This is a genomic window from Isoptericola sp. NPDC019693 (genome assembly GCF_044389085.1).
Taxonomy (GTDB): domain Bacteria; phylum Actinomycetota; class Actinomycetes; order Actinomycetales; family Cellulomonadaceae; genus Isoptericola.
This window is the reverse complement of the sequence record NZ_JBIRXP010000005.1, coordinates 330,105-370,527: the sequence shown is the minus strand read 5'-3', so window position 1 is coordinate 370,527 and position 40,423 is coordinate 330,105. Positions and strand designations below refer to the sequence as shown.

Annotated in this window: 39 protein-coding genes and 4 tRNA genes (1 of these 43 running past the window's edge); 28 read left to right on the top strand and 15 right to left on the bottom strand. The window is 73.9% G+C overall.

Translation table 11 applies throughout. The annotated features are described in order from the left end of the window. Positions 1 to 199 precede the first annotated feature (199 nt). Positions 200 to 1,207, bottom strand: a complete 1,008-nt coding sequence (locus ACH436_RS16855) for a DUF4349 domain-containing protein (protein ID WP_430561335.1) — start codon at positions 1,205 to 1,207, stop codon at positions 200 to 202. A 220-nt stretch (positions 1,208 to 1,427) separates the two neighbouring features. On the opposite strand from ACH436_RS16855, the gene ACH436_RS16850 reads away from it, so the two are divergent. The 9 genes from ACH436_RS16850 to ACH436_RS16810 all read left to right on the top strand — a co-directional run bounded on the left by ACH436_RS16850 (position 1,428) and on the right by ACH436_RS16810 (position 11,448). Beyond that, positions 1,428 to 2,579: an ROK family protein gene (locus tag ACH436_RS16850; RefSeq protein ID WP_430561334.1), complete on the top strand. Its 1,152-nt coding sequence runs from the start codon at positions 1,428 to 1,430 to the stop codon at positions 2,577 to 2,579. 95 nt (positions 2,580 to 2,674) lie between these two features. Further along, positions 2,675 to 4,024: an extracellular solute-binding protein gene (locus ACH436_RS16845; RefSeq protein WP_430561333.1), complete on the top strand. Its 1,350-nt coding sequence runs from the start codon at positions 2,675 to 2,677 to the stop codon at positions 4,022 to 4,024. Between the two features lie 103 nt (positions 4,025 to 4,127). After that, positions 4,128 to 5,057 (top strand): carbohydrate ABC transporter permease, encoded by a 930-nt coding sequence (locus ACH436_RS16840; protein ID WP_430561332.1) that lies wholly within the window; start codon positions 4,128 to 4,130, stop codon positions 5,055 to 5,057. Continuing rightward, positions 5,054 to 5,980, top strand: coding sequence for a carbohydrate ABC transporter permease (locus tag ACH436_RS16835; RefSeq protein WP_430561331.1), 927 nt, complete (start codon positions 5,054 to 5,056; stop codon positions 5,978 to 5,980). The genes ACH436_RS16840 and ACH436_RS16835 overlap by 4 nt, the downstream gene beginning before the upstream one ends. Position 5,981: 1 nt before the next feature. Continuing rightward, positions 5,982 to 6,998 carry an ROK family protein gene (locus ACH436_RS16830; protein WP_430561330.1) on the top strand — a complete coding sequence of 339 codons (1,017 nt, stop codon included), beginning with the start codon at positions 5,982 to 5,984 and terminating at the stop codon, positions 6,996 to 6,998. Continuing rightward, positions 6,995 to 8,326, top strand: a complete 1,332-nt coding sequence (locus tag ACH436_RS16825) for an extracellular solute-binding protein (RefSeq protein WP_430561329.1) — start codon at positions 6,995 to 6,997, stop codon at positions 8,324 to 8,326. The genes ACH436_RS16830 and ACH436_RS16825 overlap by 4 nt, the downstream gene beginning before the upstream one ends. A 94-nt stretch (positions 8,327 to 8,420) precedes the next feature. Then, entirely contained in the window at positions 8,421 to 9,203 is a 783-nt protein-coding gene (gene nagB / locus ACH436_RS16820; RefSeq protein WP_430561328.1) for a glucosamine-6-phosphate deaminase, read from the top strand. A 74-nt stretch (positions 9,204 to 9,277) separates the two neighbouring features. Next, the gene (locus ACH436_RS16815; RefSeq protein ID WP_380244530.1) at positions 9,278 to 9,595 is read left to right on the top strand and encodes a DUF3039 domain-containing protein; all 318 of its coding nucleotides are present in this window, start codon (positions 9,278 to 9,280) and stop codon (positions 9,593 to 9,595) included. A gap of 71 nt (positions 9,596 to 9,666) precedes the next feature. After that, positions 9,667 to 11,448, top strand: coding sequence for a DEAD/DEAH box helicase (locus ACH436_RS16810; protein ID WP_430561352.1), 1,782 nt, complete (start codon positions 9,667 to 9,669; stop codon positions 11,446 to 11,448). 91 nt (positions 11,449 to 11,539) lie between these two features. Here the strand turns inward: ACH436_RS16810 and ACH436_RS16805 are convergent, their stop codons facing one another. Further along, complete coding sequence (locus tag ACH436_RS16805; protein ID WP_430561327.1) at positions 11,540 to 12,988, bottom strand: nicotinate phosphoribosyltransferase; 1,449 nt, start codon at positions 12,986 to 12,988, stop codon at positions 11,540 to 11,542. 155 nt (positions 12,989 to 13,143) lie between these two features. Between ACH436_RS16805 and clpS the strand changes: the two genes are divergently transcribed. The 5 genes from clpS to ACH436_RS16780 all read left to right on the top strand — a co-directional run bounded on the left by clpS (position 13,144) and on the right by ACH436_RS16780 (position 16,362). Then, the gene (gene clpS / locus ACH436_RS16800; protein WP_430561351.1) at positions 13,144 to 13,479 is read left to right on the top strand and encodes an ATP-dependent Clp protease adapter ClpS; all 336 of its coding nucleotides are present in this window, start codon (positions 13,144 to 13,146) and stop codon (positions 13,477 to 13,479) included. Further along, a complete protein-coding gene (locus tag ACH436_RS16795; RefSeq protein ID WP_430561326.1) occupies positions 13,476 to 14,186 on the top strand; it encodes a DUF2017 family protein in 711 nt (236 codons plus the stop codon). The genes clpS and ACH436_RS16795 overlap by 4 nt, the downstream gene beginning before the upstream one ends. 128 nt (positions 14,187 to 14,314) lie before the next feature. Continuing rightward, positions 14,315 to 15,118 carry a glutamate racemase gene (gene murI, locus ACH436_RS16790; protein WP_430561325.1) on the top strand — a complete coding sequence of 268 codons (804 nt, stop codon included), beginning with the start codon at positions 14,315 to 14,317 and terminating at the stop codon, positions 15,116 to 15,118. After that, a complete protein-coding gene (locus ACH436_RS16785; RefSeq protein ID WP_430561324.1) occupies positions 15,115 to 15,921 on the top strand; it encodes an MBL fold metallo-hydrolase in 807 nt (268 codons plus the stop codon). The genes murI and ACH436_RS16785 overlap by 4 nt, the downstream gene beginning before the upstream one ends. Positions 15,922 to 15,954: 33 nt before the next feature. Further along, positions 15,955 to 16,362, top strand: coding sequence for a DUF3054 domain-containing protein (locus tag ACH436_RS16780; RefSeq protein WP_430561323.1), 408 nt, complete (start codon positions 15,955 to 15,957; stop codon positions 16,360 to 16,362). 74 nt (positions 16,363 to 16,436) lie between these two features. Here the strand turns inward: ACH436_RS16780 and rdgB are convergent, their stop codons facing one another. After that, a complete protein-coding gene (rdgB, locus tag ACH436_RS16775) occupies positions 16,437 to 17,123 on the bottom strand; it encodes an RdgB/HAM1 family non-canonical purine NTP pyrophosphatase (protein WP_430561322.1) in 687 nt (228 codons plus the stop codon). A gap of 2 nt (positions 17,124 to 17,125) precedes the next feature. After that, a complete protein-coding gene (gene rph, locus ACH436_RS16770; RefSeq protein ID WP_430561321.1) occupies positions 17,126 to 17,881 on the bottom strand; it encodes a ribonuclease PH in 756 nt (251 codons plus the stop codon). Positions 17,882 to 17,918: 37 nt separating this feature from the next. On the opposite strand from rph, the gene ACH436_RS16765 reads away from it, so the two are divergent. Together ACH436_RS16765 and ACH436_RS16760 are read left to right on the top strand one after the other, a co-directional pair. Further along, positions 17,919 to 19,583, top strand: coding sequence for an ABC-F family ATP-binding cassette domain-containing protein (locus ACH436_RS16765; RefSeq protein ID WP_430561320.1), 1,665 nt, complete (start codon positions 17,919 to 17,921; stop codon positions 19,581 to 19,583). 160 nt (positions 19,584 to 19,743) lie between these two features. Next, positions 19,744 to 21,993 carry a DEAD/DEAH box helicase gene (locus ACH436_RS16760; RefSeq protein WP_430561319.1) on the top strand — a complete coding sequence of 750 codons (2,250 nt, stop codon included), beginning with the start codon at positions 19,744 to 19,746 and terminating at the stop codon, positions 21,991 to 21,993. A gap of 16 nt (positions 21,994 to 22,009) precedes the next feature. Here the strand turns inward: ACH436_RS16760 and ACH436_RS16755 are convergent, their stop codons facing one another. The 3 genes from ACH436_RS16755 to ACH436_RS16745 form a co-directional block, all read right to left on the bottom strand. After that, positions 22,010 to 22,567, bottom strand: a complete 558-nt coding sequence (locus ACH436_RS16755; RefSeq protein WP_430561318.1) for a dihydrofolate reductase family protein — start codon at positions 22,565 to 22,567, stop codon at positions 22,010 to 22,012. Between the two features lie 64 nt (positions 22,568 to 22,631). Next, complete coding sequence (locus tag ACH436_RS16750) at positions 22,632 to 23,294, bottom strand: Pr6Pr family membrane protein (RefSeq protein WP_430561317.1); 663 nt, start codon at positions 23,292 to 23,294, stop codon at positions 22,632 to 22,634. Beyond that, positions 23,273 to 23,845 carry an NUDIX hydrolase family protein gene (locus tag ACH436_RS16745; RefSeq protein ID WP_430561316.1) on the bottom strand — a complete coding sequence of 191 codons (573 nt, stop codon included), beginning with the start codon at positions 23,843 to 23,845 and terminating at the stop codon, positions 23,273 to 23,275. Before ACH436_RS16745 ends, ACH436_RS16750 begins: the two co-directional genes overlap by 22 nt. 111 nt (positions 23,846 to 23,956) lie before the next feature. Between ACH436_RS16745 and trxA the strand changes: the two genes are divergently transcribed. After that, positions 23,957 to 24,334: a thioredoxin gene (gene trxA / locus ACH436_RS16740; protein ID WP_430561315.1), complete on the top strand. Its 378-nt coding sequence runs from the start codon at positions 23,957 to 23,959 to the stop codon at positions 24,332 to 24,334. Between the two features lie 68 nt (positions 24,335 to 24,402). Here trxA and ACH436_RS16735 read toward each other — a convergent pair. Together ACH436_RS16735 and ACH436_RS16730 are read right to left on the bottom strand one after the other, a co-directional pair. Continuing rightward, positions 24,403 to 24,483, bottom strand: a tRNA-Leu gene (locus tag ACH436_RS16735). Positions 24,484 to 24,505: 22 nt separating this feature from the next. After that, positions 24,506 to 25,012 carry a peroxiredoxin gene (locus ACH436_RS16730; protein ID WP_430561314.1) on the bottom strand — a complete coding sequence of 169 codons (507 nt, stop codon included), beginning with the start codon at positions 25,010 to 25,012 and terminating at the stop codon, positions 24,506 to 24,508. Positions 25,013 to 25,165: 153 nt separating this feature from the next. Between ACH436_RS16730 and ACH436_RS16725 the strand changes: the two genes are divergently transcribed. The 11 genes from ACH436_RS16725 (at position 25,166) to ACH436_RS16675 (ending at position 36,884) form a co-directional block, all read left to right on the top strand. Beyond that, on the top strand, positions 25,166 to 25,462 hold the full coding sequence (locus ACH436_RS16725; protein ID WP_430561350.1) for a GroES family chaperonin: 297 nt from the start codon (positions 25,166 to 25,168) through the stop codon (positions 25,460 to 25,462). 27 nt (positions 25,463 to 25,489) lie between these two features. Next, positions 25,490 to 26,713: an acyl-CoA dehydrogenase family protein gene (locus tag ACH436_RS16720; protein WP_430561313.1), complete on the top strand. Its 1,224-nt coding sequence runs from the start codon at positions 25,490 to 25,492 to the stop codon at positions 26,711 to 26,713. 103 nt (positions 26,714 to 26,816) lie between these two features. Further along, a tRNA-Lys gene (locus ACH436_RS16715) sits at positions 26,817 to 26,892 on the top strand. A 77-nt stretch (positions 26,893 to 26,969) separates the two neighbouring features. Beyond that, positions 26,970 to 27,045 (top strand) — tRNA-Lys (locus tag ACH436_RS16710). Between the two features lie 190 nt (positions 27,046 to 27,235). Next, positions 27,236 to 31,225 carry a metallophosphoesterase gene (locus ACH436_RS16705; protein WP_430561312.1) on the top strand — a complete coding sequence of 1,330 codons (3,990 nt, stop codon included), beginning with the start codon at positions 27,236 to 27,238 and terminating at the stop codon, positions 31,223 to 31,225. Then, entirely contained in the window at positions 31,222 to 32,472 is a 1,251-nt protein-coding gene (locus tag ACH436_RS16700; RefSeq protein ID WP_430561311.1) for a HupE/UreJ family protein, read from the top strand. Before ACH436_RS16705 ends, ACH436_RS16700 begins: the two co-directional genes overlap by 4 nt. Before the next feature lie 55 nt (positions 32,473 to 32,527). Then, the gene (locus ACH436_RS16695) at positions 32,528 to 32,944 is read left to right on the top strand and encodes a pilus assembly protein CpaE (RefSeq protein WP_430561310.1); all 417 of its coding nucleotides are present in this window, start codon (positions 32,528 to 32,530) and stop codon (positions 32,942 to 32,944) included. Between the two features lie 48 nt (positions 32,945 to 32,992). Then, positions 32,993 to 33,772 carry a tRNA (guanosine(46)-N7)-methyltransferase TrmB gene (gene trmB / locus ACH436_RS16690; protein WP_430561309.1) on the top strand — a complete coding sequence of 260 codons (780 nt, stop codon included), beginning with the start codon at positions 32,993 to 32,995 and terminating at the stop codon, positions 33,770 to 33,772. A gap of 152 nt (positions 33,773 to 33,924) precedes the next feature. After that, a complete protein-coding gene (locus tag ACH436_RS16685) occupies positions 33,925 to 34,272 on the top strand; it encodes a DUF485 domain-containing protein (protein ID WP_430561308.1) in 348 nt (115 codons plus the stop codon). Continuing rightward, the gene (locus ACH436_RS16680; RefSeq protein WP_430561307.1) at positions 34,269 to 35,876 is read left to right on the top strand and encodes a cation acetate symporter; all 1,608 of its coding nucleotides are present in this window, start codon (positions 34,269 to 34,271) and stop codon (positions 35,874 to 35,876) included. The genes ACH436_RS16685 and ACH436_RS16680 overlap by 4 nt, the downstream gene beginning before the upstream one ends. Positions 35,877 to 35,972: 96 nt before the next feature. Beyond that, positions 35,973 to 36,884: a RimK family alpha-L-glutamate ligase gene (locus ACH436_RS16675; protein WP_430561306.1), complete on the top strand. Its 912-nt coding sequence runs from the start codon at positions 35,973 to 35,975 to the stop codon at positions 36,882 to 36,884. 45 nt (positions 36,885 to 36,929) lie between these two features. Here ACH436_RS16675 and ACH436_RS16670 read toward each other — a convergent pair whose 3' ends face one another. From ACH436_RS16670 to orn, 6 genes are all read right to left on the bottom strand, one after another. Then, the gene (locus ACH436_RS16670; protein WP_430561305.1) at positions 36,930 to 37,841 is read right to left on the bottom strand and encodes an ABC transporter substrate-binding protein; all 912 of its coding nucleotides are present in this window, start codon (positions 37,839 to 37,841) and stop codon (positions 36,930 to 36,932) included. 23 nt (positions 37,842 to 37,864) lie between these two features. After that, positions 37,865 to 38,614, bottom strand: coding sequence for an ABC transporter permease (locus ACH436_RS16665; protein ID WP_430561304.1), 750 nt, complete (start codon positions 38,612 to 38,614; stop codon positions 37,865 to 37,867). Beyond that, positions 38,611 to 39,255, bottom strand: coding sequence for an ABC transporter permease (locus ACH436_RS16660; RefSeq protein WP_430561303.1), 645 nt, complete (start codon positions 39,253 to 39,255; stop codon positions 38,611 to 38,613). Before ACH436_RS16660 ends, ACH436_RS16665 begins: the two co-directional genes overlap by 4 nt. After that, on the bottom strand, positions 39,252 to 40,073 hold the full coding sequence (locus tag ACH436_RS16655; protein WP_430561302.1) for an ABC transporter ATP-binding protein: 822 nt from the start codon (positions 40,071 to 40,073) through the stop codon (positions 39,252 to 39,254). The genes ACH436_RS16660 and ACH436_RS16655 overlap by 4 nt, the downstream gene beginning before the upstream one ends. Positions 40,074 to 40,253: 180 nt before the next feature. Then, positions 40,254 to 40,329: transfer RNA gene (locus ACH436_RS16650), tRNA-His, on the bottom strand. A gap of 70 nt (positions 40,330 to 40,399) precedes the next feature. Continuing rightward, positions 40,400 to 40,423, bottom strand: the 3' end of a protein-coding gene (orn, locus tag ACH436_RS16645; protein ID WP_430561301.1) for an oligoribonuclease. 615 nt of this gene lie beyond the right edge of the window; only the last 24 of its 639 coding nucleotides appear in the window; the start codon falls outside the window, past its right edge; it ends in the stop codon at positions 40,400 to 40,402.

Here is a 40,423-nt window from a genome sequence, read left to right as displayed (position 1 = left end):
GAGAAGCTCACGCCGATGCTCAACGGCCAGGCGGGCTGACCCCTTCCAGCCCCCACCCCCGACGGGGGGGGGGGGGCGCGCCCGCGCCCCCCCCCCCCCCCCCCCCCCCCCCCCCCCCCCCCCCCCCCCCCCGGCCGCGCCCCCCGCCCCCCCCCCCCCCCCCCCCCCGCCGGCCGGTCAGCGTCCGGCCAGCGACCCGTCAGCGGCCGGCGGGGACCGGCTCGGCGGCCTCGTCGGGTGCGCCGGGGCGAGGCGCGTCGGGGGCGTCCGGGCCGTCGTCGTCCGGGCCGTCCGACGGGCCGCCGTCGGCACCCGCCCCGGGGCGCGTGCGTCGACGCAGCCAGCGGTAGCCGAGGTAGCCGAGCCCGCCGAGCGCGAGCCAGGGGAGAAGGGTGCCCAGGATCAGCACCACGGTCTGGACCGTGGTGACCAGGGCGCCCCAGCCCGCGGCGAGGCCGCCGAGGAAGCCGCCCCGCGACTGGGCGGCCGCCACCGGCTCGGGGACGATCGCGACGTCGAGGGTCGACATCGCCACCTGGTCGGACAGCCGCTGGCGCTGCGCGGTGAGCGCGTCGAGGTCGGCCTGGCGGTCGGAGAGCTCCTGCTCGACCCGGAGCAGGTCCTCCGTGCTGCCCGCGGAGCCCATGAGGTCCCGCAGCCGGTCGGTGGACGTGGTCAGCGCGGCGATGCGGGCGTCGAGGTCCTGCCCCTCGCCCGTGACGTCGGTGGACTGCACGTCGACGTCCTCGACGGTCCCGAGGGTGCCGAGCGCCTCGAGGGCACCCGTCATCCGGTCGGAGGGCACCCGGACGGTCATCGACGCGGAGCCCGGGGCGTCGTCCGTGGCGGCGGTCTCGGAGCGCCGCTCGACGCGGCCGCCCGCCTCCTCCACGAGCCGCGCGAGCCGCGTCGCGGCCGCCGACGGGTCGTCGGCGACGACGGTCGCGCTGCCCGTGGTGACGATCTCGCGCGCCGCGGCGGCACCCGGCTCCGCGGCGCTCTCCGCGACGGCGGCCCCGCCGTCCGCCTGCTCGGCGCCGCCGACGTCCGCGACGGTGCCGGAGGAGTCGGCCTCGACCGCCGAGGTCGCCACGCCGGAGTCGCCGCCGCCCGGCGAGCAGGCCGACACGACGAGCAGGAGCGTCGTGGCCAGGACCGCGAGGAGGGGTGCGCGACGGGTGCGGTCCAGGCGCAGGGTGGCGGGCATGGCTCAGAGCGTAGGGCGCGGCGTCCGCGGGCCGAGGACCGGCCGCGCGATCGTGACCCGACCGTGCCGAGACCGTGACCTTGGATGATGCCGCGGGGGCGCGGCCCGCGGGCACGGACCTCCCGCCCCGTCGCGCCGACCGTCACGATCCGGTCACGCCTGGGTCCGGCGCCGGGCCGCGGATTGACACCCGGCTAGTTAAGACGCTGTACTAACAAACATGTCCACGCCGACGACGCGCACAGCACGACGAGGTCTGGGTGCCGGCCTGCGAGCCACCTCCAAGGTGCTCCCCGAGCACGCCCGGGCGCACAACCGCTCGCTGGTGCTCCAGCACCTGTTCCACGAGGGGCCGACCTCGCGGGCCGACCTCGCCCGGGCCACGTCCCTGACCCGCGTGACCATCTCCGACCTGGTGAACGTCCTCCTCTCCGAGGGGCTCGTCGAGGAGCTGGGCGTGCAGCCCGGCCGGCGCGTCGGCAAGCCGGCGATCCTCGTGGGGATGCGCACCGACGCCTATCAGATCGTGGCCGTCGACCTCTCCGACGACGCCGTCATGCGCGGTGCGGTCATGACCCTCACCGGCGAGGCCGTGGTCCGCCGCTCCCTGCCGGTCGCCGGGCAGGTCGGCGACGCCCTCGTGGACCTGCTCACGCGCTTCGCCCGCAGCCTGATCTCCGCGGCCACGCGGCCCGTCATCGGGGTCGGCGTCGGCTCGCCCGGTGTCGTGGACGACTCCGGCCGCGTGGTCGAGGCGCCCAACCGGCAGTGGGCGGACCTGCCCCTGGCCGCGATCCTCACCGACCGGCTGGCGCTGCCCGTGCACGTCGCGAACGACGCGAACTCGGCCGCCCTCGGCGAGTACACGTACGGCGGGGCGTCCGACTCCATGCTCGTCCTGACGGTCGGGCAGGGCGTCGGTGCCGGCGTCATGGTCGACGGGTCGCGGGTACGCGGCGCCGCGGACGCCGCCGGCGAGCTCGGGCACGTCACGGTGGTCGACGACGGCGAGCCGTGCGCGTGCGGCCGCCGCGGCTGCCTCGAGACCGTGCTCGCGGCCCCCGCGCTGCGGCGGGCTGTCGCCGGCCTGGACCCGGCCGCCGCCGACGAGGCGCTGGCCGGCGTCGGCCGCACGCTCGGCATCGCCCTCGCGCCCGTGGTGGGCGCCCTCAACCTCGGCGAGGTGCTGCTCAGCGGCCCGGCCGACCTGCTCGACGGCGCGCTGCGCACCGCCGCCCTGCAGACCCTGACCGACCGCACGATGCCGGCCACGGCCGCCGGACTGCGGCTGCGGATGGCCACGCTCGACGAGGACGTCGTCCTCGCGGGCGCGGCCGTCCTGGTGCTGGCCGCCCAGCTCGGCGTCTCCTGACCCGTCGCGTAACGAGCCGGCACGACCCCTGACGGACGACCAGCACCGAAGGCGCTGACCCGGCGCCGCCCTGGAATGATCGAGAGGAATCCCCAGTGAAGAGGAACCGTGTCGTCGCCACCGGCGTGGCGACGAGCCTGACCCTGGCGCTCGCGCTCTCCGCGTGCGCGCCCGCCGACGACGAGGCGAGCGGCGAGACCGGCGGCACGCCCGAGGCCGGCGAGATCACCCTGTGGCTCGCCGGTGCGGACACGAACGACGAGCTGCGCACCTACCTGGTCGACACGTTCGCCGAGGAGAACCCCGGCTCGACGCTGAAGATCGAGGAGCAGGACTGGACCGACCTGGTCACCAAGCTCACGACCGCCCTGCCCGACGCCGCGAACACCCCCGACGTCGTCGAGATCGGCAACACGCAGGCGCCCACGTTCACCTACGCGGGCGCGTTCCGGGAGATCTCGCCGGAGCTGTACGAGGAGCTCGGCGGCGAGAAGCTGCTGCAGTCGTTCGTGGACGCCGGCTCGATCGACGAGACCAAGTACGCGCTGCCGTACTACTACGGCTCCCGGTACATGTTCTTCCGCAAGGACATCTGGTCGAAGGCGGGCCTCGAGGTGCCGAAGACGCTCGAGGAGTTCGGCGACTCGGTCAAGGAGCTCACCTCCAAGGACCGGTCCGGCTTCGCGATCGGCGGCCAGGACTGGCGCAACGGCATCTCCTGGGTGTTCGCGAACGACGGCGAGCTCGCCGTCAAGGACGGCGACCAGTGGACCTCCACGCTCTCCGACCCGAACACGGTCAAGGGCCTCGAGCAGTGGCAGGACGTCTTCGAGAACGCCTCGAACCTCCCGGCGACCGCCAAGGACGAGGCGTACTGGGACTTCATCAACGACGGCACCGACGGCGCGGCGCCCGAGGGCGCGACCATCATGGCGCCGGGCTGGGCCCGCTGGTCCATCGGCGACCTGACGAAGGGCGACGACGGCAAGGAGGTCCGCGACGGCATGGCGGATGACTCGAAGTTCGACATCTTCGCCCTGCCGGGCGTGGACGGCGGCGTGGCGCCGGTCTTCGCGGGTGGCTCGAACCTCGCCGTCTCGGCGAAGTCGCAGCACCCGGAGCTCGCGGAGAACCTGCTGCGGATCGTCTACTCGGACGAGTACCAGACCAAGCTCGCCGAGGCGGGCCTCGGGCCGGCCAACGCGGACTTCGACAAGATCATGACGGTCGACGCCGACGGCAACCCGAACAAGTTCGGCGAGGTCACCGTGGAGACGGCGCAGGCCTCGAAGCTCACGCCCGCCGCCCCCGGCTGGGCCGCCGTGGAGGGCGCCTCCGTCTACGAGGAGCTCTTCCAGAAGATCGCCGAGGGCGGTGACGTGACGGCTCTCGCCAAGCAGTACGACGAGAAGCTCACGCCGATGCTCAACGGCCAGGCGGGCTGACCCCTTCCAGCCCCCACCCCCGACGGGCGGGGCGCCGGCACCGGTCCCCCCACCAGTGCCACCGCCCCGCCCGTCACCCACGACCCCCGGGAAGGAGGACCGCATGACCACCGCGACACCCGCGTCCGCCATCGCGATCCGCCGTCGGCGCCAGCCGGCCACCCCCTACCTCCTGCTGCTCCCCGCGGTGCTGATCCTGCTCGTCGGCCTCGGGTACCCGGTGTACTGGCAGGTCGTGACCTCGCTGCAGCAGTACGGGATGATGCAGCAGTTCGGCGCGCCCCCGACCTTCGCCGGGCTGGACAACTACGCCCGGATCTTCTCCGACGACCGGCTCTGGTCCGTCGTGGGGCGCTCGATCCTCTTCTGCCTCGTGAACGCGTTCCTCACGGTGGCGATCGGCCTCGGGCTGGCGCTGCTGATGCGGGCCGTGCACACGGCCGTGCGCCTCACCATGCAGATCGTGCTCCTGCTCGCCTGGGCGACGCCGCTGGTGGCCGCGGTGACCGTCTTCCGGTGGCTCTTCGACTACCGCTCCGGCGTCGTCAACTGGCTGCTCGTGCAGATCGGCCTCGACCAGTACCAGGGCTACGCCTGGCTCGCGCAGCCGCTGACGTTCTTCGTCGTCGCGACCCTGGTCATCGTGTGGATGTCGGTGCCGTTCGTGGCGATGTCCCTGTACGCCGGCCTCACGCAGGTGTCCGAGGAGGTCCTCGAGGCCGCCCGCCTCGACGGCGCCCGCCCCGCGCAGATCCTGCGCCACATCCTGCTGCCGCTGGTGCGCCCCGTGCTCGCCATCGTGCTGCTGCTCCAGATCATCTGGGACCTGCGGGTGTTCGCGCAGATCCGCCTGCTGCAGGACGCCGGGGCCCCCATCTCCGAGACGAACCTGCTGGGCAACTTCATCTACGAGCTCGGCATCGGCAGCCAGGACTTCTCCGGCGCCGCCGCCGTCTCGATCTTCGTCCTGCTGCTCACGGTGCTGCTCGCCGCGCCGTACGTGCGCAGCCTCATGAAGGAGGACGCCGCATGAGCGCCGCGACCGAGACCGCGCGACCGGCCGTGCCCGCGCTGCGCGACGCCGACGCGGCGACGCGCCGGCCCCGTCCACGGGTCGGCAAGATCCTGCTGAGCGTCCTGGGCATCGTCCTGTCCCTGGTGTGGGTGTTCCCCGTCTACTGGATGCTGCTGTCGGCCGTGACGCCCGACGCGCGGCTGCGGGCGAGCACGCCGAGCTTCCTCCCGACGCACTTCACGCTCGCGAACTTCAGCAGCGTCCTCACGGGCTCCGGCTTCGGGGGCGCGCTGCGGATGAGCCTGATGATCACGGGCGTGACGATCCTCCTCGTGCTGGCGTTCGCGTTCCTCGCGGCCCTGGCCATCAGCCGCTGGCGCTTCCGCGGTCGTACGAGCTTCGTCCTGGCGGTGCTGTTCATCCAGATGCTGCCCGCCGAGGGCCTGTTCATCGCGCAGTACAAGATGCTCTCGACGGTGGGGGCGAGCACGCCCGTGCTCGGCCTCAACTCGGTGCTCGGCATCTCGATCCTGTACACCGCGATGCTCGTGCCGTTCACGATCTGGATGCTGCGCGGGTTCGTCGCCGGCATCCCGGCCGAGCTCGAGGAGGCCGCGATGGTCGACGGCCTCTCGCGCACCAAGGCGTTCCTGCGGATCACGTTCCCGCTGCTGGCCCCGGGCCTCGTCGCGTCGGGCGTGTACGCGTTCCTGCAGGCGTGGAACGAGTTCACGACGGCGCTCGTCATCCTGCCGGCCGAGGACCGGCAGACGCTGCCGATCTGGCTGCGCAGCTTCCTGTCGGCGTCGGCGAACCGCGGCATCGACTGGGGCGAGGTCATGGCCGCCTCGACGCTCATCGCCGTGCCGGTGATCGTGTTCTTCCTCTTCGTGCAGGGCCGGATGACCTCCGGCCTCGTCGCCGGGGCGGTGAAGGGCTGACGTGGACGGCGGCACTCCTTCGACCTTCCCCCACCTCGCGCCGCCCGTGGGCCCCACGGTCGGGCTCGACATCGGCGGCACCAAGACGCTCGCCGTGCTCCTGGACGCCGCCGGGAGCGTCGTGGCTCAGGCGCGGCTCGCGACCGAGCGCGGCCCGGCCGGCGTCGTCGCGGGCGCGGCCCGGGCCGTGCGGGGCGTCGCGCGGCAGGCAGGTGTCGACCTCGCGGACGTCGTCGGCGTGGGCGTAGGCATGCCCGGCCTCGTCGACCCCGCCGCCGGCACCGTGCGGCACGCCGTGAACGTCGGCGTGGACGCCGCGCCGCTGGCGCTCGCGCGGCTGCTGGGCGACGAGCTCGGCGGTGTCCCCGTGGGCCTGGAGAACGACCTCAACGTGGCGGCGCTCGGCGCCGCGCACCTCGAGGCCACCGCGGCGGGGACGCCGCGCGCCTCCGTCGACCTCGCCTTCCTCGCGCTCGGCACGGGGCTGGCCGCGGGCCTGGTGCTGCACGGCGAGCTGCGGCGCGGCTTCGGGGGCGCGGCGGGAGAGATCGGGCACGTCCCGGTCGACCCGGCCGGGCCCGTGTGCCCCTGCGGGCAGCGGGGCTGCCTCGAGCTGTACGCCTCCGGGACGGCCGTCGCCCGGCTGTGGCCGGCCCGCACCGGCCGCCCCGCGCCGGTCGAGCTCTTCGAGGCGGCGGAGCGCGGCGTCCCCGAGGCGCTCGAGGCGCGCGACGTCTACGCGTCGGCCGTGGCCGCCGCCGTGCGCATGCTGGTCCTCACGGTCGACGTGCAGCACGTCGTGCTCGGCGGCGGCGTCGCGCAGCTCGGCGAGCCGCTCCTCGACGCCGTGCGGGACGCTCTGGTCCGCGAGTCGCGGAGCTCCGGGTTCCTCAGCTCGCTGCACCTGGCCGACCGCGTCCGGCTCGCGCCGGGCCGCGTGCCCGTCGGCGCCGTCGGCGCCGCCGTGGTGGGCCGCACGGTCGCCGGTCGTGCCCCGCTCAACGGCGTGGCGTCGTGATCGGGCACCGGACCGGAGCCCTCACCGGGGCGGTGACCGCGGGCCTGCTCACGGTCGCGCTGGCCGGCTGCTCCGCGCCGGGAGCGGGGTCCGAGCCCGAGGGCCCGGACACGGACCTCACGATGTGGCTCGTGGGGGAGGACACCACCCCCGAGCTCCGGGAGCTCCTGGTGCAGACGTTCGAGGACGAGAACCCCGGCGCGACGCTCACCATCGAGCAGCAGGAGTGGGGCGACCTCGTCGCCACCCTCACCGAGGCGTTGAAGGACCCGGCCACCACGCCGGACGTCGTCGAGATCGGGAACACACAGTCCCCGACCTTCACGACCGCGGGCGCGTTCCGCGAGATCTCGCCCGAGCTGTTCGAGGAGCTGGGCGGCGACAAGCTGCTGCCGTCGTTCGTGGAGGCAGGGTCGGTCGACGGCCGCCACTACGCGCTGCCGTACTACTTCGGCTCGCGGTACGTCTTCTACCGCAAGGACCTGTGGCAGGCCGCGGGGCTCGAGAGGCCCACGACGCTCGCGGAGTTCGGCGAGTCGGTCGAGGCGCTCACCGACGACGACCACGCCGGGTTCGCGATGGGCGGCCAGGACTGGCGCAACGGCATCTCCTGGGTGTTCGCCGCCGGTGGCGACCTCGCGGTGAAGGAGGGCGACCGCTGGGTCTCCACCCTGGCCGACCCGCGGACCGTCGAGGGCCTCGAGATGTGGCAGGACGTGTACGAGAACGCGTCCTACCTGCCGTCCACCGAGAGGGACGTCGAGTACTGGGACTTCCTGAACGACGGCGTCGAGGAGGCGCCGCCGGCCGCGGCCACGATCATGGCGCCCGCGTGGGCGCGCTGGTCGATCGGCCACCTCGTGCGCAACGACGAGGGCGAGCTGGTGCGCGACGGGATGAAGGACACGGACACGTTCGGCGTCTTCGCGCTGCCGGGCGTGGACGGCGGCCTGGCCCCCGTTTTCGCCGGCGGCTCGAACATCGCGGTCTCGGCCACGTCGCCGAGCCCCGAGCTGGCCGAGGACGTGCTGCGCGTCGTCTTCTCCGACGAGTACCAGGAGAAGCTCGCGGCCGCCGGGCTGGGGCCGGCGAACGAGGACGCCCAGGAGCTCATGAAGGACGACCGGTACGGCCGGCTCATGGTCCGCACGGCCGCCGCGTCGAAGCTCACGCCCCCGGCTCCCGGGTGGGCGTCGATCGAGGACGCCGGGCTGTACGAGGACCTGTTCGGCCGCATCGCCGACGGGGAGGACGTGGCGACGCTCGCCACGGAGTTCGACGCCCGGCTCACGCCGATGCTCAACGCGCCCGCGGCGGCCGACGACTGACCCGACCCCACCGCGCGGAGCGCGTGGACCCGCACGTCGACGGGATGATGGACCGGTCCGGTCCAGCGCCCCGACCCGAGAGACTGGAGCCCCCATGGAAGTCGTGATCGCCCCCGCCGACGAGCTGGCCGTGCTGGCGGCCGACGCGATCGAGGCGCTGCTGCGCCAGGACCCGGCCACGGTGCTGGGGCTGGCGACGGGGTCGAGCCCGCTGAAGGTGTACGACGAGCTGGCGCGTCGTCACCGCGAGGAAGGGCTCTCGTTCGACCGGGCGCGCGGGTTCATGCTGGACGAGTACGTGGGCCTGGACGCCGCGCACCCGCAGCGGTACCGCAACGTGATCGAGACGGAGATCGCCTCGCGCGTCGGCTGGCCCGCGGACCAGGTGCACGGCCCGGACGGCCTGGCCGCCGACATCCCGGCGGCGTGCGCCGCCTACGAGCAGGCGATCACGGACGCGGGCGGCGTGGACCTCCAGCTCCTCGGGATCGGCACGGACGGCCACATCGCGTTCAACGAGCCCGGGTCGTCGCTCGCGTCCCGCACGCGGATCAAGACCCTCACGGCGCAGACCCGCCTCGACAACGCGCGGTTCTTCGACGACGACGTGGAGCAGGTGCCGACCCACTGCCTCACGCAGGGCCTGGGCACGATCATGCAGGCACGCCACCTGGTGCTGCTGGCCACCGGGCGGCAGAAGGCCGAGGCCGTGCACCAGCTCGTCGAGGGCCCGATCTCCGCGATGTGGCCGGGCACCGTGATGCAGCTGCACCCGCACGCGACCGTGCTGGTCGACGACGCCGCCGCATCGCGCCTGCAGCTCGCCGCGTACTACCGCCAGACGTTCGCGTCCAAGCCCGGCTGGCAGGGGCTGTGATCCCTGCCCGGATCCGCGGCACGGGGGCCGGCGTGGCGGTGGAGCGTCGGGGGGTGCGTCGTAGACTGCCCGGCATGAGCGATCCCCTCTCCACCCCGCCGGCCGACCCCTCGCAGGACACCGGGGCCGGCACGAGCGTGCTGGAGCGTCCCGACACCCGCGAGCAGGCCGCGGAGCCGGGCGACCACGAGCGCTTCGCGCACTACGTGCGCAAGGAGAAGATCATGGAGTCCGCCCTGTCGGGCAAGCCCGTGATCGCGCTCTGCGGCAAGGTGTGGGTGCCGGGTCGTGACCCGTCGAAGTTCCCGGTGTGCCCCGTCTGCAAGGAGATCTACGACGGCCTCCGCGACCCGCAGGACGGCGAGGGCGGCGAGGGCGACTCCGGCAAGTGAGCGCGCAGCCGCTTCCCGAGCCCGAGTCCACCCCCGATCTCTTCCAGGCGACGGCCGAGCCCGCCAAGCCGCTGCCGCAGTCGCCGTCGTCGGCCGCCGCGTCCCACCTGAGCCCGGCGTTCCCGCGCCGCGCGCCGTGGGGCACGGCGTCCAACCTCCGTGCCTGGCAGGCGGAGGCGCTCGAGCTGTACCGGCAGAGCGACCCGCGGGACTTCCTCGCCGTCGCGACGCCCGGCGCGGGCAAGACGACGTTCGCGCTGCGCGTCGCCACCGAGCTGCTCGAGGCCGGGATCGTGCGACGCGTGACCGTCGTCGCGCCCACGGAGCACCTCAAGCACCAGTGGGCCGACGCCGCCGCCCGGGTGGGCATCCGGATCGACCCGTCGTTCAAGAACAGCCAGGGCCGGCACGGCTCGCACTACGACGGCGTCGCCCTCACGTACGCGCAGGTCGCGGCGAAGCCGGCGCTGCACCGCGCCCGCACCGAGGCCGCGCGCACGCTCGTCATCCTCGACGAGGTGCACCACGGGGGTGACGCCCTGAGCTGGGGCGACGCGGTCCGCGAGGCGTTCGAGGACGCCACGAAGCGGCTCGCCCTGACGGGCACACCCTTCCGCTCGGACACGGCCCCGATCCCGTTCGTCACCTACGAGGAGGACCGGGAGGGCATCCGCCGGTCCAAGGCGGACTACACCTACGGGTACGGCGACGCGCTGCGCGACCACGTCGTGCGGCCCGTGCTGTTCATGACGTACTCGGGCAACATGCGCTGGCGCACCAAGGCCGGCGACGAGGTCAGCGCCCGCCTCGGCGAGGCGATGACGAAGGACATGCACGCCCAGGCGTGGCGCACGGCCCTGGACCCGAACGGCGAGTGGATCCCGTCGGTGCTCTCGGGGGCCGACAAGCGGCTCACCGAGATGCGCCGCACCGTCCCGGACGCGGGCGGCCTGGTCATCGCCACCGACCAGACCGACGCGCGGGCGTACGCGGGGCACCTGGCCCGGCTCACCGGCCAGAGCCCCACGGTCGTGCTGTCCGACGACGACGGCGCCAGCGCCCGCATCGACGAGTTCGCGCAGGGCACCTCGCGGTGGATGGTCGCGGTGCGGATGGTGTCGGAGGGCGTGGACGTGCCGCGGCTCGCCGTCGGCGTGTACGCCACGAGCACGTCGACGCCGCTGTTCTTCGCGCAGGCCGTGGGCCGTTTCGTGCGTGCCCGCAAGCGCGGCGAGACGGCGTCGGTGTTCCTGCCGAGCGTGCCGCTGCTGCTCGAGCTGGCCAACGGCATGGAGCTGGAGCGCGACCATGCGCTCGACCGCCCGAAGACCGCCGAGGAACAGGGGATCGAGTACGACCCCGAGGCCGCGCTCCTCGCGGCGGCGAACAAGGAGGAGAAGGCGTCGGGGGAGCTCCTCGGTTCCTTCGAGGCGCTCGAGGCGCAGGCGTCGTTCGACCGTGTCCTGTTCGACGGCGGCGAGTTCGGCACGGGCGCGGACGTCGGCTCCGCGGAGGAGCTGGACTTCCTCGGCCTGCCGGGCCTCCTGGAGGCCGACCAGGTGACCACGCTGCTGCGGCAGCGCCAGGCGCAGCAGGTGCGCGGGCGTGGCGGCGCCACGGCGTCCGAGGCCGCGCTCGAGCAGTCGGAGGCCGAGCACCGCCGGGCCGCCGACCTGCGCAAGGAGCTGTCCAAGCTGGTGTCCGCCTGGGCCCGCAAGAGCAGCACCCCGCACGGCTCCGTGCACAACGAGCTCCGCCGCCGCTGCGGCGGCCCGGAGGTGCCGCTGGCCACCGCGGACCAGCTGGCCGCGCGGGTCGAGATGGTGCGCGGCTGGTTCGTCGGGAAGAAGTAGCACCGCGCGGGCGTCTCCGCCGCGTCACCCCTGCCCGCTCTCCCGCAGGATCTCGGTCGCCCCGTGACCAGGGCGACCCGCATCGCCGGGCTCAGCGCAGCAGGAGGTCCACGGTGGGGATCGCCGGGTCCCCGGCGGAGAGGCGGCGCCCGCCGCGCGGCAGCTCCGCGCGGGCCTGCAGGTGGTGGCGGGCCGCGTTGTGCACCCCGTACGCGCCGACCCACCGGGAGTCCACCGCGCCGTCCACGACGAGCGGCACGAGGAGGCTGCGCAGGTCGGGACGCTCGCCGTCGGCGGACTCGTCGTCCGGCCCGACGTGCAGGGTGTCGCCGTCCTCGGGGGACCAGGCCACCACGAGGTCGTCCGGGCCGGTGACGAGCACCTCCTCGACGGCGCGGCCGTCGCGGCCGTAGCGGCGGGCGGCCCCCTTGCGGCCACCCTGGCTGGTCTTCTGAGCGGACGCCTTTGCGACCGGCTGCAGCACGCCGGACCGGTCGGCGCGGGCGACGAGCTTGTAGACCATGCCGCAGGTGGGCGCGCCCGACCCGGTGACGAGGGACGTCCCGACGCCGTAGACGTCCACGGGCATCGCCGCGAGCCCGGCGATCGCGTGCTCGTCCAGGTCCGACGTCACGACGATCTTCGTGCCGGTGGCCCCCAGCTCGTCGAGCTGGCGACGGACCTCGACGGCCAGGACGCCGAGGTCGCCCGAGTCCAGCCGCACGGCGCCGAGCGACGTCCCGCCGGCGGCGATCGCGTTCTCGACGCCGCGGCGCACGTCGTAGGTGTCGACCAGCAGCGTGGTGCCCGAGCCGAGCGACGCGATCTGCGAGTCGAACGCCGAGCGCTCGTCGTCGTGCAGCAGGGTGAACGCGTGCGCGGCGGTGCCGATCGTGTCGAGGCCGTAGCGCATGCCCGCCTCGAGGTTCGACGTCCCCGCGAAGCCGCCGATCACCGCGGCGCGCGCGGCCGCGACGGCAGCCTGCTCGTGCGCGCGGCGGGAACCCATCTCGAGCACCGGGCGGTCCACGGCGGCGCTGGTCATGCGCGACGCCGCGGACGCGATGGCGGAGTCGTAGTTGAGGATCGACAGGATCAGCGTCTCGAGCAGCACCGCCTCGGCGAACGTGCCCTCGACCTGGAGCACGGGAGAGCCGGGGAAGAAGATCTCGCCCTCGGCGTAGCCCTGGATGGTGCCCGTGAACCGGTAGCCGCGCAGGAAGTCCAGCGTCCGGTCGTCCACGACGCCGGCGCGCTCCAGGTAGGCGAGCTCGGCGTCGCCGAACCGGAAGTGGGTGAGCGCCTCGAGGATGCGTCCCGTGCCCGCGAGGACGCCGTAGCGGCGCCCGGCGGGGAGGCGGCGCGTGAAGACCTCGAAGACGCAGTGCCGGTGGGCGGTGCCGTCCGCGAGGGCCGCCTGCAGCATCGTCAGCTCGTAGCGGTCCGTGAGGAGCGCGACCGACGGGCGGACGGACGGGAGCGGGGCAGCCGGGACGGCCTGCAGCGACGGGGCGGCGCCGCCCCGGGGCTCGTCGATCATGGGGACACGGTAGGGCTCCCGCGCTGGTCCGGCAGGGTGAAGCCCGCCAGGCGGACGGTCGACGACCACGCGCCGGCTGTGCCTACGCTGGGCGGGTGAACCGGCAGACGACGACGCTCGCGGCGAGGCCCGCGACAGCAGCCGCGGCGACCGAGGTGGGGCGGGAGACCGAGACGGACACCCGGACCGACGCGGCGGCCGCCGTCGCGGACCCCTGGGTGACGATCGTGTGGAACGACCCGGTCAACCTCATGTCCTACGTGAGCTACGTCTTCGAGAGCTACTTCGGCTACCCGCCGGCGAAGGCCCAGAAGCTGATGCTGCAGGTGCACCACGACGGGCGCGCCGTGGTGTCGTCCGGACCGCGCGAGCGCATGGAGGTGGACGTGCAGGCGATGCACGGGTTCGGGCTGTGGGCCACGCTGCGGCAGTCGGGCGCCTCCGACGGCGCCGACGGCGGTGCGCCCGGCCTGGGCGGGGGCGCGGCATGACGCCGTTCCGGTCCGCCCCGGCGGGCTACGTCGCCCGGTGGGACGACGTGGAGCGGGAGGTGCTCGGCCGCGTCGCGCGCGACGTCGCGGAGCTGGTGCGCGCCGAGTCGGGTCTGGAGCCGGGCGTCGAGGTGGGCGACGGCGTCGCCTTCACCGGCGTCGCGCGTGTCCCGCAGGACCCGGCCGTGCAGCGGCTGCTGCCCGACGCGCACGACGAGGACGCCGACGTCGCCGCCGAGTTCCGGCACCTGACGCAGACCGACCTGGCCGCGGGGAAGGTGGCCCGCCTCGTCGCGTTCGCCGACGCCCTCGACTCCCCGGACACGCTGCCGGACGACCCACGGGACGGGGCGGAGCTCGTCGTGCCGCGCGAGTCCGCGCAGGAGTTCGCCGGCGCGCTGACGGACGTGCGGCTCGTGCTGGCCGAGCGCCTGGGGCTCGTCGACGACGAGGACGTCGAGACCCTGCACGAGGACGTCCTCGCCGGCCTCGACGACGACGAGGACGACGAGGACGACGAGACCGACGGGACCGACGAGGACGACGCGGAGGACGAGGACGACACGTACGCCGGCTGGGAGCGTGTCGGGCTGACCGGGCGGGAGCGGCGGTACTGGGGCGGGGTGTTCGTCGCCGCGGGGTTCGCGCAGGAGTCGCTGGTCGACGAGATGCTCGCGGAGCTGCGGGCCGGGCGCTCGGCCCCCTGACGGGCGCGGCGCGGGGCTGCGGGCCGCGCGCGTCGCCGCAGGCCGGGCCGCTGCTGTGGCGGGCGCCACGCCGTGTCGCCGCTCACTCCCCGGGGTCGTGACGGCTCGTCGCGACTAGGCTTCCTCGCGTGAACGACGCCCCCATCGGGATCTTCGACAGCGGCGTCGGCGGGCTGACCGTCGCGCGCTCCATCCTCGACCAGCTGCCCCACGAGCAGGTGCTCTACCTGGGGGACACGGCGAACAGCCCGTACGGGCCCAAGCCGCTCGCCGCCGTGCGCGCGATGGCGCTCGCGGTGATGGACCGGCTGGTCGACGAGGGCGTGAAGATGCTGGTCATCGCCTGCAACTCGGCCACCGCGGTGGCGCTGCCCGACGCCCGCGAGCGGTACACCGTGCGTCGCGGCATCCCCGTCGTCGAGGTCATCCGGCCCGCGGCCCGCCGCGCGGTGCTCACGTCGAAGACCGGGCGCATCGGTGTCATCGGCACGAAGACCACCATCGACTCGCGCGCGTACGACGACGCGTTCCACGTCACGCCCGGGCTGGAGATCACCACGCAGGCGTGCCCCGACTTCGTGCCGCTCGTGGAGCGTGGGCAGACGTCGGGCCCCGAGGTGCTCGAGGTGGCCCACCGGTACCTCGACCCGGTGAAGGCCGCAGGGGTCGACACGCTCGTCCTGGGCTGCACCCACTACCCGCTGCTGGCGGGCGCCGTCTCCTACGTGATGGGCGAGGACGTCACGCTCGTGTCCAGCGCCGAGGAGACCGCCAAGGACGTGTTCCGCAACCTCGTCCAGCACGGCCTCGAGCGCTCGCCCGACGCGCCCCCGCCGGTGCACCGGTTCCTCGCGACGGGGGAGCCCGAGCCGTTCGAGCGGCTCGCGCGCCGGTTCCTGGGGCCGGAGGTGACCCTGGTGGAGGCCGCATGAGGCTGGTGACCGTGGGGGTCTCGGGGTCGTTCCCGGGGCCGGCCTCCCCGGCGTCCGCGTACCTGCTGCAGGCGCACGACGGCGAGCGGGACTGGAACGTCGTGCTCGACCTCGGCAACGGTGCGCTCGGCGCCCTGCAGCGGCACGTCGACCCGCTCGACCTGGACGCCGTCGCGCTGTCCCACCTGCACCCCGACCACTGCGCGGACCTGTCCGGGCTGTACGTCTACCTGCGCTACCACCCGGAGCGCGGGGGCACCCGCACGGGCGTCGGCCGGCGCCTGCCGGTGCTCGGCCCGAGCACGACGGCGGAGCGGGCGGCCGCGATGTACGGGCTGGCGCCCGGCGAGTCGATGGACGGGGAGTACGACGTGCGCGCCTGGCGTCCGGGGGCGCCGGTGCGGGTCGGGCCGTTCGAGCTCGAGCCGTTCGCCGTGTACCACCCGGTCGAGGCGTACGGCATCCGCGTCACGGGGCCGTCGTCGGTGCGCCCGGGGGAGCGGGCCACGCTCGTGTACTCGGGGGACACCGACGCGTGCGACGGTCTCGTCGACGGCGCTCGGGGGGCCGACCTGTTCCTGTGCGAGGCGGCGTTCCAGGAGGGGCGCGACGACGGCGTGGAGCCCGGCATCCACCTCACCGGCCGGCGGGCGGGGGAGGCCGCCGCGGCCGCGGGGGTGCGCAGCCTGCTGCTGACGCACCTGCCCGTGTGGAACGTGCCGGAGACCGCGATGGCCGAGGCCCGCTCGGCGTACGACGGACCGGTCGCGGTGGCGACCGCCGGCGGGGTGCACGAGCTGTGACCGTCGGGCCCTGCGCCGGTTAGCCTCGGTCCCGTGAACGACGCCTCCGCCCCCGCCCGGCCGACCTCGTCGGCGCCCCGGCCCGCCTGGCCCGCCGCCGTCTGCGACCTCGTGTGCGTGGCGGTGTTCACGCTCGTGGGCACCGCGAACCACGACACCGGCGGCGACGTCGGTCACGTCGCGCTCGTGGGCCTGACGTTCGTGGTCGGTCTCGCGGTCGGCTGGCTCGCCACGCGCGCCTGGCGCGCCCCCGCGCAGGTGTGGCCCACGGGGGTCGCGGTGTGGTTCGCGACCGTGGCGCTGGGGCTGGTCCTGCGGCCGGTGCTCGGTGTCGGCGGCGTCGAGGTGTCGTTCGCGATCGTCACCGCCGTCTTCCTGGGCGTGACGATGCTGGGCTGGCGGGCCCTCGCGGCGCTCGCCGCCCGCCGTCGGACCCCCTGAGCGTTGTGAGTGTGATTCTGGCCCTGTCTCGGACTCGAAACAGGGCCAGGATCACGCTCACAGCGACTCGGTGATCAGGCGAGAGCCTCCGCGACCGCCGGGGCGAGGGCGCGGAACGCCTTGCCGCGGTGGCTGATGGCGTTCTTCTCCGCGGGCTCGAGCTCCGACGACGTCCGGGTGCCGGGCGTGCCGTCGGCGTCGGGCGCCTGCTCGACGGGCACGTGGATCGGGTCGTACCCGAAGCCGTTGTCCCCGCGCGGCTCGCGCACCAGCGTGCCGGGCATCTCGCCGAGGCAGACCTCCTCGCGGCCGTCCGGTGTCACGAGCGCCGCCGCGCAGACGAAGGCGGCCGCGCGGTGCTCGTCGCGCACGTCCGACAGCTGCGCGAGCAGCAGCTCGAGGTTCGCGACGTCGTCTCCGTGCCGTCCCGCCCAGCGCGCCGAGAAGATGCCGGGTGCGCCACCCATGACGTCGACGCTCAGGCCCGAGTCGTCCGCGACGGCCGGCAGGCCCGTGGCACGGGACAGGGCGCGCGCCTTGATGAGCGCGTTCTCGACGAACGAGACGCCGTCCTCGACCGGCTCGGGCGCGCCGACGTCGCTCGCGGTGACGACGGCGTCGTCGGGCAGGGCGTCGAGGCCGGGCTGGTCGCGCAGGATCGCGCGCAGCTCCACGAGCTTCTTGCGGTTGTGCGTGGCCAGGACCAGGCGAGCGCCGGCCGGGACGGTGACCCCCGCGGCGGCGGTCGTCGCGTCGGTCATCGTCACAGCTCCTGCGCCAGCGCGGCGCGCTGGATCTCGGTGAGCTCGGCGGTGCCCGCGACGGCAAGGTCCAGCAGGGCGTCCAGCTCGGCGCGGTCGAACGGCGCGTGCTCCGCGGTGCCCTGGACCTCGACGAACGTGCCGGCCCCGGTCGTCACGACGTTCATGTCCGTCTCGGCCCGCACGTCCTCGACGTAGGGCAGGTCGAGCATGGGGGTGCCGTCGATGATGCCGACGCTCACGGCTGCGACCGAGTCGGTCAGCACCTGCTTGCCGCCCGTGACGTGGCCGTGCCGGGTGCCCCACGCGGCGGCGTCGGCGAGCGCCACGTACGCGCCCGTGATCGCCGCGGTGCGCGTGCCGCCGTCGGCCTGCAGGACGTCGCAGTCGAGGACGATCGTGTTCTCGCCGAGCGCGGTGACGTCGACGACGGCGCGCAGCGCACGGCCGATGAGCCGCGAGATCTCGTGCGTGCGGCCGCCGATCTTGCCCTTGACCGACTCGCGCTGGCTGCGCTCGTTGGTCGCGCGGGGAAGCATCGCGTACTCGGCGGTGACCCAGCCCTCGCCCGAGCCCTTCTTCCAGCGCGGCACGCCCTCGGTGAACGACGCCGTGCACAGCACGCGGGTGTTGCCGAACTCCACCAGCACGGAGCCCTCGGCGTTCTGGGTCCAGCCGCGCGTGATCGTCACCGGGCGGAGCTGGTCGGGCGTGCGGCCGTCGGCGCGCAGGGCGGCCTCGGAAGCGGGGGAAGTCATGCGGCCACCCTATGCGAGCCGCACGTAGGGTTGTCCGGTGCAGCTCACCGCCACGGACCTCGCGTTCGCCTACCCCGGCCGTCCGGTGCTCGACGGCGTGAGCCTGCGGGTCTCCGACGGCACGCGCCTCGGCGTGGTGGGGGAGAACGGGTCCGGCAAGTCGACCCTGCTGCACCTGCTGGCGGGCGACCTGAGGCCGAGCCGCGGGAACCTTCGGCGCAAGGGGAGCGTCGCGCTGGTGGAGCAGGAGCTCGCGACGACGCCGGGGGAGACGGTGGGCGACCTCGTGCGGCGCACGCTTGCCGACCTGCGCGCCCTTGCCGCGGAGATCGAGAAGGAGGCGGCCGGCTTCGACCACGAGTCGGGGGACCTGCGCCGCCTGTCCGGACTGCTGGCCCGCGCGGAGCACCTCGCCGCGTGGGACGCGGACCGGCGCGTCGACGTCGCGCTCACCCGTCTCGGCGCCGTGCGCGACCCCGAGCGCCGGCTGGACACGTTGTCGGTCGGGCAGCGGTACCGGGTGCGCCTGGCGTGCCGGCTCGCCGAGCGGGCCGACCTGCTGCTGCTCGACGAGCCCACCAACCACCTCGACGACTCCGCCATCGAGTTCCTCACCGGTGAGCTCGTCGCGTGGCAGGGCGGCGTGGTGGTGGTGACCCACGACCGCGAGCTGCTCGACGACGTCGCCACCGCCATCCTCGACCTCGACCCGTCGATGGACGGCAAGCCGGTGCTGTACGGGCAGCCGGGCTACCTCGCGTACCGGTTCGCGAAGAACCAGGCTCTGCACCGGTGGCGGCAGCGCTACCGTGCCGAGCAGGAGCGCGCCCGCGTGCTCGCGGAGCGCCTGGACACGTCGTACGAGGGGCTGTCCGACGAGTGGCGCCCCGAGAAGGGGTCCCAGAAGCACCGCCGCGCCACCCGCGCGCGCATCCACGTCAAGGCCGCCGACCGCCTGGTGCAGAAGCTCGAGGCCGAGGCCGTCGAGGTGCCCGTCCCTCCCGCGCGCCTGGCGTTCCCGGACCTGCCCGCCATGTCGCCCGGCTGGGACCCCGGGTCCCCTCTGGTCGAGGTCCGGTCACCGCGGGTGCTGGCCGACGACGGCGGCGTGCGGCTGGACCTGCCCGGCACCCGCGTCGCCGTCCCGCCGTCCGGGCGGCTGCTCGTCGTCGGCCCGAACGGCGCCGGGAAGTCGACCCTGCTGGCTGCTCTCGCCGGCCGTGCACCGCTCGCCCGCGGCACCCGGTCGGTGACCGAGGGTGCCCGGGTGGGGATCGTGGGGCAGGAGACGTCGCCGGCCGACGACCACGCCGCCGTGCTCGCCGGCGGGGAACCGGACGGTCCGCCGACCGGGTTCGACGCCTACGCCGCCGAGGCTCTCGAGCTGCTGGCGCGCGGCGAGCTCGACCCGGAGCACGTGGTGCCCGTGGCCGCGCTCGGCCTGCTGAGCGAGGAGGACCTGGAGCGCCCGCTTGCCGAGCTCTCCGCCGGTCAGCGGCGCCGCTTCGAGCTCGCCCGGGCGCTGCTGCACGCACCGCACCTCCTGCTGCTCGACGAGCCCACCAACCACCTGTCCGTCGACCTCGTGGACGAGCTGACCCGCGCGCTGCTCGCCACGCCGGCCGCCGTCGTCGTCGCCACCCACGACCGCCGCATGCGCGCGGACCTGGCGGACTGGCCGGTGCTCGACCTCAGCTCCTGACGTTCGGTCGCCGCCCGTCGCGCCGGCGTCTCGCCCTCGCCTGGATCGCGCCTCCCGCTCCACCCCTTGCCAGACACGGCAGCTCACGTGGGCCGACGGCGCGCGGCGTCGACACTGCACGTCCGGCGCGACGAGCGCCCTGGTGCCCTACCCTCGGCGCGTGGCCGCCGACCCGATCCTCCCCGCCGCCCCGGTCGAGCCGGGGCGGGCGGCACGCGCGCTCGTCGACCGGCACGCGGGCCTTGCGGCAGAGGCCCAGGCCGTGCTCGACCACCTCGACGGGGTGGTCGTCGCCGTCGCCACGTGGGTGCACGACGACGAGCGGCGGCGGGTGCGCGAGGAGCTCGCCGGCATCGACACCGCCCGGCTGGGCGAGATGACCGAGCGCAACCTCCGCATCGCGGCCGTCCAGGCGGCGGGGTTCCTGACCGCCGCAGACCTGCTCGACGCCGACTCGACGGCCCTCGCGGCCCTGCCCGGCGTCGGCGACACCACGGCGCGCGGGGTGGTGGCGGCCATCGCGCAGCTGGCGGGCGCCGCGGCGGGACTGAGGCCGCTGCGCATCGGGATCGACCGGGCCGGGCTCCCGACGCCGCAGGGCGCCGACCGGCTCCTCGCGCTGCTCCACCGGGTGATGCGGCTGCGACCGATCGTCGAGCCGCACCGCACCGCCCTGACCGACTACGCCGCGACGGTCACGGCCGCGCTGCCCGCGGCGCGGCGCGCCCGGCACGCCGTCCGCCTGTGGGTGGCCCGGCCCGCAACGCGCCGCACGACGACTGCGGCCCTCGCGTCGCTGCAGGCGTGGGACGCCTCGCGCATCGTCGCGGACTTGCCTGCGACGCTCGACACGCTCGGCAGCGCCGTCCGGGAGCCGGACCCCGACGTGCTCGACCTCGCCGCCGACTTCGAACGGCGCTCCGCCGAGTACTACACGACGCTGGTCGCCATCGTGCCGCAGGCGCACGACGCGCTCGCCGCGCGGGGCCTCCTGCCGCAGGACCTCGTCGACCGCGTCGGAGCGCGGCCCCTCGACCTCGCGGCGATGCGGGTGTCCTTGCGCGGGTACCAGGAGTTCGGAGCCCGGTTCGCGCTCAACCAGGGCCGGGCGCTCCTCGGCGACGAGATGGGGCTCGGCAAGACCGTGCAGGCGCTCGCGGTGATGGCAGACCTGGCGGCGTCCGGAGAGCGCCGGTTCCTCGTGGTCTGCCCCGCGAGCCTGCTCGCGAACTGGGCGCGCGAGGTGGAGCACCGCACCACGCTCACGGCGCACCGGCTGCACGGAGAAGGGCGGGACGCCGCCCTGGCCGCGTGGGCGGCGGAAGGCGGCGTCGGGCTGACCAGCTTCGAGGGCCTTCCCGCCGTGCCGACCGACGTGAGCGAGGTCGGCCTCGTGGTCGTCGACGAGGCCCACTACGTGAAGAACCCGCGCACCCGGCGGGCGCGGGCGGTGGGCCGCTGGGCCCGTCTCGTGTGGCGGGTGCTGTTCCTCACGGGTACGCCCATGGACAACCGCCTCGAGGACTTCCTCGAGCTCGTGCGCGTGCTCCAGCCGGAGCTCGTCGAGCACCTCCCGTCGCACCTGGGGCTGCTCGGCCCGGACGCGTTCCGGCGCGCCGTGGCGCCCGTCTACCTGCGGCGCAACCAGGAGGACGTGCTGGTCGAGCTCCCCGGGGTCATCGCCGCCGACAGCTGGGTGGACCTCACCCGCGCGGACGACCGCGCCTACCGCGAGGCGGTCGCGGCGGGGAACCTCATGGCGATGCGGCAGGCGGCCTGGGCGTCGGGCGGCGACGGCGACCTCGCCGCCTGCGCCAAGCTCGCCCGCCTGGTCGAGATCGTGGGCGAGGCGCGGGACGAGGGCCGCAGCGTCGTCGTCTTCTCCTACTTCCGCGCCGTGCTGGACACCGTGGCCGCGACCCTGGCGGCCCGCGGCGCCCGCGTGCACGGCCCGCTGAGCGGTGACGTGCCCGTCGCCGAGCGGCAAGGGCTCGTCGACGAGTTCGCCGCCGACGACGGCGGCGCAGTGCTGGTGGCCCAGATCTCCGTGGGGGGCACCGGGCTCAACCTGCAGGCAGCCAGTGTCGTGGTGCTGTGCGAGCCGCAGCTCACCCCGGCGGCCGAGGAGCAGGCGGTCGCACGGCTGCACCGCATGGGTCAGGTCCGGGCGGTGCACGCGCACCGGCTGCTCGCGGAGGACGGCGTGGACGAGCGGGTCGTGGACCTGCTGGCCGGCAAGCAGCGGGTGTTCGACGACTACGTGCGCACGTCGAGCGTGGCTGCCGCCGCGGTGGCCGCGGTGGACGTGACCGAGGCATCGCTCGCGCGCGACGTCGTGGCCTGGGAGCAGGCACGGCTCGGGTACGGGCCGTGGTGGGAAGGTCTGGAGCCGCAGGCCGCCGGCGGGTGAGCGGTCCCGAGGCGCCTCAGCGGGTCCGGTAGCGCGCGGAGATCAGGCCGTTGGTGAAGGAGTGCTCCTCGACCAGGTCGAGGTCCAGCCGCACGTCGTCGGGGAAGAACCGGATGCCGCCGCCCACGACGCTCGTGGTGACGAACAGGTGGTACTCGTCGACCAGGCCGGCCCGGATCGCCTGCGCGGCGAGGGTCGGGCCGTCGACCGTGAGGTCGTGGTCGGACTCGGCCTTGAGCCGGCGGACCGCCTCCGGGTCGAAGGTCCGCTCGATCCGGGTCCGCGCGCTCGAGACCTCCTTGAGCGTCGTCGAGTACACGACCTTGTCGGTCGCCTGCCAGTCGCGGGCGTACTGCGCGATGTGCGGGGGCAGGTCCGGGTCGGCGTCGGCGGTCTCCCAGTAGGTCATCGTCTCGTACATCCGTCGCCCGTAGAGGTACGTGCCGACGTCGCGGAACGCGTCGCCCACGAACGTGTGCACCTCCGGGTCCTCCGCCGCGCTGCCGAGGCTGCCCTCGGCCGCGACGGCGTAGCCGTCGAGCGAGGTGATCATCGAGTAGATGAGCCGTCCCATGCGTGTCCTCCAGTCCTCAGCGCCCGTGCACCGTGCGGGGTGGGACCGGCTCAGGACCGGGAACTCATCGCCCGACCGGCGGAGCAGCGGGCAGCCGGCGGTCCGCCCAGCGCGCGGCGAGGGCGAGCAGGAGGAACATCGCCGCGACGAGCCCGGCGTTGACGAGGGCGCGGGCCAGGCCCAGCTCTCCGACGTCGAGGAACGGGTACGGGTACCAGCCGACGACGGCCCCTCGGGCGAACGTGTACCCGATCCATGCGAGCGGGCCGACGACGGACCAGCCGACCGTGCGTGCGTCCACGCGCGGTCGTGGGCCCGCCAGCAGCCACACGACGACGGCGAGCAGGGGCGACGCCATGTGCAGCAGCACGTTGGACAGCTGCCCCGCCTGGGTGAGGCCGGTCACGGTGCCCGCCAGGACGGTGTTGGAGACGACGCCGGTGACGACGATGCACAGCAGCGCGTCGAGGTGCGCCACCCGCAGCAGAGGCCCGTCGCGCTCCGGGTCGAGAGCCAGGAGCACGGACACGACGCCGATCCCGAGGTTCGACAGGATCGTGAAGTACGAGAACAGGCGGACCAGCCGTTCGGCCGTGCTGCCCGCCGCGCCCGGCCCGTCGACCAGCGCGATCACGAGCTCCATGAGCACCCCGCCGAGCGCGGGGACCGCGACGAGCAGGTGCGCCGCAGCCGCCGCCCGCCGGCTCACGACAGGCGGCCCACCCACGCCATCGCCTGCTTCACGATGGTGCCCTGGCCGTGGATCATCTCGGCCTGGACGGTGTCGCTGCACGCCTCCTCGGGGGTGAGCCACGCGAGGTCCAGCGCGTCCTGCTGCGGGCGGCAGTCGCCCGTCACGGGCACCACGTACGCAAGGGACACGGCGTGCTGGCGGGGGTCGTGGTACGGCGTGATGCCGGGGGTGGGGAAGTACTCCGCCACCGTGAACGGCTGCGGCGACGCGGGGACCTGCGGCAGCGCGACCGGGCCGAGGTCCTTCTCGATGTGCCGCAGCAGGGCGTCGCGCACCCGCTCGTGGTAGAGCACGCGACCGGAGACGAGCGCGCGCGTCATCGTGCCGAGCGGCGTGACGCGCAGCAGCAGGCCCACGGCCACGACGTCGCCGGAGTCGTCCACGCGCACCGGCACGGCGTCCACGTAGACGAGGGGGAGCTGCGCCCGCACGGCGGCCAGGTCCTCCGGGCTGAGCCAGCCCGCGGGCTGCGGCTCGTCGCGGTAGAACTCGTCGTCGGGGGGAAACTCGGCCGTGTCCGTCACACGTCGTTTCTACCAGCCCGGACGGCGCGCCAGCGCGTGGGCAGGCCGCGGCGGGAATACTGGGAGCGGCGCCGATGCTGTGCCCAGAAGACCCCCATCGGAAGGACACCCATGGCCACCGTCGAGCTCACCGACGACACGTTCGAGAAGACCGTCACCGACAACGACATCGTGCTGGTCGACTTCTGGGCCGAATGGTGCGGCCCGTGCAAGCAGTTCGCACCCGTCTTCGAGGCCTCGTCCGAGGAGAACGCGGACGTCGTGCACGCCAAGATCGACACCGAGGCGCACCAGCGCATCGCCGCCGCCGCGGGCGTGAGCGCCATCCCGACGCTCATGGCGTTCCGCGAGGGCGTCCTCGTCTTCAACCAGGCCGGCGCGCTGCCCGCGCCCGCGCTCAAGCAGGTCGTCGAGGCCGTCAAGGGGCTCGACATGGACGACGTGCGCGCCCAGATCGCCGCAGCGAACGACGGCGCGCCGCAGGCCTGACGCCGCGACGCCGGCACGACGCACGACGGCCGCCCCGGGATCCCCGGGGCGGCCGTCGTCGTTCTCGGTGCGCGGGGCGGGACTCGAACCCGCACGTCCGAAGACACTGGTACCTAAAACCAGCGTGTCTGCCATTCCACCACCCGCGCGTGCAGCGGAAGTCTAGCGACGTCAGTCCAGGCCGAGCGTCTTGCGCACCCGCGCGACGTGGCCGGTGGCCTTGACGTTGTACTGCGCCACGGAGACCTTGCCGTCGGGGTCGACGACGACGGTGGAGCGGATGACGCCCACGTACGTCTTGCCGTAGTTCTTCTTCTCGCCCCAGGCCCCCCACGCCTCGAGGGCCTCGTGCTCGGTGTCGGCGAGGAGGGGGAACGTCAGGGCGTCGCGCTCGGCGAACTTCGCGAGCTTGTCCACGCCGTCGGGGGAGACGCCGACGACGGCGTACCCGGCGCCCTGGAGCGAGGCGAGGGAGTCGCGGAAGTCGCACGCCTCGGTGGTGCAGCCCGGCGTCATCGCGGCCGGGTAGAAGTACACGACGACGCCCTTGCGGCCCGGCTCGGCGAGCGCGTCGGCCAGCGAGAAGGTGCCGGTGGTGTGGCCGGTGCCGGTGGGGTCGGGCAGGACGGCGGGCAGCTCGAGGGCGGGGGCGGTGTCGCCGACGGCGAGGCGGGTCACGGGCACTCCTTGGTGTGGTGGCTGTGGTGCGGGCGGGGTCGGTCCGGGCCGCCCGCCTCGGCGTCGAGCGTAGACGCCTGCGTCGTCTAGCGTTGAGCCGTGACCGACCGCGCGCCCCGCACCACGCCCGACAGCAAGTCGCTGCCCATCCGCATGCTGCACGACCGTCTGCTCGTGGAGCCGGAGGTCGACTCGGCCGAGCGGCAGTCCACGGCGGGCCTCGTGATCCCCGCCACCGCGGCCGGGGCCAAGCGGCTCGCCTGGGCCCAGGTGGTCGCGAAGGGCGAGCACGTGCGCCAGGTCGCCGTGGGCGACCGCGTGCTGTACGACCCCGAGGACCGTGCCGAGGTGGACCTCGGCGGCACGGACTACGTGCTGCTGCGCGAGCGGGACGTGCACGGCGTCACCGAGACCGCGGACGAGGCCGGCGCGACGGGGCTGTACCTCTGAGACCGCACCTCTGAGACAGTAGGGCCCATGACCGGCGACGACGCCCGACCCGACCCGATCGACGGGGACCCGCTCGACCTGCTGGCGCTCGACGACGAGCTGAGCCCGACGGAGCGCGAGACGCGCGACCGGGTGCGCGCGCTGGTCGACGAGCACGTCCGCCCGCACGTCGCACGCTGGTTCGCGGACGGTGTCTTCCCGCTCGACCTGGTGCCGCACCTCGCCGAGGCCGGCCTGCTCGGCATGCACCTGCACGGGCACGGCTGCGCCGGCCGGTCCGCCGTCGAGTACGGGCTGGCGATGGCCGAGCTGGAGGCGGGCGACTCCGGGATCCGGACGTTCGTCTCCGTGCAGGGCTCGCTGGCGATGACGGCGATCGCGAAGCACGGCTCGCCCGCGCAGCGCGAGCGCTGGCTGCCCGGCATGGCCGCCGGCGAGACGATCGGCTGCTTCGCGCTCACCGAGCCCACGGCGGGCTCCGACCCGGCCTCGATGACGACGACCGCGACCCGGGTGGGCGACGAGTGGGTGCTGTCCGGGCGCAAGCGGTGGATCGGCCTCGCCTCCGTGGCCCACGTCGCGGTCGTCTGGGCCAGGGCGGTGGACCCCGACGACCCGGCCGGCGACGGCCGGCCGCGCGTGCGGGGGTTCCTCGTCCCGACGACGACGCCCGGGTTCGCGGCGACCCCCATCGAACCGAAGCTGTCGCTGCGCGCGTCGGTCCAGTGCGACGTCGTGCTCGACGACGTCCGCCTGCCCGCGGACGCGATCCTGCCGGAGCACCCCGGCCTGGCGGGCCCGTTCGCCTGCCTCGCGGAGGCCCGGTACGGCATCGCGTGGGGCGCGACGGGGGCGGCGCGCGACAGCCTGGCCGCGGCGCTGCGCCACGCGGGGGAGCGGGTCCAGTTCGGCCGCCCGCTGGCCGCGTTCCAGCTCACGCAGGCGAAGCTCGTCGACATGGCCCTCGAGGTGTCGCGGGCCCAGCTCCTGGCGCTGCGGCTCGGGCGGCTCAAGGACGCCGGCCGGCTCGAGCCGCACATGATCTCGGCGGGCAAGCTCGCGAACGTGCGGTCCGCGATCGAGGTGGCCCGGACCGCCCGCACCGTCCTCGGCGGCGACGGCATCACGCTGGAGCACTCGCCCCTGCGGCACGCCGCCAACCTCGAGTCGGTCCGCACGTACGAGGGCACCGACGAGGTGCACACCCTGATCCTCGGCCGGCACCTGACGGGTCACCAGGCCTTCCGGTGACCGCTTCGGCTCGGCCGGGCTCCCTGTCGCCGAGGTCACAGCCGTGACCGGCCACGACGGTTTCCCGGCACCCGCGCGCGGCTGGTAATGTTTCTCACCGCCGGCGCCATTAGCTCAATTGGCAGAGCAGCTGACTCTTAATCAGCGGGTTCGGGGTTCGAGTCCCTGATGGCGCACCAGCACGAGGTCCCCGTACCGCGGGGGCCTCGTCGCGTGAGGACCTCCTGGTGCGAGCCTGCGGGCGTCCTCTGGCCACGCGCCATTAGCTCAATTGGCAGAGCAGCTGACTCTTAATCAGCGGGTTCGGGGTTCGAGTCCCTGATGGCGCACCAGCAAGCCCCGTCCGGCACCGCCGGGCGGGGCTTTCTCGTGCCCTCCAGCCGTCGTCCAGAGTTCTTCCGGCCGCTGCCCGGGAGCACCGTCGCGTTCATCCGCCGCCGCCACGCTCGGGTCTCGGGTGAACCCGGGCTGCCTGGCGGGAGCGCCCCTTCCCTCATCGACGACAGGAAGGACGGCACGCTGATGCGGCCGAACCCCTCCGGACGCCTGCGCGCGTCCACCCTCGCCGCCGGCGTCGTGGCGGTCTCGCTGGCGCTCCCCGCCGCCGGCCTCGCCCCGGCGGCCGCGGCTCCCACGGACCCGCCCCCGAGCGCCCCCGCGCGCGCCGCGGACGCCGCCGACGACGGCCGGTTCGCCGGGTTCCCCGGCTGGCCGGACGACGCCCGGGGCCCGGAGGTGAAGGGCGACCGGCCGGGGAAGCCGGGCAAGCCCGGCACCGCGCCGACGCTCGCCCCGGCGGACGGAGCCCACCTCGAGGGCACGGTGCGGTTCGCCGCCGACCCGACCACCGGGGGCGACCCCGTCGGTCGCGTCACGGTGGACGGCGCGGACCTCCCAGGCCTCGAGACCACGACGGGCACGTCCGCGCTGACGTTCGACGTCGGCACCAACTCCGCCGATGTCGCGTTCGGCAACTATCTCGTGGTCAACGGGCACCGCGTCGACCAGGACCGCACCTGGGTGTCCGAGCGCGTCTCGGTCCCGGTGCCCAACGAGTGGCTCGTCCAGGGCACCAACACCGTCGAGGTCCACGCGGGCGGCAAGGACTCCTCCTGCGGCGTGAACTTCGACGACTTCGTCGTCTCCGAGCTCCGGCTCGAGCTGCTCGGCGAGACCGCGGGCGACACCGGGAACGCGTTCGCGTACTCGATGGGCGACGGCTCCTGCGGCACCAACACCTCCTACGTCAAGGAGGCGACCGTGACGTTCGACGTCGACGGCGTGCCCGGCGCCACGACGGGCCTCGCCGCCGACGTCGACACGACGGCGCTCGCGAACGGCACGCACGAGGTCGTCGCGACCACCCGGTCCGGCGCCACCGCCACGCACACCGTGCGGGTCAACAACGCCCCGGTGGGTGCCCCCGCGCTCGCCCCGGAGGACGGGACGCTCACGCGCGGCGTGCAGACCGTCACGGCCTCCGCCCCGGCCGACGGCGACGGCGGCACCGCGTCGCTCACCGTCGACGGCGAGCCCGTCGCCGGCCCCGCGACGCTCGGCGACGGGGTGTCGGTGTTCTCGTTCGACGTCGGCACGAACGCGGTCGAGACGCGCTACCAGAACCACCTGCTCGTCAACGGCACCCGCCTCGACCTGCGCGGCGAGGGCGGGCGCGACCTCGCCTCCGAGCGGGTCCAGGTGGGCGTGCCGAACCGCCTGCTGCACCCCGGCGAGAACACCATCGCGCTGGTGGCGGGCGACGTCTCCTCCTCGTGCGGCGCGAACCTCGACGACTTCACGGCGTCGGGCCTCGCCCTGAGCGTCGCCGACGGCACCGTCACCCCGCCGGCGGACCTGCGGCCCTCCTACGCGATGGGCGACGGGAGCTGCGGCTCCAGCAGCACCGCGCTGCCGAAGGTCGAGCTCACGTGGACCATCGACGCCCCGGGCGAGACCGCGTTCCCCGCCCTCGGGCACGGCGAGGCCACCGTCTCGTTCGTCGTCGGCTCCAACTCGCTCGACGGATCCGCGAACAACGCCCTGCGGATCAACGGCATCGAGCGCCCGATCGACCAGACCATCGTCGGCGGCCGCGGCGAGATCACGTTCCCGAACGAGTGGCTCCTGCCCGGCTGGAACCAGGTCGACGTCGTCACGGGCACGTTCGCCGACGACTGCAACCTCGACGACTTCACCGTCTCCGACGTCGTGCTGACTCCGGCGTCGGGCACGGCGCAGCAGCAGAACGCCGCGGCCTCGTACGCGCTCGGCGACGGCACGTGCGGCTCGAACCTCAACTCCTTCCGCCAGGTCGACCTGCACTTCCTCGTCGACGCGCCCGCGCGCGGGATCCGCGCCGACCTCGACACCACCGGCCTGAAGGACGGGGAGCACGAGCTCGCCGCGGCGTCCACGACGGGCGAGCCGGCCACCCGCGTCCTGGAGACCGACAACTCGGCGCCCCGCGTCGCGGCGTCCACCCCGGCCGACGGCGCGCGGATCACGTCCGCCGTGCCCCTCGCGGTGGAGCTCGCCGACACGCACGGCGTCGTCGGCGACGCGCAGGTCACGCTCGACGGCGAGGACGTCGCGCTCGGGGAGCCCGTCGGCCCGGGCCTGGCCGCGGGGAAGCACACCCTCGAGGTCGCGACCGCCGACTCGCTCGGCAACACGGCGACCCGGGAGATCACCTTCACGAGCGCCGGGGTGCCCGACGTCCCGACCGACCTGGCACCCGCGGCCGGGTCGACGGACGTCGGGTCGCCGGTGACGCTCTTGGCCCGCGTCGCCGGCCCGGACGACGGGAAGGTCACCGCCACCTTCGCGCAGGCCGACGTGCTGCTGCCCGGCGAGGTGCGCCAGGGCACCGCCGACGCCGTCCCGACCGAGCTGAACCCGCGCGGGTCGACGAAGGCCTCCACGAAGGGCCTCGCCGCGGGCGACGGGAAGACCCTCGCCTCCCCGCGCGCCGACGCCGTCGCCTACCAGCGCTTCGACGTGCGCGTGAAGTCCCGCGAGGAGCACCCCGTGGTGCGCTGGAGCGGCACCGCCGACCCGGCCCGCGAGGTCGCGCTGCTCGTGTGGGACACGAAGGCGAAGGCGTGGGACACCCTCGCCGCGTCGCGCGGCGCCGCGGACGGCGACACGGTGCTCGTCGCGCCGGCCGGCCCGGAGCACCGCGACCGCGGCGTCGTGCACGTCATGGTCGCCGCCACCGACCCGTTCGCCGACGACCTCGATGCGGGCGAGGAGGGCTTCGCCGACCCGGCGGACTACGACTTCTCCCTCGCGCACCTGACCGACACCCAGTACCTGTCCGAGGGCGCCGTCGAGCAGGAGACGGCCGAGGAGCGGGCGGTCTGGGAGTCCGCGTACGCGGGGGTGGTCGACTGGATCGCCGCCAACGCCGACGACCGCAAGATCGCGTTCGTCTCGCACACCGGTGACCTCATCGAGAACAACATCCGCAAGCCGCAGGACGAGGCCATGCAGCAGCAGGTGACCGGCGAGTTCGAGGTCTCCTCCCGGCAGCAGGCGAAGATCGACGGCATCCCCAACTCGGCGGTCGCGGGCAACCACGACAACTGGTCGGGGGCGGCCGGAGGCGCCGACGCGTACAACGAGTACTTCGGTCCGGACCGGTACGAGGCCGCCGCCGAGTCCTGGGAGAACGCCGAGTACGGCTCCTGGCGCGAGGGCGACAGCTCCAACCACTACGTGCTGTTCTCCGCGGGCGGACTGGACTTCGTCGCCGTCGGCATGGGCTACGGCGTCACCCGCGAGGAGGCCGAGTGGGCCGACGGGATCTTCGAGCGGTACGCCGACCGCAACGGCATCCTCATGACGCACGCGTACCTCGCCGCCAGCACGCAGAAGGACGGCCGGGACGGGGGCTTCGCGTCCCCGGACGGCTCCCCGCTGTACACGCACGTCGTCGAGCCGAACGACAACGTGTTCCTCGTGCTCGCCGGCCACGTGCACGGCGTCACGACGAACGTCAAGCCGCAGGTGGGGCAGATCGCCGACGGGGTCGTGGAGCTGCTCGCGGACTACCAGGCGTTCACCGTGCCCGCGGGGCGGGTCGGGCTCGGCGCGGTCGGCGGGTACGACCCGGCCGAGCGGCTGCGGTTCGGGGCGTCGTACTTCCGGCTCCTGCAGTTCGACGTCGATCGCGCGGAGATGAGCGTCGACACCTACTCGCCGTTCCTCGACGACTTCGGCGCCGACGAGTGGGACCCGCTGGCCCGGTACGACTCGACGGCGGACAACATGGTCCTCCCGGTCGACCTCACGAGCCGCACGACGTCGGTGGTTACGGACTCGCTGGCCGTCTATGCGCCGACCAGGGTGATCGGGACGAGGACCGTGGCCTCGGGCGACGTCGCCTCGGTCCGCTGGGACCGGCTGAAGCGGGGCACGCAGTACGCGTGGGTCGTCACGGCGACCACGCCGGGCGGCGGCGTCACCGCCGCCGAGCCGGCGTTCTTCACCACGCGGGGCGGCAAGCGGTGACCTTTTCCGCCCCGGCCAGGACGGCGTCGCGTCGCGGCGCCGTCCTGGCGGCCCTCGGGCTCGCTCTCGCCGGTGCGGCCACGGCCGTCGCCGGCACGATCGCCACGGCGGGCCCGGCCGCCGCCCACGACGCCACCACCGACGCGTACGCGCGGGCCACCGCCGGCGCGGGCGCCGACGTGCACGTCGAGCTGGACCTCGAGTACGACCTGCTCATGAAGTCCGCCTGGCTCACCGCCGAGGCGTACGACGCGCGCGGCACCGCCGCGCAGGACGCCCAGCTCGCCGAGCACGCCGAGGAGGTCGCGGCCTACGTCACCGAGCGCTTCCAGGTGGCCGCCGCTGAGGAGCTCTGCACGCCGGCGCTCGCGGGCGACCCGACCGTCGGCGACCGCGGCGGCACCCCGTACGCCACCGTCGTGCTCGACTACGCGTGCCCCGCCGCCGGCGAGCCCGCCACGCACACGCTGTTCAGCGCGCTCTTCCCGGACACCGAGTCGTTCGTGCACACCACCGAGACGATGGTCACCTACGACCTCGACGGCGAGGAGGGGTCGGCGGTGCTCACCCCCGCCGCCCCGACCGTCACGACGGGCGCGCAGGGCACGTGGCACCGGCTCGGCGAGTTCTTCGTCCTGGGAGCGGAGCACCTGCTGCTCGGTCCCGACCACCTGCTCTTCCTGCTGGCCCTGATCGTCGGCTCGCGCCGCCTGCGCGACGTCGTCCTGGTGGCGACGGCGTTCACGGTGGCGCACTCGGTGACGTTCCTGCTCGCCGCGACCGGTGCCGTGAGCGCACCGGGGGCCGTCGTCGAGCCCGTCATCGCGCTCTCGATCGCCGCCGTGGCCGCGGGGTACCTCTGGACCGTGCGGCCCGGCTCCGCGGCGCGGTTGGACTCCCTCGTCGATGCCGCGACCGAGCCACGTCGACAGGTCTGGCGCCTGACGCGGCCCGACGTCGCCCGGCTCGCCGTCGTGTTCGGGTTCGGGCTCGTGCACGGGCTCGGCTTCGCGGGTGCCCTGGGCCTCGACGAACCGTGGTCCTGGGGGCTGCTCGGGTCGCTCCTGGTGTTCAACGTCGGCATCGAGGTCGTGCAGCTCGCCATCGTCGCGGTGGTGTTCCCGCTGCTGGTCGTGCTGCGGCGCCGGGCGCCGCGCACGGCGCGGTGGGCCACCACCGCGATCGCCGCGGGCGTGGCGGTGGTGGGACTCGTGTGGTTCGTGCAGCGGGTGCTCGGCCTGGGCTGACGGGCCGACGGCTCGGCGTGCTGCTCCGGGCCGCGACCGGGTGGAGGATGAGGCGATGATCTCCACCGAGCTCGCGGCCCGGCTGCGCGAGGCGGGGCTGGTGTGGCGCCCCGCCGACGGCGACCGGTTCCGCATCGACGCCCCCGACCTGTCCGACGAGGTCTTCACGGTCAGCACGATGACGATCCAGGCGCACGAGTTCCCGACCGGCACCATCCTCGGCTTCAACGGCACCACCGAGTGGGCGCTGGACTCCGTCGCGATCGAGGATGCGCTCTGGCTCCCGCGCGAGGACCAGCTGCGCGACCTGCTGCGCTCCACCTTCCGGGGCCTGACCCGCAGCCAGACGGGCCCGGCGGAGCGTTACGAGGTCGAGGTGGAGCTGCTCGGCGAACCACGGACGTTCGCCGACACCGACCCCGCCGAGGCGTACGGCGCGGCCCTGCTCGCGCTCGTGGAGCTCAGCACCTGAGGGGCGACCGAGGCGTACGGCGCGGGGGAGCCCGCTTACCCTTGACGCGTGCCTGAACCCGTGACGTCCGAGCCCGTCGACCCGCGCTACCGCCGCCAGCCCGTGAGCTTCGTGCGGCGCAGCGCGCGCCTCACGACCGCGCAGCGCAAGGCGTGGGACACCCGGCGCGACCGGTACCTGGTGGACGTCCCGCGCGACCTCGCGGTGACGTCGGTCGACCCTGCCTGGCGGTTCGACCCGGCGCAGGAGTTCGGGCGGTCCGCGCCGCTCGTGGTCGAGATCGGCTCGGGGCAGGGCGAGGCGATCGTCGCCGCCGCGGCCGCACGTCCCGAGCGCGACCACCTCGCCGTCGAGGTGTATACCCCGGGCCTGGCGCAGACCATCGTGCGGGCCGGGCACGCCGGGGCCGACCCGGGCCAGGCCGGCGGTGCGCCCGGCAACGAGCTCGGCAACCTGCGCCTCGCGCAGGCCGACGCCGCGGAGCTTCTGGCCACCGCGCTGCCGGAGGCGTCCGTGGACGAGCTGTGGGTCTTCTTCCCCGACCCGTGGCACAAGTCGCGACACCACAAGCGGCGGCTCGTCACCCCGGCGTTCGCCGCACTCGCGGCGCGGGTGCTGCGGCCGGGCGGCGTGTGGCGGCTCGCGACCGACTGGGTCGAGTACGCCGACCGCATGATCGAGGTGCTCGAGGCGAGCGACGACCTCCGCAACGCCCACGGACCCGGGCAGCGCGCGCCCCGGTTCGACGGCCGCGTGCTCACGAGCTTCGAGAAGAAGGGCACCGCGGCGGGGCGGGTCGTGACCGACCTGGAGTACGTGCGCGTCTGAGCCGCCGTCTCCCGCGCGGCACCCTCCCGACCTGGGGACGCGCCCGCTCCGTGACTTGCGCCACACGGCCTGCCTCTAGGAGGGTGGCCCCGCGAAACGTTATCGACCGGGGCAGCGTGGCCCCGGCCCGCGTGTGAGCCAACGGAGGCATCATGACCGACCTTTCCACGGGAGGACCGCCACCCGGCGAGACCGAGTACCAAAGGGTGCAGCGGTCGGACGAGTTCCAGGGGTTGCGGCGCGCCTTCCGGAACTTCGTGTTCCCGATGACGGCGCTGTTCCTCGTCTGGTACTTCGTCTACGTCCTGCTGGCCAACTACGCCCACGACTTCATGAGCATCCGGTTGGGCGACAGCAACATCACGGTGGGCCTGCTGTTCGGGCTCGGCCAGTTCGTCTCGACGTTCGCCATCACGATGCTCTACGCCCGCTGGGCGAACAAGAAGTTCGACGCGCGGGCGGACGCGCTGCGCCGTGAGATCGAGGAGGGCGAGCTGTGAGCGAGACCGGCACCGACATCGGCAACCCATGGGTCAACATCGGCATCTTCGGCGCGTTCGTCCTGGTCACCCTGGTGATCGTGTTCCGGGCGTCGCGGCAGAACAAGTCCGCCGCCGACTTCTACGCCGGCGGGCGTAACTTCACCGGCCCGCAGAACGGCACCGCGATCGCCGGCGACTACCTCTCCGCGGCGTCGTTCCTCGGCATCTGCGGGGCCATCGCGCTCAACGGCTACGACGGCTTCCTCTACTCGATCGGCTTCCTCGTCGCGTGGCTCGTGGCGCTGCTGCTGGTGGCCGAGCTCCTGCGCAACACGGGCAAGTTCACGATGGCGGACGTGCTGTCGTTCCGGCTGCGGCAGCGCCCGGTCCGGATGGCGGCCGCCCTCGCGACGCTCCTCGTGGTCTTCTTCTACCTGCTCGCGCAGATGGCTGGCGCCGGCGGCCTCGTCGCGCTCCTGCTGGGCGTCGACAGCCGGGCCGGGCAGAGCCTCGTCATCGCCGTCGTCGGCGCGCTGATGATCCTTTACGTGCTGGTCGGCGGCATGAAGGGCACCACCTGGGTGCAGATCATCAAGGCCGTGCTGCTCATCGCGGGCACCGCCATCATGACCGTCTGGGTGCTCGCGAAGTTCGGCTTCAACCTCTCCGACCTGCTCGGCGGCGCCGTGCAGGCGGCCGGCGCGGGCGGCGAGACGCTGCTCGAACCGGGCAGGCAGTACGGCGCGGACGGCACCTCCAAGCTGAGCTTCCTCTCCCTCGCCCTCGCCCTCGTGCTCGGCACGGCGGGCCTGCCGCACGTGCTCATGCGGTTCTACACCGTGCCGACGGCCAAGGAGGCCCGGCGCTCGGTGGTCTGGGCGATCTGGCTGATCGGCATCTTCTACCTGTTCACGCTGGTGCTCGGCTACGGCGCGGGCGCGCTCGTGGGACCGGAGGCGATCAACAACGCGCCCGGCGGAGTGAACTCGGCAGCACCGCTGCTGGCCTTCGCGCTGGGCGGCGAGGTCCTGCTCGGGCTGATCTCCGCGGTCGCGTTCGCGACCATCCTGGCCGTGGTCGCCGGCCTGACCATCACCGCGGCGGCGAGCTTCTCGCACGACATCTACGCGAACGTCATCAAGAAGGGGAAGGTCAACGCCGACTCCGAGGTGCGGATCGCGCGCTGGACCGTCGTCGTGATCGGCATCGTCGCCATCGTGGGCGGCATCTTCGCCCAGAACCAGAACGTCGCGTTCCTCGTGGCGCTCGCGTTCGCCGTGGCGGCGTCGGCCAACCTGCCGACGATCGTGTTCTCGCTGTTCTGGAAGCGGTTCAACACCTCGGGCGCGCTGTGGAGCATCTACGGCGGGCTGATCTCCTGCATCGTGCTGATCGTGCTGTCGCCCACGGTGTCCGGGAACGAGAAGGCCATGTTCCCGTCGGCGGACTTCGACATCTTCCCGCTGACGAACCCGGGCCTCGTGTCCATCCCGCTGGGCTTCCTGCTCGGGATCATCGGCACCTACCTGTCCAAGGAGAAGCCGCACCCGGAGAAGTTCGCCGAGATGGAGGTCCGCTCCCTGACCGGCGCCGGCGCCGAGAAGGCCGTCGCCAAGCACTGACGACGTCGACCGGGTGCACAGCGCCCGTGCGTCGGGCCCCGTCGAGACCCCGGTCTCGGCGGGGCCCGCCCGCTCCCCGCCCACTAGGCTCGGGCCGTGACCACGACGAAGCGCATCGGACTCGCCACCTGCCGGGCTCTGCCCGGCCTCGACGCCGACGACCGTCCCCTGATCGAGGAGCTCGCGGACCGGGGTTTCCGTGCGGAGCCCCTGGTGTGGGACGACCCGGACATCGACTGGTCGGACTTCGACCTGGTGGTCGTCCGCTCCACCTGGGACTACTCGCCCCGGCGCGACGAGTTCGTCACGTGGGCGCGGAAGGTGCCACGCCTCGTCAACCCCGCGGACGTCATCGCCTGGAACACGGACAAGGGGTACCTGCGCGTCCTCGAGGAGGCCGGGATCCCGGTCATCCCGACGATCGGGCTGGACCCGGCGCGGCACCTGTCCAAGCGCGCCGTGCACACGCGGATGCCGGCCTTCGGCGACTTCGTCGTCAAGCCGGTGGTGGGCGCGGGGGCCAAGGACGCCGGCCGGTACCAGCCGGTCAGCGCACAGTCACGGGCCCTGGCGATCAGCCACGCGGTCGGGCTGCTCGACGCCGGGCGCGCCGTCATGATCCAGCCCTACGTGACGTCCGTGGACACGGCGGGCGAGACGTGCCTCGTCTTCGTCGACGGCGAGCTGCGCCACGCGGTGCGCAAGGAGGCCCTGCTCACGGGCCCGAGCAGCGACACGGACGAGCCGTTCCTGCGCGAACGGATGATGCCCGCCGAGGCGACGGAGGAGCAGGTGGACGTGGCCCGTCGGGCGCTCGCCGTCGCCGCCGAGCAGCTCGACCTCGACCGGCCGCTGCTGTACGCGCGCGTCGACCTCGTGACCCGGGACGACGGCACGCCGATGGTCATCGAGCTCGAGCTCACCGAGCCGTCGCTGTGGTTCCAGCACGACCCGGAGGGCGTCTCGCTGGGAGCGTTCGCCGACGCGATCGCGGCGCGCGTGGCCTGAGCCGGCGCGCCGCGACCACGTCGGGCGGTCAGGTGGGGCGACCCGTCAGGCGAGGCCGTTCTCCTCGAGCCAGCCGGAGGCGATGTCCTCGGTGGAGCTCTGCTCCTCGGTGGACTGGACGTTGAGCTCCACGAGCCCCTCGGGCGTGAGGGCGGCGCTCACGGGGTCGAGGACGTCGGCGACCTGGTCGGCGACGTCCTCGGAGACCAGCGGGACGACGTGCGAGGCGAGGAACAGCGCCTCGGGGTCCTCGAGGGTGACGAGGTCCTCGGTCTGGATGCGCGGGTCCGCGGTGAACACGTTCGCGACGTCCACCGTCCCGGCCACCAGGTCCTGGACGGTGGTGTCGCCGGTGGCCTCGAACTTCACGTCCACGCCGTAGACGTCCTTGAGACCCTTCGGGCCGTACGGGCGCTGCTCCAGCTCGGCCGGACCACCCAGCGTGAGGTCGTCCACGCCGGCCAGGTCCGCGATCGTGGTCAGGCCGTGCTCCTCCGCGAAGGCCGACGTCACGGTGTAGGAGTCCTGGTCGGTCGCGGGGGACTGCTCGAGCACGGTCAGCCCGTCCGGGAGCGCCTCCTGGAGGGCGGCGTACACGTCGTCGGTGGACGTCGCGGTGGTCTCGGGGTCGAAGAACTGCAGCAGGTTGCCCGTGTACTCGGGGAACACCTGCACCTCGCCGCTCTCGAGGGCGGGCATGTAGGCGTCGCGCTGGCCGATGCTGAAGTTGCGCTCGACGGTGAAGCCGCCGGCCTCGAGCGCCTGGGCGTAGATCTCGGCGACGATCTCGTTGGAGTAGTACGCCTGGGACCCGACGACGATCGTCCCGGACGCCGCCGTGCCGTCCCCGCCGGAGTCCGGCTCGAGCGGGTCGGACCCGCCGCCGCAGGCGGTGAGGGCGAAGAGTGCCGTCGCGGCGGCCGCGACGGTCACGGTCCTGCGTCGTGTGATGCGCATGATGGTGCCTCTCTCAGGTCAGATCAGGTCACGTCGGGTCGGGTCGGCGCCGGGGCGGGCTGGGTGCCCCGGCGGTGGCGGGTGGGTGCGTCCGGGGCCGCGCGGCCGGCCGCGACGCCGCGGGGGACGACGGCGCGCTCCAGGAGCGCGAACAGCAGGTCGAGGATCACCGCGAGCACGACGATCACGAGGGCCGCGCCGAGGATCTGGGAGAAGTCGCGCAGCTGGATGCCCTGGACGATGTAGAAGCCGAGGCCCCAGTTGCCGACGTACCCGGCCAGGGTGACGGTGGCGACCACCTGGAGGGTCGCCGACCGCAGCCCGCCGATCAGCAGCGGGAGGCCGAGCGGCACCTCCACGGTGCGCAGCACCTGCCCGGGCGTCATGCCGACGGACCGGGCGCCGTCGACCACGCGCCGCTCCACCGCCTCGACCCCGGCGTAGGCCCCGGCCAGGATCGGCGGGATCGCCAGGAGCACGAAGGCCGTGGTCGACGCCGCGACCTTGTGCGTGACGCCCAGGACCAGCACGAGCAGCAGCACGAGCCCGAACGACGGCACGGCCCGGGCGGCGCCCGAGAGCGCGACCGCGATCTCGCGCCCGCGACCCGTGTGGCCGATGAGCCAGCCGGCGGGCACGGCGAGCAGCGCGGCCAGGAGCACGGAGACGAACGTGAAGGCGAGGTGCGTCCCGATGGCCTCGGAGAGCGGCAGCGCCCCGGACGCGCGGTCCGGGGAGAAGATCCAGGCGATGGCGTCCGCGAACAGGTTCATGCGCCCGCCCTCCGCCGCGTCCAGGGCAGCAGCACCCGCCCGAGGAGGACGAGCAGCCAGTCCACCAGCAGGGCGACGACCACGACCGCCACGACCCCGGCGAGGATCTCGGCGACGATCTGGCGCTGGTAGCCGTTGGTGAAGAGGTAGCCCAGGTTGTCGATGCCGATGAGGATCCCCACGGTGGCCAGGGAGATCGTCGACACCGCCGTGACGCGCAGGCCGGCGAGGACGACCGGCCCCGCGAGCGGGAGGTCGACCTGCCAGAACCGGCGCCAGGGGCCGTAGCCGACGGCCACGGCCGCCTGCCGCACGGTGGGCTCCACGGAGGCGAGGGCGTCGGCGACGAACCGGGTCATGATCGCGATCGCGTAGATCGTCAGCGCGACGATGAGGTTGACCTCGGACAGGAAGCTGATGCCGAGCAGCGGCGGGAGCAGCGCGAACAGGGCCAGCGACGGGATCGTGTACAGCAGGCCCACCAGCGTCAGCACGAGACCGCGGGTGAGCCGGAACCGGAACGCGAGCCAGCCGGCCGGGATCGACACGAGGAGCCCCAGGAGGATCGGCAGGGCGCTCTGGCGCAGGTGCTCGACCGTGAGCCGACCGATGAGGTCGAGGTTGTCGGCGACCCAGGTCACGGGGCGTCCTCGACCAGCACGCCCTGGGTCCGACCGGCGGTGTCGACGAGCACGGTGCCGCGGTCGGTCTCCTTCGGCCGCAGCGCGCGCGTGCCGCGCTCGACGCCGATGAAGCTCGCGACGAAGTCGCTCGCGGGCGCCTCGATGATCTCGCTCGGGGTGCCCGCCTGGGCGACCTTGGCCCCGGTCTCGAGGATGACCACCTGGTCGCCGAGCAGGAAGGCCTCGTCGATGTCGTGCGTGACGAAGACGATCGTCTTGTTCAGCTCCTGCTGGAGGCGCAGGGTCTCGGTCTGCAGCTCGGCGCGCACGATCGGGTCGACGGCGCCGAACGGCTCGTCCATGAGCAGGATGTTGGGGTCGCCCGCGAGGGCGCGGGCCACGCCCACGCGCTGCTGCTGACCGCCGGAGAGCTGGCTCGGGTAGCGCTCGGCCAGCGAGCGGTCCAGGCCGACCACGTCGAGCACCTCCAGGGCCCGTTCCCGGGCGCGGGCCTTCGGCGTCCCCTCCAGGCGCAGCACCGTCATGACGTTGTCGAGCACGCGGTGGTGGGGGAGCAGCCCGCCGTTCTGCAGGACGTACCCGATGCTGCGCCGCAGCTTCACGGGGTCGCGGTCGAGCACCGAGGTGCCGTCGATCTCGACCGTGCCCGCGGTGGGGTCGACCATCCGGTTGATCATGCGCAGCAGCGTCGTCTTGCCGCTGCCCGACGAGCCCACGAGCACCGTCGTGCGGTGCGGCGGCACCACGAGATCGAAGTCCGCGACCGCCACCGTGCCGTCGGGGTACGTCTTGGTGACCGACCGGAACTCGATCATGGGCGGTGCCTCCGTCCTGGGGTGGGGGAGCACGGGCGCGGGCCCGACGTGCTCCGACGCCCTAGCCGACCACATCCCCGCCCTCGACGCGAGGGAGCCGGGCGGTCATGTCGCGGATCGGGGCACGAAACGACGAGAGGCCCCGCGGCGTCCGACGGGACGCTGCGGGGCCTCTCCTGGTGGGGTGGCTAACCGGGCTTGAACCGGCGACCTCCTGGACCACAACCAGGCGCTCTACCGACTGAGCTATAGCCACCACGGCCCTGTGACTGCGACGGAGCCGAAGCACCGGGCCGTCGAAAAGTGTACATGCTCCGCGGGGCGGTTCAGGCCTCCGTGCGGTGCCGGGT

Excerpts from the sequence above, each read along its gene's own strand:
- ACH436_RS16855 (WP_430561335.1), bottom strand. The coding sequence starts at position 1,207 with ATGCCCGCCACCCTGCGCCTGGACCGCACCCGTCGCGCACCCCTCCTC.
- ACH436_RS16850 (WP_430561334.1), top strand. The coding sequence starts at position 1,428 with ATGTCCACGCCGACGACGCGCACAGCACGACGAGGTCTGGGTGCCGGC.
- ACH436_RS16840 (WP_430561332.1), top strand. The coding sequence starts at position 4,128 with ATGACCACCGCGACACCCGCGTCCGCCATCGCGATCCGCCGTCGGCGC.
- ACH436_RS16835 (WP_430561331.1), top strand. The coding sequence starts at position 5,054 with ATGAGCGCCGCGACCGAGACCGCGCGACCGGCCGTGCCCGCGCTGCGC.
- nagB (WP_430561328.1), top strand. The coding sequence starts at position 8,421 with ATGGAAGTCGTGATCGCCCCCGCCGACGAGCTGGCCGTGCTGGCGGCC.
- ACH436_RS16815 (WP_380244530.1), top strand. The coding sequence starts at position 9,278 with ATGAGCGATCCCCTCTCCACCCCGCCGGCCGACCCCTCGCAGGACACC.
- ACH436_RS16805 (WP_430561327.1), bottom strand. The coding sequence starts at position 12,988 with ATGATCGACGAGCCCCGGGGCGGCGCCGCCCCGTCGCTGCAGGCCGTC.
- ACH436_RS16795 (WP_430561326.1), top strand. The coding sequence starts at position 13,476 with ATGACGCCGTTCCGGTCCGCCCCGGCGGGCTACGTCGCCCGGTGGGAC.
- ACH436_RS16785 (WP_430561324.1), top strand. The coding sequence starts at position 15,115 with ATGAGGCTGGTGACCGTGGGGGTCTCGGGGTCGTTCCCGGGGCCGGCC.
- rdgB (WP_430561322.1), bottom strand. The coding sequence starts at position 17,123 with ATGACCGACGCGACGACCGCCGCCGCGGGGGTCACCGTCCCGGCCGGC.
- rph (WP_430561321.1), bottom strand. The coding sequence starts at position 17,881 with ATGACTTCCCCCGCTTCCGAGGCCGCCCTGCGCGCCGACGGCCGCACG.
- ACH436_RS16755 (WP_430561318.1), bottom strand. The coding sequence starts at position 22,567 with ATGGGACGGCTCATCTACTCGATGATCACCTCGCTCGACGGCTACGCC.
- trxA (WP_430561315.1), top strand. The coding sequence starts at position 23,957 with ATGGCCACCGTCGAGCTCACCGACGACACGTTCGAGAAGACCGTCACC.
- ACH436_RS16725 (WP_430561350.1), top strand. The coding sequence starts at position 25,166 with ATGCTGCACGACCGTCTGCTCGTGGAGCCGGAGGTCGACTCGGCCGAG.
- ACH436_RS16720 (WP_430561313.1), top strand. The coding sequence starts at position 25,490 with ATGACCGGCGACGACGCCCGACCCGACCCGATCGACGGGGACCCGCTC.
- ACH436_RS16705 (WP_430561312.1), top strand. The coding sequence starts at position 27,236 with ATGCGGCCGAACCCCTCCGGACGCCTGCGCGCGTCCACCCTCGCCGCC.
- ACH436_RS16695 (WP_430561310.1), top strand. The coding sequence starts at position 32,528 with ATGATCTCCACCGAGCTCGCGGCCCGGCTGCGCGAGGCGGGGCTGGTG.
- ACH436_RS16685 (WP_430561308.1), top strand. The coding sequence starts at position 33,925 with ATGACCGACCTTTCCACGGGAGGACCGCCACCCGGCGAGACCGAGTAC.
- ACH436_RS16670 (WP_430561305.1), bottom strand. The coding sequence starts at position 37,841 with ATGCGCATCACACGACGCAGGACCGTGACCGTCGCGGCCGCCGCGACG.
- ACH436_RS16665 (WP_430561304.1), bottom strand. The coding sequence starts at position 38,614 with ATGAACCTGTTCGCGGACGCCATCGCCTGGATCTTCTCCCCGGACCGC.
- ACH436_RS16655 (WP_430561302.1), bottom strand. The coding sequence starts at position 40,073 with ATGATCGAGTTCCGGTCGGTCACCAAGACGTACCCCGACGGCACGGTG.